The following is a 57,671-nucleotide window of genomic DNA, read 5'->3' as shown; positions in this document are numbered from 1 at the left end:
GAGGTACATTCGCTTCGGCAACCGTCATGCTGTCATGGGGGATAAAATTTTTTTCCTTCATTTCTTTTAACCAAATTTCAATTCCCGGCTGATTTAAAATCCATGGACCAATAAAGGTCAGTCCGTCCTCACCATCTGCGGGAAAGTCCCCTAGCTCAACTCGCTTTTTAATATTTAAAATTGCATCAATCCGAAAACCAGCTAAGCCTTTATCTAACCAGTAGTTAATCATATCGTAAATATCCTGTCGCAAATTGTCATTTTCCCAATTTAGATCCGGTTGCTTTTTTGTAAAAGCGTGAAGGTAAAATAAATTATCCTCTCCTGGTACCAAATCCCAAGCAGAATCGCCAAAATAAGAGCGCCAGTTATTAGGTGCTTGACCCCCACGGCCTTCGCGGAAGACATAGTAATCCCTGTAAGGACTGGCAGGATTTTTAATCGCTTCTTGGAACCAAACATGTTCATCTGATGTATGATTGACTACCAAATCCATCAAAACTTTAATTCCTAGTTGATTGGCTTTGGTTAATAGTTCCTCCAAATCCTGATTACTGCCAAACATCTCATCAACTTGATAATAGTCGGCGATATCATAACCTCCATCATCCATCGGTGACTTGTATACAGGGCATAGCCAAATAACATTAATCCCCAGTTCCTTGAGATAATCTAAACGAGTGATAATCCCTGGAATATCGCCAATCCCATCCCCATTGCTGTCTTGAAAACTTTTGGGGTAAATCTGATAGACAACCGCCTCTTTCCACCATTTTTTTTTCATCCTTTACGCTCCCTAATCCTTTAAGATAAGTCCTTGATACGGTTGCAATTCCACTTGTTTTTTCTTCCAAGCAACGTGGTCATAATTAGTTAGCAGCACTTCCGATTTCTCCAAAGGCAGCGTCATTTTTTTATTAGTAAAATTAATTACGACGGTTAATCTTTGATTAGCTAATACCCGCTGATATGCGATGCATCCGGCATAGTCTTCTAAGATTGGCAAACTATCACCATCAATCCAAATCGGCTGCAGAGCAGCTTTTTTACGCAAAGCTGTCATTTTTTTATAGAAATTCAACAAGGAGGCTGGATTCTCTTCTTCTACTTGATAATTCAATTGAGGATAATTAGGATTGACCGCAAACCAAGGTGTTACATCGCTAAAGCCTGCATAAGCTGTATTATCCCATTGCATAGGCGTCCGACTATTCTCTCTATTTTCAATATTAATCTGTTGCAGAGCTTCAACTTCGGTATAATTGCGCAAAAGATAGTCTTGGTAGTTATTGTGGGTGGCCAAGTCTACATACTCTTCAATCGACGCTTTTGGATAATCCACCATGCCAATTTCTTGGCCCTGATAAATCACGGGAATTCCCCGCAAAAAGAAATAAAACAATGCCAGTGCTGAGGCCGAATGAAAGCTAATCTCTTTTTGAGGAATGAAGCGATTCAGAGCTCTTGGCAGATCATGATTCTCAATGAAATTTGTGAAAAACACACGCCCGTTAGCTAATTGCTGTTTTTTAAACACTAATTTTTTCAACATTTCAATAAAAGCTACTGGATCATCTCGATATTTTTTGTCTTGCACTGTAAAAGGTGTGTGATAAAAGTCAAAAATCGAGGTGAAGTAGCCATCATCACCGAAGTATTCCTCCCATTTTTGAGGATCCTCAACATCCATTTCAGCAATCGTTAAAATGTCCTTGCCTTTAAAAGTCATATCGCGCATTTCTCCGAGAAACTCACCGATGCCTTCTGCGTCTCGATATAATTCCCAATTGGTTGCTAAGCCGTCAGGTCCATCAGCGGGACTATCCTCTTGATCATAAATTTTCTTAATGTGGGAAATGGCATCAATCCGAAAGCCAGCTACCCCTTTGTCCAACCAAAATTCAATCACCTTATACAATTCCTGCCGTAGTTTGGGATTCTCCCAATTGACATCTGGCTGCTCTACTGTAAATAAGTGCAAATAGTATTTATTTGTGCCAGCGATTTTTTCCCACGCACTGCCGCCGAAAATCGAGCGCCAATTGTTTGGTGGCAAATCGCCTTTACCTTCTTTTATCACATAATAATCCGCATACTCACTATTTAAATCCGCCATTGCTTTTTTGAACCATTCATGTTCAGAAGAAGTATGATTAATTACCAAATCCAATAAGACTTTAATCCCTCGATCATTAGCGGCGGCTATTAGTTCCTCAAAATCTTCATTAGTTCCAAACGAAGGATCAATTTGTAGATAATCAGAAATATCGTAACCATGGTCTACCATTGGCGATAAATTAATTGGACTAATCCAAATTACTGTTATACCTAAATCTTTCAACTGATCTAAATGTTGAATAATCCCATGAATATCCCCAATTCCATCATGATTACTATCTTGAAAACTTTTGGGATAAATTTGGTAGCCAATTGCTTCTTGCCACCATTTATGTTTGACTGTCATCTTCTTAACCTTTTACGGAACCGCCCGTAATTCCTTCCACATAATATTTTTGTAGGAAAATAAAGAGCATTGTAATCGGGATTGCGATAATTACACAACCAGCGGTGAAAGCCATGTACAGATTATCCGCATTATCCCTAGTCATCATTGAATACAATCCAATTGCCACTGTGTAATTCTCCACCTTATCCCCCATAATGACACGGGCAAAGATAAAGTCCATCCAAGGCGACATAAATGCCTGCAAAGCTGTATAGACAATAATTGGTTTAGATAAGGGCAATGTAATTTTCGTAAAAATTTGAAATTTCGTTGCACCATCAATCATTGCCGACTCATCTAAAGAATGGGGGATTGTATCGAAAAAGCCTTTTGCAATATAAAAAGCTAAGGCTGCCCCTGATGAATAAATTAAGACTAGAGCAAATAAACTCTGGGTCAAATTTAACGCCTTCAAAATATAATAAACAGCAATCATACTCATAAAGCCCGGGAACATATTTAAAACCAAAGCAATTTTCAAAAAGCTCTTACGAAATCTAAAGCGCAACCGCGATAAAACGTATGCCATGGAAATCGTAATTGCTGTACTTAGCAGACAAGAAGCAATTGAGACAATCAGCGTATTCATAAACCAGCGAAGAAAAGGAAAACTTGAACTACCACTGAACAAAAACTTGTAATGTTCTAAAGTAAACTGCTTAGGAATGATATATGAAACAAACTGACCACCTTCTTCCCGAAACGAGGTCAAGACAATCCAAAGAATCGGAAAAACCCAGAGAATCGCCAGAGCAATCAGTAAAACATAAATTAAAAATTTGGTATTTTTGCGACTTTTTTCCATTAGATTTCTCCTTCTTTCTTATAGGAACCAGAACGGGTGTAAGCAAACAATGAGAAGATAGCACTCAATACAAAAGTGATAATCCCAATAACAGAAGCGATATTATAATCGGCGACCTCCACAGTCAATTTATACAACCAAGTCACTAATAAGTCCGTTTCACCAGCGCTGTAATAATCACTGTTCAATGGCCCTCCACCTGTCAGCAGATAGATAACATTGAAGTTATTAATATTACCAATAAATTGCTGAATCAAGCTTGGTGCCATCACAAACAAAATTTGTGGAAACGTAATATAACGGAAAATATGAAATTTATTCGCACCATCAATTCGGGCTGCCTCAATTTGTTCTTCTGGCAAGTTCATAATAATCCCTGTCGTCACCAGCATTGAAACTGGAATTCCAATCCACATATTGACAACTACGATGGAAATTTTAGCCATTAAACCGTCTGTTAAAAATGGAATCGGTCCGCTAATCCAGCCCCAATTTTCTAAAAGAGTGTTGATAGGACCAGAAGCATGCAGCATATTTTGCATAATCAATAGCGAAATAAATTGTGGTACTGCCATCGTCAATACGAAAAGTGTACGGAAAATTTTCTTGCCTTTGATACCTTTAGAATTAATCAGCATTGCTAATAAAACTCCAAAGAAAAAGCTAGTAACAGTCGCCAACACTGCCCAGATTAATGTCCAACCCAATAGTGGAAAGAAGGTGCCGGAAATACGGCCATTCAAGACATTGCCAAAGTTAACTAAGCCCACCCAGTCAAATAAATTCCTAGGAGGCAAGTGGTTGTGATCGTAGCTAGTAAATGCTAAAGAGATCATATACACCAGTGGTAAGACGGTGAAAATAATTACCCCTAGCATTGGAATTGACATCAGCGTTAAATGGAATTTTTCATCTAGTAACGATTTTAAGTCTGATCTAAAATTTGGAATGCTTAAGCCCTGTTCCCGCAAAAAGAAATTCTTGCGGCCGCTTTTCAGGCTAGCAACATACAAAAAGCCAAACGCTACGGCGGCTAAAATCGTAGCAATCCCATAAATCAATAGCAACATGGAATTATCACCAGGCACACGGATATTGATCTCCAATGCGGCATCATAAAACCAACTTTGCTCTGCTGTTCCCAAAGTAATCATGCCGATAATATTGCGAATTCCAAAAAGAATAAACCAGCTGACAAAAGCAATTTCTGAAATGAGAAATAAACATCCCTTCAAAATCTGCTGATGGATGATATTGCTGACTCCCATTAAAATAAAGGATAGCTTGTCCCCCACATCCCCTTGAGAAAAAAATTCTCTAAAAGAAATCTGATTGATTTCTTTTGCTCTGCTCTCTTCCATTTTTCCACCTCATTTTATCGTTTCAACTGTTCTTTACTATCAACTATTCTTCAGCAACTGTTGATGTGTCTTCAATCAGCTGAGTTAATTTATTTTCCATTTGATTTTCAGGAATTTTCCCTTTATAGGCATCGCTAATTACTGAAAGTGCGGAAGGCCAAAAACCAACCATCTCAGGAATTTTTGGCATCAACAATGTATGTTCTGGTGTCGCCATCTCAACAACTGTACTGGCCAAAGGATTTTCTAATACTTTAGCCGTTTCTTGCAAAACTAAATTGGAAGGAGTCATCCCTAATTCATCAAAAGCCCGTGACTGTGCCTCTTCACCTGCTAAGTAATTAGCCAACGCCATCGCTTCTAAAGGGTATTCAGTAAATGCATTGACACTATAAAGCTTCACTCCAAGAAAAGCTTTCATCTGGACACTCCCGTTGCCAAAGTCATTCATTGGATAGGTGGCAATTCCCATATTATCTCCTAGAATTTCTTCAACACTATCTTTCCCCCAAGGACCACTGACCAAAGCTGAAATTGACCCATTTTCTAATTGGCTCATTAAGTCAGCATTAGCTTGTACAACATTTGGATTAGCTTTTTGAGCCGCTATCCATTTTAAAACATTAACACCATACTGATCATTAAAGGTGGTTCCGTTAGGATCTTCACCATTATCTCCGTAAAGTTTCGAGCCATTCGATACAAAGAATGGGACAGCAAAATAATCAGCTCCGTTTTCCTCAAGGTTTAAACCAATTTTGGCTTTTGCCACAATCCCTTCAAAAGATTGAACATCCTCTTCACTCAAAACCGATTTGTCATAGTACAACATCATACTCTCTACACCATAGGGATAGCCATACATCTTGCCTTCATAAGTAGCAGCTTCGACGGCCTGTTCTGTATTTAATTCCGTCACATCATCACGATATTTGGTATTTTCATAAATAACACCGGCTTCAACTAATTGACCCAACTGATCATGGGGCATACTAAAAACATCGGCAGCTGCCTCTGGATCTTTTTTAACATATTCCTGTGCTTTTCCAGTATCAGATTCAATAATTTCAATCGGGTAGTCGATGTTATATGTTTCCCGATATTCAGCCACGACAGATTCATAAAATTCACTACTACCAGGATCGACCCATAATTTTAGACTGACCTCATCTTCTGCACCCTGCCCACAGCTGACTAAACCAAAACTAAGAAAAAGTACTGAACCTATTGCAAATAATTTCTTTTTCATTTTTTTACTCCTTCTTTTTACTCTTTCTATTGAAAAAATAATTGCTAATCATTTATGTCAATCGTTTTCATAAATTGAGAATAACAGTCGCAAATGAAATTGTCAACCGTTTTCATATGATAATCGTTACCATATGATTTATTCCTTGCTATATCAAGTTTTTAAGCTATAATTAAGTTAAGATTTTTTCTAAGGAGTTGAGCTCATGGCCAGTATTGAAGACGTTGCAAAAAAAGCCCGGGTTTCAGTGACAACCGTTTCCCGTGCCTTAAATAATCATCCTTATGTCTCAGAAAAAACCAAAAAGAAAATTGAAAAAGCGATGGCGGAGTTAAATTATTTCCCCAATAATGTCGCCCAGCAGCTGCGGGGCAAAAAATCCAAAATGATTGGTGTGATAATTTCTTATATCACCAATCCATTTTTCGCCTATCTAGTTAATGAAATCGAAAAAACCGCCTTAGCAAAAGGCTATAACCTTGTTGTTTTACAAACTCAGGGCAATCTTGAGCTGGAGGATTTTTTCATTCAGCTGATTCCCAAAAAACAGCTGGACGGAATTATTGTCACCAATTTAGAACATGCCACGGACAATATTGTTCAGCTAATTGATGAAGGCAAAATAATTCTCTGCAATCGCTACATCGGATCGAAGGAATTGCCGGTGATTCAAATTGATGAAGAGGCCGCCAGCTATCAAGGAACCAAGTTTTTAATTGAAAAAGGCCATCGCAAAATTGCCTTTTGCACTGGCAATATTCGCAATGCCCACGACCACCGTTTTAAAGGCTTTTTAAAAGCCTTAAAGGAAGCTGGTATCGAATTTTCTGACACAGATTATTATGAAAATATTCTAGGGGCTGCAGGCGGCCGCCAATTTTTACAAAAAACGATGGCTGCTGATACTTTGCGACCAACCGCCGTTTTTTCCAACGGCGATGAAGTGGCAGCTGGCATTATCAGCGAAGCCCGCAAATTTCAGTTAACTATTCCAACTGATTTAGCGGTCTTAGGCTTTGATGACCAACCGATTGCCGCTTTAACCAATCCAGAAATCACTACGATTCATCAGCCGATTGAGGAAATGGGTCGGCTGGCAGCAGAAGCCTTGATTGCCAAAATTGAAGAGCAACCAGTTCCCGAAGCAGCACCGTTAGAAACCCGCTTAATCATTCGGGAGTCAGTTTAACCTCGAAGGAAAATAACAATCACTCAATACACACAAAAACACCTCTTAAGTAATAGATTCTTGAAGTGACCGTCGGAGTTAGCTTTTTAGGCTAACTTTTGCGGTGCTTCCTACAAATCTATTTTAAAAGAGGTGCTTTTTTGCTATTAAACTTCTCCCAGATAAATTTTCCGATTAAAAATTGCCGTTAACACTGCGATGGCAATAAAAATTATTCCGACAACTTGCAAAAGCAAACTTGGCTGATTAACGCCTAAAAAACTAAAGCCTTGAATAAAGTAAGGCGAAAAGGTCGAACCTAAATTGTAAGCAATTAAAATTGCCGTCGTCCCAAACTTAGCGGAATCACCGCCAGCCGAAGTAAATAGATGATTAAAAAAAGGCATGATATTGCGAAAGGCAAAGCCCAGGCCACCGGAAAGAATAATCGTTAGGGGAATTGATGTTGAAATCGTCGTCAAAATGATAAAGGTCCCCGCTAAAAAGGCTGCTGTCGGCAGAACATAATTTTCCAAAATGGTGTATGTTTTGCCGAATAAATTCCCCGCAATAAAGGCGCCAATCGAAATGCCCGCAATCATATTACTCCCCTGTGTAGCATCGCCAATGCCCTTTTCTAAAAGCAGCGGGGTGATTTGCAGATTAAAAATAATAAACAAACCGACAATCACAAATAACAAACAAGCCAGCTGAATCATCTTTACCTTGACTGCCGGAGCAGCTTTTGCTGCTATTGTTAAATCAGCGGTGATCGCTTGTGCAGAGTTTTTTTGTTCTGGTAAAAAGAACAATACCAACACAAAGCCAATCAACGAAATGCCATAGACCAAAAAGGACAGCTGCCAAGAAATTTTAACCAGCTGGCCGACACTGATTGTCATCACGATGCCCCCCAGTCCTTCAAAGGCACTTTCCAAACCTAGTGCCCGCGCCCGTTTTGTCAGAGAATCTTGATATAAAGCGCTGACCATTTGGATAATCAGTCGATTGAATAGCCCAATGCCTAACCCTAAAATGCAGCGGGATAAAAATAATAGCGCAAAGGATTGATTAAACCAAGCCGGTAGCGTGCCAAAAATTGCCACAATCAATAAGCCTGCCAAAATTGTTTTCTTTTGCCCCAGCTGCTTTTCAACTATGCTAGTCAGGAAAACTCCGGCAATAATAAATAGCGCTGGAATTGTCGTAAACAAACTGATAAAAGTTTGACTGACTGTGGGAAAGCTAGCCGCTATCGCCGGAATATTAGCAGAGATTGCCGGCGCCGAAGCAATCACCAAAGCCGCTGACAAGAGTGCGAGCAATTGTTTTTTTCGTTGATCCATCTTTTTTACTCCTCTAAACTCATTCTGTCTTTACTTTAGAGGAAAGCTGACCAGACCACCAATACTTATAATATTTTTTTGTATGCCTTTAAAGCATGGAAGTTTATTTTTTAACTGAATAACGCAGCCACAAGGTGCCGTCTGCTTGCTTTTCCACTTGTTCTAAGGAAAAGGCAACGGCTTGATTGTCACTCAAATTGCCGCTTTCAAAAACCGAAGGACTCTCAGAGGCGCCATCGGCCACTGGCGCCACCACCAGACTGACTTCATCACAGACCCCCGCTTCAATAAATGACCAATTCAATAGTCCACCGCCCCCTAGCATCACTGAATCCAAAGCAAAATATTGTTGCAATTTTTCCAGCGTCAGCTGTGGATCAATCTGTTCTTGACCAGCAATCAGATAGGGAATGTTTCGTTCCCGCAGGAAAGCTTTGTATTGGTCGCTGACTTTTTCCGTTAACACTTCAATCACTGTCGCCGTCGTGTCTCGATAGGTAATCGTATTTTTTGCCAGCCGAGTTTTCCCGAGGGATCAATCGAAATATAATAAATCTTTCGACCGGTCTCGGTGATAAAATCCCCATCAGGAACCTCTGGAAATTTTTCCGGCAGCTCAGGCTTCTGATAAAAAGTAAAATTATCATCCGTCGTTTTCCGGCCAGACAGCCAGCCTTGATTTTTGTAAAAAGGCGCTTGACCAAAAGCCAGCTGATAGAAAAAGTCGCCGGCCCGCTCTCCTTCCGGTGTCTCCATGTACTTGCCGGTAATTTTTCCATCCAATGAAATCAGCATGTGACAAAAAACAAAAGGTTTCGTCATTATTCTTCCTCCTCTAAAGTAAATTCTATCTTTACTTTAGAGGAAAGCGGCTGGATACGCCAATGCTTAGTTGGGTTTTGAGTATGCTTTCGGGGCATGGAAAAAGGTGGCGATTTTAAATTTCTAATCGCCACCTTTAACTAATTTTTTCTCCTATATCGCCCGTAACAAATCATACTGGGATTGATACAAATAATAATACAAGCCTCTAGACACCATCAATTCATCATGACTACCAGCTTCAGCAATTTCACCTTTGTTGATGTAAAAAATCTTATCAGAATGTTTGATTGTCGATAGCCGGTGGGCAATGATAAAGGAAGTCCGCCCTTTTAGCAACTGGACCAAACCTTTTTGCTACAGCTCCTCCGTTTTCGTATCAATACTAGAGGTGGCTTCATCCAAAATTAAAATTTTTGGATTGGCTAGTAACGCTCGGGCAAAGGAAATCAATTGGCACTGACCAGCAGATAAGGTATTGCCCCGTTCTTCCACCACTGTTTGATAGCCATCCTTTAATTCCTTAATGAAATCGTGTGCCCGCACGACTTTCGCCGCTTCAATTACTTCTGCTTCTGTTGCATCTAATTTGCCGTAACGAATATTATCCATAATCGAGCCGGAAAAAATAAAGGTATCCTGTAACATCACCCCCATTTGCCGCCGCAATGAATGCAACGTAACATCCCGCACATCGTAGCCATCGATTTTGACATTGCCTGAAGAAACATCATAAAACCGACTTAAAAGATTAATAATCGTTGTCTTCCCAGAACCAGTTGGCCCAACTAAAGCAATACTTTGACCGGCTTCAACCTGAAAGCTGACTTGATTCAAAATATTTTTCCCCGCTTCAAAGGAAAAGCTGACATCTTGAAAGTCAATGTCGCCGGTGATAGCAGGCAATTCAATCGCCGTCGGTGCATCTTGAATCACCGGCTTTTCGTCCAGCGTTTCAAAAATTCGTTCTAGATAAGCGGTGGCGGTAATTAGCGAATTATAAAAATTCGCAATATTGATAACTGGATTCCAGAAATTATTAATATAAGAAATAAAGGCAATTAGCGTTCCCACAGAAACATCGACACCCATTTGTCTGACACCAACAAAATAAATCAAGCTGGTGGTAATAACCGAAATATTTTCCACCCCCGGCCACATCAGAAATTGAATTTTAACCGCCTTCATAAAAGATTGGCGGCAATCATCGCTGACCGTTTGAAACTCCTGATAATTTTGCGCTTCCCGGGCAAAGGATTGGGTAATCTTGATGCCAGCAATGCTTTCGTGAATATAGGCGTTCATATTTGATTGCTTGTTCGACAAGGTTTGGTAAGCCGCCCGCTGACGATTTTTAATAAACAGTACCATAATAATCAGCACCGGCAGCAACGCCAAGCTATACAAGGTCAGCCTGAAATCAATCGCAAACATAAAGACGAGGGTAATCAAGATATTAAAGACATCCGACACGAGATTAATCAGGCCATTGCTCAGCAAATCGCTCAGCGTATTGATATAATTAACCACACGAATCAAAATTTTGCCGTGGGGTCGATTATCAAAATAAGAAAAAGGCAGCTTTTGCAAATGTTGAAAAATATCAAAGCGCATATCCTTCAAAACATCTTGACCGATTTTCGTAATTTGGAAAATACGGTAGCGTAAGCAGAGGCCGACAATGATTAATATTGTGAGAAAGCCTGCGCCAATCAACAGCAGTTCATTTGTGTTTCTTTGGGGAATCGATGTGTCAATGGCAATTTTGGTGAACAGCGGCAAGAGCATACTCCCACTATTAGCTAGAATTATCGTTCCCAAAACGAGGACAATCGGCTTGCGGTAAGGCGTTACATATTGCCCTAAGCGTTTAAAATCCTGCCAGTTAAAACTTTTTTCTAATTCTTCATCGACATCGTATTTATTGCGAGCCATTTTCCTCAGCTCCTCCCAGTTGTCTTTGGTAGACTTCAAAATATTTGCCCCGTTTTGCAATTAATTCTTCATGGGTGCCCTGTTCAATAATTTTGCCTTTTTCCATCATCAAAATGACATCGGCTTTTCGCACAGAAGAAATCCTGTGGGCAATGATGAAAGTCGTCTTCTGCTGAGTCAGATTTGTCAATTTTTCTTGGATTTTAATTTCCGTCTCCATATCGACAGCAGATGTTGTATCATCCAAAATCAGGACAGCCGGGTCTTTGGTCAAAGCCCGGGCCAAGGAAATCCGCTGCTTTTGACCGCCGGAAAGACCAACGCCCCGCTCACCCACCAGCGTTTCATAGCCCTCTGGCATCCGATGAATAAACGCATCCGCATCGGCAATCGCCGCCATCTGCTGAATCATCTCTGGGTCGGCATAAGGATTTCCAAAAGCAATATTTTCCGCAATCGTATTGGAAAATAAAAAGACATCCTGCATCACCATCGAAATTTTTTCTCGTAATTGCCGCACTGGATAGGTCTTGATATCTTTGCCGTCAATCAAAACTGTGCCCGCCGTCGGGTCGTAAAAACGCCCGACTAAATTGACCAGTGTGGATTTACCAGAACCCGTCTCTCCTAAAATACCAATCGTCTGCCCTTGTTTAATTGTAAAAGAGACATCCGCTAGAATTTCCTTTTCCGGATCATCAGGAAAAGCAAAAGACACATGGCGAAACTCCACATCTCCTTTAATTTGCTGAATATCTGACGCCGCTCCGATAGGAATTTCTGATTTGCGATTTAACATTTCCCGAATCTTAATACAAGAAGCCGAAAAACGCTGGACATCATTAATCAGCCAACCGCTCATCCGCAAGGGATTGTTCAGCATCCATAAATAGCCATTGAAGGCCACCAATTCTCCTAATGACATTTGACTGTTAATCACTAAAAAGCCACCCAACACCAAAACTGTCATGCCTAAACTACCCGCCAGTCCATCTAGCAATGGCAAATATTTTCTAGAAACTCCGGCCAGATTTAAATTTCGCTGTTTAAAATCAGCGTTAAAGTGATTGAACTTTTCAATCTCAAAAGCCTCTTGGGCGAAGGCTTTGACCACGCGGTTACCGCCGATATTCTCCTCCACCATCGAATTTAGCCGGGAAAAGCTTTCGCGAATTTCAATAAATAATGGGTGGGCATCCCGAGCCATCCGATTTGTCAAAATAAAAATAAATGGCGTAATCGCCACCAACGCCAGCGTCAGCCGCAAATTAATCGTACTCATCACAATGATTGCTGAAATAAACCAAATCACGCACTCCAACACGTTATAGCTGACCCACGAAACAAAATGGCGAATCGCATCCGTGTCTCCCGTCATCCGGGCCATAATATCGCCGACCCGCGTATGATTGAAAAAGCCAAAGTCCAGCTCCTGCAATTTTTGATAGAGGTCCCCCCGCAGCGCATAAATCGTATCCTGACCCACCTGCTCCCAAATAATTTGATAACTATAACGAACAATCGTCCGCAGCAGCGTCGTGCCAATCATCACCGCCAACAATGGTAGCAACAGCCCCGCATCTCCTTGATAAATCACCCGGTCCACAATAACTCCCGCAACATACGGATTGACAATCACCAACCCCGCATTCAATAAAATAAATAATAACCCCAGAAAAACTTTTCGCCTGTCCCTTTTGGCATAACGCCAAATCCACTGCAAATCTCCCATTTTCTTTTCACCTTCCTTTTAGGAATTTCCCTCTAGATTTTTTAAGAAAAATCCCACCTTGTTTGCATGTAAAAGTTTAATGAAAATAGTTGCCAATGAGAATGGATTTTCTTTGTCTAGATAATGTAAAATATTATTTATATGAGTGAGGAAATGAGGGGCCTTCGATGAATTTTATTTCGCCAAAAACTTTTAGTCCTGAGGTCATTTACCTATTTGACCCGTGGAATAATGACCGCAATTTTTCCAATATGCACAGCCATGATTTTTTAGAAATCAGCATTATTTTAGAGGGAGAAGCCATCTATCAATTTGAAGGAGAGGAGCCAATCTCTTTAGCCGCCGGAAACGTGATGATTTTCAATCCCGGCATGCGCCATCGGGAATGGCAGCAGCCAGATACTTTTTCCCATCAACTTCATATCGGCATTCGCAATATTTCCTTAGATGGTTTCAAGCGCAATTTTCTGCCCCACGACCATCCACGGCCAAATCTGGGCAAGTACCAGCACTTTGTTTTGCAAAAAGCCTGGCAGGCCATCAACGAAGTCGAACAGCAACAGTCAGAAAGTGCTATGATGCAAAAAATCATCATCATCGAAATGCTGATTTATATTTTGCGGGCCCTCAATACTGAAAACGATATCAAAATGTCCAACCTGCTCTCCGACAATGAAAATCGCCAGCAAAAAATCGTCAACCAAGTGCTCTACTATATTGAAAACCATTATGACCAAGAAATTACTCTAGAAATGCTGGCCCAAGACCATTTTGTCAGCGCCACCTATCTCTCGCGTATTTTCAAAGAGCTGATTGGCATCAGCCCCATCAGCTATCTGATTGATATTCGCCTCAATCACGCCAAATATCTGCTAGAAAAAAAACAGCACACCGTTGGCGACGTCGCCAAGCTAGTGGGCTATCAGGATACGTTTCATTTTAGTAAATCTTTTAAGAAGAAATTTGGGAAGGCGCCATCGTTGATGTTGGGGGATGAGGGGGGATGAATGCTATACTATTCAAATAACACTATCAGGTTAAAGAAAAGACACTACCTATGCTAAGGAAGTGTCTTGTTAGAATCAAAGAGAAAATAAATGGCACATAGTTTTCAATGAAATCAAACTCATATATTTCACCTAAAATGGCTCATTAATATTCTTGAACCAATTTTGGAGTACTCCTCTATTGGTATTGCACATGTTCACCTATCCTAAATTTTTAACCAGTGCATTTATTATACTATTTCCGCGATTTTTTATAATTGCCTGAGTATTGGAAAAATCATTAGTATTTTTTTCTATTTCGATTTTGACATCTATTAAGCTTTTCTTTTGGGGATAAAAATTTAAATCTATGAATTCCTCTTTTATATCAGAGATATCATCATTAACATAATCATACATAAATTGTTCTTTTTTCCCTCTATTTACGTTTTTCTCAAGAAACATCAGATTTCCTAATGTACCTCCAGATATTAATGCTTGGCTTGAAGCTTTTGAAATTAATTTCCTTGGAATCACATGTTCTAAGTCATACTCAGCGCTATTATATAAATTACTATCAAATGACGCATTTATTGTATACAGCATTTTAGCTACTGGTTCAAAATTTATCGATTTTTTTTGCAATTGCTCATCGTACCACTTCATTAAAGAGTTATTCAAGTTCTCAGATGATATATCGTTTAAATATTTGTTATTAAATTCAATTGCAATCTGATCCAACTTGCTATCGCCAGACCCCGACCAATTGCCCTCAACTGTATCATATACATACCATTTCAGTAAATGTTTTTTTATTCTGTCATAGTCCTTTGCTGAGCTATGTTTCGTTTGTAAAGTCAAGCTTGTCAAATTTAGATCATACCTAGTGTTCCATAAAGACGCAAAATAAGAGAGGATCTGGAAATTTGTTCCGAGTGAGTATCTGAAACTATCAATATCACCAGGATTATGAAGATATTTTTTAAAATACTTATTTAAATCTTTATAGATTGTTATTGCGGACTTTATTACTCCTTCAATCAAATTAGCATCTTTAAAAAATTCCCTATTTTTTTTATCAATTATTGAACTTAAATCTTTATTCTTCACACCTAAAATAATTGCCATTGTTGAATAACCAATTTCGTTAGCCGTATCATCTGTACTATTATTCCAAAAAACAGGTGTTTCTTCAATAATTATTTTTCCAAACGAAAAACATAGCTCGGCAATATTTATTTCAGAGTTTTCACGCATTAAATCAGGGTTAAAATTTTCAATTTCAATCCCTCGTTCATTCTCCAATATTTCGTACCAATTAATTGTTCTTTCTAAAAGTTCTAGATTATAATATTCTCCACTCAATAAAACATTATACTTGTACCATTGGGCTGCAAACACTTGATATTTTGATAGCTTCTTACCCCCTCTATTTAGATTTTCAAATACTGTAGCTAACTCAGTATCTGAACCGGTGAAAACAATTGTTGGAATATCTATTTGAGAAATATCTAAAAAATCACGTATTTCATTTTTTAAGCTGTCAGAGATTTTTATTATCTCAATAAGACTAGTATCTATAGTTGGAATTGTTTCGGCTAACTCTTTTTTTAACAAATCGAATAGTGCAAGAGATTCTGTATTTTCATTTAACGTACTAACAAAGTTTTTGAATACTTTTTCAATAATATTTCTAAAATTTGTAACCGTCGTTGTGGGGGTTTCTTCTCTTATAAAGAGATTTAATGTTTGAGATATAAAACTATCAATTGGTATATATTCTTGAGGATTTTCTCGTTAATCTCTTATAGTAGTAAACCTTTGTAACCCATCGATTAAAGATATTTTTTCTTCATTTGGATACTGATACACTAGAATGGCACCAAATGGGTATCCATTATGGAGTGTTTCAATAAAACTTTTCTTTTCTGCTTTGGACCAAACTAATTTCCTTTGAAAAGATGGCAATACTACTGTTTGATCCAAATCATCAAAATTGTATTTTTCAATTTTGTATTTTGATTTTGTTGAGCTCATGAATATCTCCTCCACTTTATTTTATTAGATCATAGTTATAAAAAGATTTCTAGTCACATTTAAATATCCATCTTTTGTATAGCAATAATTGTGCGAATAATATTTCATCTTGTGACATTCTAAGAGTTGTAAACAAAATGGATAATTCAATTTTCAAATATAGAAATTGAAGAATTAGACAAGACGCACAAAAAAAGACACTCTCCAAAAATGGAAAGTGCCTTCTTTGTTTAAATTGAATGGTACTCGATTTCTTTGAAATCTCCGTCCCATACTGTATTCGTAAGCGAATAAATTCGCAACGACTCCAGCAATTAACGTTTTGAGAACTGACTAGCTTTACGAGCTTTTTTAAGACCTGGTTTGCCCAACCGATTTTTCAAACAGCTTCATAATGCTTTAATAGCAATGATTTAAAGAGATTGAAACAAGAAAAATTTTATTGACTTTCAAATTATTTGAAAGCAATGGTGTCAATTACCTGCGAGCCGATTCAATTCTATCAACCAATTTCACATCATTCAACAATTAAATATTTTTATCTAAAAACTTTTAGTTATCCTACTCTACATCATTTGATTCCAACTTAAATAGTTTCTACTATCTCTTTACCAATTTCTGTTACAAGTCCTACAACTAACGCATTTCCCATCGTAAAATATCGATTTGTTTAGTGATACACTCTGTTTTTTTCCATCTCTCCTGGAACATATTAATTAATTCTGCTTCTTCAGGAGAGATTAATCTTTTTTTATTGTTCCCCGAATCTTTAACAACATGACTCATTTTAGAAATTGTGTGCTCACTCGTAATCATTGTTCTTGCTGGTTCGTCCAAACTGTCTGGATAGGTGATTGCTCCCATTCCACATTTATAAGGATGCCCCGTTTTAGATATTTTTATCTCTCGAAAATCCGCCTGTAGCTCAGCAAACTTCTTTTTTTGTTTCTGTGATAAATACAATGAATCATCTTCAATATTCGACTTGATTATTGTTCTTAAAGCAAGTACATTAGCACTCCTTTTTTACCTTCTATTCCTTTAGCTCCTGATGAAGCAACGGAGTAGTCCTGACAAGGAAATCCTTGTACTAATAAGTCCATATCTGGAATACTGGTCTTATCTATCTCACTAAAATCTTCATTTGTTACATTTGTTTCCGGACAACGTTTTTTATATATTCTAACCGCAAACTGATTATTACGAGACGGTTTATACTAACACTAGATTAGTATTGATTGGAGTACTTTTTATTACAATCTCTTCTAGTGTTTATTTATGGAAACGAAAAAAATAATTCTATAAATATCGCAAAGATACCTCAATCACGAGGTATCTTTGCGATTGGGGTCACAATACACAAATCTAATTTGCAAAACACATTTGTTTTATCTTATCATCTATACAAAGCGTTTCCAATGATGTACATTTATCAATATACATGCCAAAAATCGGGAGGAAAAATATGTTTGAAAATGGTACTCAATGGATTCGCGCAGACTTTCATCTTCACACCAGAAAAGATAAAGAATTCAAATATTCAGGAGATGAGGACAGATTTGTTTCGGACTATATTGATAAATTAAAGGAAGAAAAAATCGGATTAGGGGTTATTACCAATCACAATAAATTCGATTTAGGAGAATTTAAAGCACTCAAAAAAAAAGCTAATAAATCCGATATTATTCTTCTTCCTGGTGTTGAACTATCTGTTAAAGAAGGTTCTAATGGTATTCATTGTCTAATAGTATTTAAAGATACCGATTGGATTAACGGACAGAAAGAATCAATTAATCAGTTCCTAGATGAAGTATTTAAAAACATAGACAATCGAGAGAACGAAAATACAAGATGCGCTCAAGACCTTCCACAAGTAATGTCCACATTAAATTCTTATGGAAAAGACTATTTTATTCTAATGGCGCACATAGAGCAAAAAAGCGGTTTTTATAAAGAATGTAATGGCGGCCTCATAAACTCGTTAGCGAACAACTCAGATTTCAAATCTCGAATTCTCGGTTTACAAAAAGGCAGAACTAGAGATAAAATGCGGCAAATCAAAGAGTGGATGGGTTACGAACTACCCTATATTGAGGGCTCTGACTGTAAATCGATTTTGGATATTGGTAAAGGGAAACATAGCTATATAAAAATTGGAGATAACTGTTTTGATGCTGTAATGCTCGCTTTTAAAGATTTCAAAAATCGAATTTCTTCTACAAAACCGGAAATAACTCACGGTTATATTCAATCAATTGAGTTTATCGGTGGAAAGCTAAATAAGCAAATAATTAATTTATCTGCGGAATTAAACTGTTTAATCGGAATAAGGGGAAGCGGCAAATCAAGCATCATAGAGGCAATAAGGTATGCACTAGACATGTCCCCCTCTTCATCTGATTCAGATTACAAAAAAGATGTAGTTAGTAATCTTCTCGGATCTGGTGGGCAAATTATTTTAAAGTTGTATGATAACTTCGGTAAATCATATAAAATTAAAAGAATTCTAGGTGAACAGCTTCACGTTACTGATACAAACAATCAAGTAATAGGTGCAAGGGCAAGTTCAATTTTAAAATCACCATTGTACTTTGGGCAAAAAGATCTCTCTTCAATGGATAATGGATTTGAATTAAATTTATTAGATAAGATGGTTGGTGAAGCACTCCCGTCTTTACACACTAAAACTTTAGCTGTTGAAAATGAAATATCAGATAAGATTAAAGAACTTATAACCTTGGAAGATAAAATAGACTCTGTTACAGATCTATCGAATACGTTATCTGACATTGAGTATAAAATAAAAATTTTTGAAGAAAAAGGACTATCAGATAAACTTTCAAAACAAGTAAACTTTCAAAAAGATAAACTGACTATTGACAAAATCAATAAATTCGTTAAGAAATATAAACAAGCTCTAAAAGAGATTATCTCGTCAGATAATATATCTGAACTAATTTCGTTGGAGTCCATTGACTCAGAAGAAATACCTACTGTATTTAACGATTTAAAAATAGAGATTAAAAACATAACCAATACGCTAAAAGATATTGAAAAAATAATTACGATTGTTGAGAAATCACAAAATGAAATAGAATCTTTATCAAGCACATTTAATTCAATTGTGACTTCTTTAGAAGAAGAATTTGCAGAAATCAAAAGAGAAATTGATATTCCTAACTTAAATCCAGATGAATTTTCAAATTTGAAAATAAGGCAAGCTGAATTAATTGAATCTATTCAGAAGATTATTAGTCATAATTCTGAGAAAGACATACTAACTACTGAGCTTAAAGTTTTAATTTCTCAAAGAAATGATGCTTTACTTGAAGAGTTGGGTATTTATAAAAGTGAGATAGCTAAAATTAATGCAAGTCAAGATTCCTTACAATTAGCAATTTCGTTTAAAGGAAATAAAACTAACTTTCTAACAAAGTTGAAATCTAGTTTAAAGGGCACCGGAGTTACTACTTCTGGATATAACCAATTATTAGAAGTCCTGCCAGATTTTACAGCATTAGTTATTGATGTGTTTCTTGATGAAGGAAAAATTATATCTTCCGTGCTACCCGAATCACATGTAGTCAAAGTTAAACAAAGGGTAAGAGAAAATTACAATTCTTTTCTAAAAATCAGAACACCAAATTTAATAACCATAAATTACCATGGAAAACCTATTACGAAGCACTCCATTGGTCAACGGGCTTCGGCTTTAGTTCTATTTATTCTTTCGCAAAAAGATAACAACTTAATAATGATTGATCAGCCTGAAGATGATTTAGATAATCAAGTTATCTATAACGAAATAATTAAAGAGATTAAGCTTAGAAAGCCGGATGTCCAATTCATTTTTGCAACCCATAATGCGAATATCCCTGTTTTGGGAGATTCTGAGCAAGTAATCGCTGTTTCATATGATCCAGAAAAGATCGAAACTACTACTGGGAGTATTGATGATAAACTAATTCAAAATAAGATTGTAGATATTATGGAAGGTGGACAAGAAGCCTTTAATAAGAGAACCGAAATCTATAATTTGTGGAAAAATTAAAAGTACTAAAAAAGGCCTCACATAAGTTGGGCCTTTTTGTATGGAGGTATTGATAAGATTGATACGGAGCTCTTAAAATAAGAATACTTAGTTAAATTAATATAAAATCACTCTGCTTATATGTCGATAATTTTACTAGTAATCTTTTTTTTTCAAAAAATTAATAGTCACATAAATCAGTGTTCCAATAATAAATCCCATTATAAACAATTGGTACGTTACTATTAGCAATGAGAAATCATTATCATCAATTAATGTATAATACCCTGGTATCCATATACGAATGCTCTGAATGCTAGAAATAAATTTCAATAAAACATAAACAGATAAAGATAAGAGGACTGCCCTAAAAGTTCCGAAGTTTACTGACACTACCATCGCTATAGAAATAAACAGAATAAGAAATAATACTCCACAAATACTCACAAGGAGCAAGCGACTATGGTAACCTTCAATATCCCAACTGATTCCCAATCCATTTTTTGATCTCGCTACAAAAACAATATAGTATAGACTGGAAAGAGCCATGCTAAGGATATAAAATAACACTAATACCTCTACAATCGAAATAAACTTCCCTAAAGCCAATGATTTTATTGATCTGACTCGTGTGATTTCTAACATGAATTGCCCATCAGAAATTTCTCCACCTAGAGTCCCTGCAGCTAAGAAAGTAAATAAGACAAGTGGAATTCCGAGCATCATTAATAAGGCCCACATACTTGTAGAAAAAGAGATAAGATCCAATTTCCCATTTATATCTATGAAACTCCAATTGAAATAAATTCCCAAAGAATAGACTAAAGAAAAATTACTGAGTAAAAAAATACCAATAAAAATTTTTCTTTTCCACATTTTAAATAGTTCTACGTTGATAACATCCCTCATTTAGGATCACCTCTAAATAAATCTACCAAATTATCATTCGTTACCTGAATATCAGTAATCTCCCCATGATTTTGATAGATAATCTTTAAAACCCTATCAATCAGTTCATTCTTTGCCTCAAATAAAACATCGTTATGCTTTATATCAGCAATTGATTGCAATTGATTAAGTAATAGCTTATCTGGATTATTCAACTTGATAAGGTATTTCTTACTAGAGTTTTTCGTCACTTCCTTAACTTTCTGATTAGTAATATATAAATATCTATCACTAATCTGCTCAACTTCATTTAACTGATGTGACGATATCAATATCGTAATATCCAAGTCCTTTCTCAAATTCGAGATGAAGCCAAGTAAGTGCTCAATTCCCACTGGATCTAAACCCACAAACGGTTCATCTAATATTAGGAAATCTGGTGTCCCCATTAAAGCCATTGCTAATCCAAGTCGCTGTTTCATCCCGAATGAATAACCCTTCACTCTCTTCTTAGAATTTGGTAAGTCAACCAAATCCAATAGTCCATTAATTTCTTCTGCAATTTCAGTCTTAGTTTTTCCTTGCCAATGATTTGCATATTTTCCGACAGTATACAAGTTGTCATACCCACTCAAATATTCAAATAATTTACAATCTAACAGATAACCAAATTCCCTTCTACTTTTAAAGGACTTCAAATAATTCGAGTTTCCCTTATACTTAATTTCGCCAGCTTCAGAAGAGGTTAGGCCAAGTATCACCTTCATTAAAGTAGTCTTACCTGATCCATTTACTCCAAGTAATCCAACTATTTCCCCTTTCGTTATCTCAAATGAAATATTATCTAAGACTGTTTTAGTGTCATATTTCTTTACTAATTGATTGACAGAAAGTAATAGTTCCATAAAATCCCTTCCTTATCAGGAGTTTTTCAATTTTTTAAAGAGTCCATCATGGTTCAAAATTTCCGAATAACTACCTTGTTCAACGATAGTGCCGTTATCAATAAAAATCACCTCATCAACAGAACCCAAAATATTTTCTCGAAGATCATGCGTGATAAAAACAATTGTATAGTCTACTGTTGACAGAAGTTCTTCCAAAATATCTCCTCCTGTTTTATAATCCAATGCTGAAGTCACTTCATCCATAAGGAGCAGGTTTGATTGATCTGCAATTAATCTTGCAATAGCTATCCTTTGCTTTTCACCACCAGATAGTGAATTCCCATTTTCACTAAATTTAGAACTTCCATATCGAGCCCTAATCCTAGGAAGCTTAGCCATACGGATAGCTTTTTCTACTTCCTTCTTACTTCGTTCAGACAAAAGTGTAATATTATTTTTTAGATTATCATTGAAGATATACGGTTCCTGATGGGCAAATGAAGATCTTATCTTCTCATCTGATTTGCTTAGATTTTTTCCGTTATAGATTATTTCGCCACTATAACAATTCAATAATCCACCGATAATTTTTAGCAAGGTAGTTTTTCCACTTCCACTCTTACCAACAATGGCATATTTTTTACCCTTTTCAAAAACCAAATTGATATTATCTAAAATTGTTATACCCTTTTCTGACTCATAACTGACATTTTTCAACTGAAGTTTTTCAAATGGTTCATCCAAAATTTTGGGCATTTCAGTAGGAGAATCTATTTTGTCTACATATTTTTCTAACTTAGTCCGTATAGTTTTACTTCCAATTATCTCTATTACTGACGTTCCAAAAACTTGCAAGGGTTGAATTATCATATTTGCCATTTGAGTAACTGCTACCATCTCGCCCAATGATAACCTGTTTGATAAAACTAAAAAGCCGCTTGTACATAAACAAATAATCAAATTGAAATACTGGAGCGTTCCCATCATCAAATTATAAGCACCATTTTGATTTTTTAGTTTTTGTTGATTATTCTCCATTTGTTCTAAAAAACTGCGATTCCTTTTCTCAAATCTTTCCTCAACTTGAAAGGATTTGATCACTGTAAATCCTCCAAAAATATCCTTAAGGTCATTCAGATAATTACTTTTCAATCTTGAAGTTTTTTCAGTCAATGAATCTATTTTCTTACCTAGTAAGGAAGGAATTATTAAGGAAATAACAGAACAAAAAAATACCACAAAAGCAACTAATGGGCTTAGTAATAGCAGATAACCAAAGGCAAAAAAAAGAATAAAAGAGCTTTGAATTAGTTGTAAGATATTGTCCAGAAAATACTGTTCAAAAACTTCTAGGTCGTAATTGAAAAGATTAATTTTCTCACCTACAGTAGATTTTTCATACTGAGTTATATTCATGTGAAGAATACTTCTGATTATTCTACTTTTAACCGAAATATGGATTTTTTGAAGTAGGTGAGACTCAGATTTCACACTTAAGAAATGAAATAAAAAGTTAATTATCAAAAATATAAAAAATAAACACAGGGTGATATAAAACATTTTCCAATTTTTTTTGGAAATTGCATCGATAAAATTTTGAATAATCGGAGCAAAAGAAATTCCTATTAAGCTAGCTATCAGTGAAAGAATAGAAAATTGTATCACTAATATTTTTTCCTTCATAATTATCTTAGTCATTTCATACCCCTAAAATTATGATTAATTGTTTAGAAAAAGATTTGTAGTTAGATTTTCGTAATAGTTAAAAAACAACTCGCAATAAGGATCTTTTTTGTATATATCACGATGTTTCATATAGGCTCTCGCACGACACCCTCCTCCACACAAATATTTGTATTCACATCTATTACAACCTTTAACATTGTCTACCGATATAGAGGAAAAAAGTTTATTGGTATTCTCACGCATGTGAACAATCGTATTGTCTTTAATATTTCCCAAACAAAACTTCTCCTCCATAAGCATATGACACGGATAAACGTTTCCGTCAGTACCAATAGAAATCATAGTCTTTCCAGCTCCGCAATAGTTTTCTGCTTGTAGTGTTTCTCCTCTAATTGCACTATCCTCTAGACTTAAATCACTATCAATCATAAAATTACTGATACTTCTAATGTCTTTAGCATTTGGAAGGAATCTTTTCATTTCCCCTTCAAAACACGCTGAAAGAATACTAAAACTAACAGATACTCCCATCTTTTCAGCCAAGTTTACATATTCCAAAAGTTTATCTGCATTTAAATGATGAACCGTGGGAATGAGATTTACGTTATTTCCATTCTCCTTTAACAATGAAACGGTATCCATTATTCTATTGAATATACCTGAATCTCTAATAAATGAAGGACATTCGGCTGAATATGAATCCACAGAAACAGAAACTGTATCAACGAATTTAGACATTTCAGAAATAATCGCTTTGTTATAAACTGTCCCATTTGTAATTAATACAATATTTGGTATCTGACACTCTACTTTCGCGAATCTCAAAATTTTAATAAGATCCCGTCTTAGTAGAGGCTCCCCTCCTGAAAAAACAAGGTTTTCAATTCCAGCATCTTTAAGCTGTCTTATTCCATTAAGCATATCCTCAAGAGATAAATCTTCATCACGATTTCTTTTCTCATCATAAGAGTAGCAACCCACACAGTGTAGATTGCATCTGTTTGTCAAATGTAAGTAAGCAGTGACAACTTGATCTTTCTTTATAAATGGACTATCTGAAATAAATTCATTTTCAATTAGATAGTTAAAGAAATCTGATTCCTCATCAGTTAATTGATTTTTTTCCGAGACTTGATGACTTATTACATCTTTATAAAATGCCAACCCTCGTTGATCAATTCCTGCAACAACGCCATTATCAAAATTGAAAAGCATATCAATATCTTTTACCTTTGCATAAGCTACATCAGGATTAATATACATTTCTATCCTCTTTTCATTTTTTTGACTATAATTCTAAAAAGCTCAATGATTACAAACGTTAATAAAAATATCATTAATATGGTCGAAAAATTATTGCTGAAATTTACATCTGCAATTGTTAAATTTCCTGATTTCCCAGCAAGTTCTTCTGTGTTTGCTTTAATTTGATTGACAACTTTCTCTGATACTATTAAACCAATAGAGAAGAACAATGCGAATGAATATCCAATTGATAAAACGACGTCCATAACGATACATCTTTTGATACTTCCAACACTTGGTACAATAAACACGACAGACAATGAATAAAGAACTATCGGGATAAGAACAATTAAGAAAAACACTGATAATAAGTTGAAAGTTTTAATTTGTAGGACGTTGTATATCCACAATAGTACAAATAAAATCGGAAAAATAAACCTCACTATTCTTTTAAACAAGAGTCTTCCCCCCTTTTTCTTTCCTATTTCTCCTGTTCAGTACTTCTACGCAGCAATCAAAATTAAGTTATAAAATGCATGTATAGCTGAGGTATATAACAATGATTTTGATTTTAAGCGAAAGATACAAAAGAAAACGCCTAATGGAAACCTGTAAATCAAATTGTCCACTGGCGATTCTCCAATATGTCCAACCACTGAAAAAATTACCGAACTGATAATGATACTAGAAATAATTCCCCAAGATTCTAGTAATCTTTTTAAAATGATATTTCGATACAAGAACTCTTCACAAAAGGCCGCTATCATATAGTGAATCATTAGAAATAAAGTAATTTGACTACCAAACTTATCTTTATTAGTAACAAAGTAAATCAACGAAAAAAGCAAAATTCCAACAGCGCTATAAGCTATTTCTCGTTTTCTACATTTTAGATCTAAGAGATTCCGATTGCTTCTCGATAAAACCAAGATATATATCAAAGGAATAATAAACAGAGAAACTAAAATAGGTAAAGTCATACTAATAAAAATCGTTGATTCAAACGGGAGAATACTACCGAGCAAGATAAACACTAGCAAGCAAATTCCAGTTAGTACCGAAATAGCAATACTGAAAAACAGACTGTTTAGCTTTTCATATTTTAAACTTTCACCCTTAGTTGGATTATTCGTAGGAATTCACACCTTTCAATATAGCGATGACACCACTTTCTAACGTAATGTCATCGCTATAAAGTTGTTGCTCTTCGTTTGATTCGAACCTTATTGAGTCAGAAATAATGACTAATAAAGTGCAGTCGATTGCTTTTAAACATCACTTTTAATTTCTTTGATGTAGTGACCCACAGATGCACAGAATAGTGCACCTACAGATACGCAACCCGCCTTTTTGCTCTTTTTCGTTGAAAAGAATAGCATAACGAATTCCCCACTTTCTTAAAGTATTGGTCCGAAGATTTAGAACTTAATTCCTCGTCGACACCCAAAGTATAGTACCTATATTCTTCTTTTTAACTTTATCGTTGTAAACTGCTAGTTTTTATGTAGTAATCTGTAAAAAAAATATTATTGGATCCTTTTTTAGATGTAAAAAACCTCCATAAGAACCTTATGTAGCTTCCTATGGAGGTTTACTATATTATTTTGTGAATTGGTTTAGGAAAAAGTAGTTTATTGTGCAATACTCTGCCCTACTGGAATAATAATCAAAACTTTAAACTCATTTTCATTCCATGAAAAATCAGAGTATCCCTCTAATTTCTGAACTCGTTCTCTAATACTATTTATTCCTAATCCGTATCTTCCCTTTCTTTTCGCTGACCGGATCAGCTTACTAGAAATATTCAGATTATTTATCCTAGCCGGATTAGTTACTTTCATAATGATTTTATCATCACGATAATGAATAGAGATTTTTATCTCTTTTTTCGGGGAGTCTATTCTATTACATTCTTCTATCGCATTATCTAATATATTTCCAAGAATCGCACAGATATCGACAACATTATGCTTAAAATCGAGATCTGCCGGAATTTTTAGATCCAGTGAGTATAAAATGTTTTCAGTAGTCATTTCATTTATCTTACTACTTAGTACAGTATCAATGGGCCAACAGCCAGTATATGTTTGGAATGAAGACGTAGCAGTTAGAGTAATATTTTCTAACAACTTCTGTGCTGTATCAACATTTCCTTGCGCTAACTGGAAATTTATACTTAATAATAGATTTTTTAAATCATGCTTTAAAATACGAAATTCTGATTGTTTTCTTAACATTTCGTCATAGTGCTGATTTTGCATTCCAGATAATGTCCGTTGTTGTAATAGGTAAGTTTTTTCAGTTAGATAGTTGTATAAAAAAATGTTCATAATATTTACTATCAATAATCCAATACTTACCCATATACTCTCAAATTGTGAAAAATGAAACGGATACATCAGTGTACCTATCGATAACAGTGGGGTTATAGACAACATAATATATTCTTTAGTTGCCAAGCCAATTTCATTGGTACTCTTAAAATAGTGAAGAAAAAAGATTATTATTAATGACAAAACTGTAATTGATATATAAGACAATATAAACTGTAAGAAAACAACATTAGAAGGATCACTCTGTGTAGCAACCAGTAAACTATTCTGAAATAAAAATAAAAAAATTACATAGAGGTAATGGTACATCTTTTTTGGGGCTGGTCCGTAGAAACAAAATATTACTAATCCAGCTACAACAATAAAAAAAATATAGGTTAAGTTGAACCTTAGATTTTGACTATTTATTGAAATCTTTGTAAAGAGAATCAATAGTATGCAAAGTGTATAAAAAGACACTTTTTTTATTTTTAGTTCTAAGAAGCTACTCAAATAAAACGCAACATACCATCCCTGTAATGAGCCTAAAAAAATGGCCAATATAAGTATAAATAATTCTTTCATATCCCTAATGACCTTTCAATGAAGTTTCTATAGCACTCTACAAATTTTTTCTTCTTCCCTCTACTAATTACCTCTTGATCTCCATTTGTCAAATGAACAATAGTATCCTCTATTCGCTCAATATAATTTAGGTTTATTATCGTCCCGTAATTTACTTGTACAAAAATGGAACTACCCAGATTAGCTATAATGTCTTTTAAGCGAGCATAGTAAACAATATCTTCCTGATTGTTACACATGGTGATTCGAAGTTTTCTCCCCTTCTCGGAGGTAATTCGAATTATTTGATCACATCTTACTTGATATTGCGTACGATTAACCTTTACGAAAAGGTATTGATTATCACTAGAAATTTTATCAACCGCTGCATCTAGGAGAATACGTATTTCATTTTCTTTAACGGGCTTTAGTAAATATCTAAATGGTGAAACTTCAAAGCTTTGAAGAGTATAGTCATCAAAGCTCGTAATATAATTTAATAATACTTGTTGATCACTTTCCCTGATAAACTTAGCAGTTTCAATGCCATTAATTCCATCCATTTCAATGTCTAAAAAAATCATTTGATAAACTATTTCTTGATTCCGAATCCCTCTTAATAAGGATTCTCCACTGCTATAAATATCAATATCTGCTTCCAAGCCCTGATTTATCATATAGGTATCGATCATTTTTTCTAGGAGTGTACTTTGGAGCTCTTCGTCATCACATATTGCAATTTTGTACATAGTCAGCCTCCCAGCAAGAGTTTTTATTTAAACCAGTCTTCCAATTCATCCGTACTGACTTTACTATAAATTCGGATTAGTGCCGGACGTAACGTTTCAAATACCTCTACCAATTCTTCTCCACCAAATCTGCCAGAAAAAGATTTATTCGTTAGTTCTTCAGATAATCGATTGATTAATTCTCGAGTTTTTTGTTGATCTGCCAAGATATTAATTAGTTTTCCCACTAAATACCGATCTTCAAAATTACTATCCGCAAAAAAATCGTACTTATCGACTTCTTGCTTAACCATCTTAACCATATCATCTTTTTTTTCATAATTAAATTCACCGGCTACATCCATGTATTCGATGATATCACTCGTAATAACGGTGATTGCTTCATCTTTTTTCGCATCAGATAATTTACTGGAAAATGGTAAACGATCAATCTCATTGGCTGTCAATTTTTGAATTTCTTCTTTAATAATTTCTTGTTGCAGTTCATAAAAATAATCATCCATAAACTCCTCACATGGATAACCAACTTCATTTTCCCATGCCGGATTCTTAAATTCCCCAGTGTAAAACTCTTCTTTGATGGCTTTCACAACTTCTGGATGTTCTTGCACAATCTTGTTCTGCCCTTTTAACTGCAAGTAGTTCGCAATATACTCTTCAATGTCACCCAAGTAAAACCAGCCTACCGGTTTCCCACTAATACTAGACAATTGGTTAATGACACTTTCAGGGGCTAACGCATAGCCTTGAACATAGGAGCTAATCGTTGGTTTCTTTATGCCTAAACGATTGCCTAATTCCGTAAAGGACAAATTCATGCTCTCTTTTATTTCCTTAATTCGTTGTCCTACCTTCACTTTATCAGGTTGTAATAAACCAAACATAGACTACTTCCTCCTTGTCGTTTTGTTCATTATATCACTCGTATAAAATTTCGTATACATATTTTGATAAAATCACTTGACTTCGTATAAATAAACGTATAAAAAACAAATCATAGATGGCCGTCTATATCTTTTTAAACCAATCGTATAAATTATCGTATATCCAAAAAGGAGGGCTATTATGCCAATTAAAATCAATGATCTCACCTTACCAAAAGAAAAACTCGAAAAAGATTACCAGGTTGTCAATATTACTCGCTGGCAAAAAGACGGAGAAATTCTAGGTTGGAGTTATGAATGTATTCTACCTAAACTCCGCTACGAAAAAATCAGTGTCAAAGTCAAATCTGAAAATCCCGTGATTACGCCGGAAGAACTTACCCAACAAGGTTTAGCAATGGTAACATTTACCAATTTAGTGATTGCACCTTGGGGTCGCTCTAACGGTCAATTCGTCAGCTATGGTTTATCGGCCACGGCAGATGCGGCAACTTTGATTCCGAAAAAACAAGGTAACACTGCACAAAACTAATTTCCTATGAGTTTGTTGGGTGGTTAGGACGAAACGGCGGGGCAGCGCCGTAGAGCCGCTTCTGTCCGTTAAGACCGCCCAATAAATCCATAGGCTGGAAGGACTGCAACGCAGTGCTTCCCCTTAACTTGATTTATAGAACAACATCAGGAGAAAAATGATGGTTCTTTGACAACTGAATACACATCAAGGAGTGATGATTCTTGAAAGCTTATAATCAAAAAATCATTGAAACTCCCACGTACCTTGAAATTTATGATTATGAAGCAATCATTACTCCCAAACAAAAAACAGAAACTATTGAAACCAATCCAAAACGAAAAAAAGAATTAGCTTGGCTTTATGAAGAAAAGAATACAACTACCGAAAAAAGAAAAAACTATAAAGAATTATCCGCTCAAGGGCAATACGACAGCTTAAAACGAAAACAAAAATACTATCAAAATATGCGTTTTGAAATTGCCCGACTCGTGGATATGAACTTCGACAATCAGACAAAATTTTTAACCCTCACTTTCAGAGAAAACATTCAAGACATTGCCTATGCGAATAATGAATTCAAAAAATTTATCAAACGACTAAACTACGAACTCTATCACACAAAAAAAGCAAATCTAAAATACCTTGCCACGTGGGAAAAACAAGAACGAGGTGCGATCCATTACCACATCATCCTGTTTGACTTTCCTTTTATCTCCGTCAATCGCCTTACTACCATCTGGGGACATGGATTTGTCAAAATCAACAAGATTGATGTGGATAGTATCGAAAATCGTGGGCGCTATATCAGCAAGTACTTCGATAAGGCTTTAGATTTGAAAGAGCATAAGAAAAAAGCGTTCTTCAAATCTCGCAACCTCAAAGTGCCCAGCGTCACAAAGCAACTCGTGGATCAACCTTTTGATACCATAAATCAAGAGGTACTTTATACCAATGAGTATCTTGTAAGACGTCCGATATTTTATAGTGCGATAAATGAAGGTGGAAATTCTGAACAAGTGATGGATTTTCAAGAAAGCACTGTTCGCTATACCAAGATAAAAAAATAATTCATTATTCCCTACGCAAAATTCAAAAGGAAGTGAGAATATGACCGAAATGAAAATTTTACTCAGTGATGATCAAATGGACATCATTTCTACTCAACTATCTGATTTAATCACAACTGAAATCGAAAAAATTAAGACACAGGAAAACCTGCAACACCGCTATATGAATAAGAAGCAGACTTGTAACTATTTACAGGTTTCCAATAATACGTTAGATGGCTGGATTAAAGATGGCTTACCCCTCATTCAAATCCACGGTTCAAATAGATTTGACCGTATAGCCATTGATCAATGGCTAGCAAGCCTAGCAAAATAATTCCGACATCGTTATACTCCATATATAGTATTTGATTTCGGCTCGCAAACTCGGAGGGAAATACTATGGCAATTAGCAAAACAGAAAATGAAACTTACCGTTTACGGCTTTACTATCCACAAGATATCCAAGAGATGATAGGTGTAAACAAACTTTATTCCAAAACTTTCAAAACTAGAAAGGAGGCAAAAGAAGCAGAAATTGATTTTTACGCTAAGATTAAAGAGCTACGGGAAAACAAAGAAAAGAATGCTTTTGAACTAGGTGGCGAAGCCCTATTCAAAGATTTCTATGAAGATATCTGGATTGATGCTTATACGGCTGGTTTAACTTCTCGAAACACGAAGTCTCCCACTCCTGTCACAATCGCGAATACAAAAGATATTTTTCGACTTCACATCTTACCCATGTTCGGAAAATACACATTGAACTATTTGAATCAAAACAAAGCCTTTGTTCTAAAAATTATGACACAAAAGGCTGCTGAATACGCAAACTTCAAAATACTACGTAGCTACGTTAATTCTATTTTTGATTGGGCAGAAGAGCTTGAATACATTGAACGGAATAAACTAGAAAAATCGCTTAAACGGATTAATGCTACTAAGAAAAACCAATTACAAGAAGCAAGAAAAGAAGAAGATTTGTACCTTTCCTTTGACCAACTTCAAGAATGGCTAACTGCCGTCCAAAGTGATTATGAAAGCGGGCAATTGACTTTACAGGACTATGTATTATTTCTGACTACCTTCTTTTTATCTGATCGCAAATCAGAAACTTACGCCATCAAATGGAAGAACGTGAATTTCTCTACCTCCCAGATTACGATTGGCAAAGCCTTAGATAAATTCGGCAATGAAAAAAACACAAAAGGGAATAAAACGACAATTTTCCATATTCCAAATGAGCTAAAGCAATTACTTCAACAGTGGAAAGTCCAACAAAAAGAAGAACTAGCTCAGTTTGAAATCGAACAAACCGAAGAACAGCTACTCTTTACCTTCTTTGATGATAAAGGGAATATCAATCAAAGGCTTCATACAGATTATTTGAACTACCGCATGAAATCCATTGAGCGACGACATAAACACCTTACCCATGCGACTCCACACAAGTTACGGCATACTGGGGCAACTTTAGCTAAACAAGCTGGTGTCGCTCTAGAACAGATTTCTGAAGCATTGACTCACAGCGATACCAACATCACAAGAACCTATGTAAATACACCAAATGTGATTCAAATGCCTATTGGTGAAATTGCCTATCGTAAATTGTCTCAAAAAGAGTCAGACCGGAATGGTGTCAACAATGGTGTCAACTCAAAAAAAGACGCTTCGCAAAGTGAATTGCGAAACGCCTGAAAGTACTGATATGAAGCTTTTTTTAACGCTTAGAGAACTGTGAAGCTTTACGGGCTTTTTTAAGACCTGGTTTCTTACGTTCAACCATGCGGGCATCACGAGTAAGTAAGCCAGCACGTTTTAATGGAGTACGGAAGTCAGGGTCAACTTCAAGCAATGCACGAGCGATTCCGTGACGGATAGCTCCTGATTGTCCTGCGTAACCTCCACCGTTTACGTTTACGAAAACATCGTATGAACCGACAGTTTCAGTTACACCAAAAGGTTGGTTGATAACTAGACGTAAGTCAGCGTGTGGAATATATTCTTCAACATCTTTTTTGTTTACAGTAATTTGACCAGTTCCTGGTACTAAACGTACGCGGGCAACTGCATTTTTACGACGGCCTGTGCCGATATATTGTACTTGTGCCAATGAAATTCCCTCCTCTTAGATTAAGTTTGTGATGTCTAAAACTTCTGGTTGTTGTGCAGTATGTGGATGTTCCGCTCCACCGTACACGTTTAACTTAGTAAATTGTTTGCGGCCCAAAGTGTTTTTAGGTAGCATGCCTTTTACAGAAGTTTCAATCAAACGACGAGAATTTTTAGCACGTAATTCACCAGCAGTTACAGATTTCAACCCACCTGGGTAGTTACTGTGACGGTAGTAAATTTTATCACTTGCTTTTTTACCTGTTAATTTAATTTTGTCAGCGTTGATGACGATTACGAAATCGCCTGTATCCACGTTTGGTGTGAATGTTGGTTTATTTTTACCGCGTAGCACTGAAGCAACAACAGTTGAAAGACGTCCCAAAGGAACATCAGTTGCGTCTACTACGTACCATTTACGTTCTACTTCGCCTGGCTTAGCCATATATGTTGTACGCACGATTTTCTTCCTCCAATTTAAGTTCTGATGTTTACATACACGTGAGTTTCCGGGGCTCTTGTGGGGTAAACAATACCGTTTAACATCATAACCTGAAACACCAGCAAAGTCAATGAAATCCACCAGTTTTTATTAGAAAATATTTAAAATAAATCAAGATTCTACCAAACTAAAGGCAAAAGCAAATACAGCAGACCCTTTTGGAAAATAAAAAAACGACAAGCAGCCACCATTATCGGAAAATTTCAGGGGAAATTGGATTCATGATTCCAGATAATTCCTGTTAATAAATTAACTAATGTCTTTCAAAACAAAAAAAGAATGGATTTCTCCATTCTAATTCACAGCCTACATCACAATTTCTTTAGTAATTCAGGGTGATGAGTAGAAACCTTGCCAACCGGCTCAGCTTCATCATTCAAATAAACGGCAATTTGATTGGCAGTCTGTAATCCTTCATAAATGGCACCAGCAATCATATTCATTTTGCCTTCATACTGACTGGCGTCACCAACAGCAAACAGGCCAGCTAGTTCCGTCTTACCTTGCCCTGAGGTTGTCACTTGCCCAAACTCGCTAATGTCAAATCGCTTACTCAGTTCTGATTTTAGCGGATGAGCATGGTTGACCTGCTGAAAGGCAACCAAACAATCAACTAACAAAGGCTGAAAGTTTTCTCCAGGAAATGTTAGCGTCACAGCCAATTGATTTTCCGTTTCCTTCACCGTCACTCGCAATGGCTCAGGAATAACCTGCAGATTGGTAAATTCAGCGGGAAATTTTTCTTCTGCGCCAAAGACAATGACTTTTTTGGCGACAGTTAATTTCTTTAGTGCTCGTTTGACTTTCGCAAAGCTTCCATATAAAAGAACCGTCTGATCTTGATACCTTTCGCCAGCCGCTAATTTGTAATCAATTTGTGGCGCTTGAGCATCACCCCAAATCACCGGTTGTTTTGCGACCATGCCTGTACCAGTCGCCACAATCACAGCTTTGGCCTCGTGCACTTGGCCTTCTTTGGTAATCACCTGCCAGTGTTCGGCCTGCTGTTTTAGTGCCACAGCTGCTTGATTCAATAAAACTTTTGTCGGAAACGTGGCGGCCTGCTCTCGTAAAGCCGCCACAACTTCTTTGGCCGGCCTTGGCTCAACACCGCCAAGGTCCCAAATAATCCGTTCATGATAAAAATTCAATTTGCCCCCAAGCTGCGAGCTGCCTTCAATTAATTTCACCGACAAGCCTCGCATCCCACAATAAAAAGCACTATATAAACCAGCAGGTCCGCCGCCGATAATAATTACATCCTCCATCTGAACCCTCCATTTAATTGAAAATGATTCTCAATAAAATATACCATAATTCAGATAAATTTAAAAAAGCAAAGTTCTCAAAGAAAATCACTGTCTATGGTCTAAGAAACCATCTGCTTAAGCAATTTCTTTAAAAACTTTGCCGTCTATTTTCGTTTTATTCTTTAATCCAGTTCTGCTCCGTTTGAAGCAATAACTTTTTTATACCAATGGAAGGAATCTTTACGATACCGTTTCATTGGTGCAGTTTTAGCCTTTTCATCGTCTTCATCCCGGTCAACATAAATGAAGCCGTAGCGTTTGATAATTCCCTCTCGTGTAGAAACCAAATCGATAGCACTCCACGGACAATAGCCAATGATGTTGGCTCCTTCTTCGATACCAATCTGCATTTGTCTGATTGTTTCCCGCAAATGCTCTATTCGGTAATCATCGTGAATTTTTCCGTCGGCTTCTAAGGTATCTGGACGACCGTATCCATTCTCGGTAATAATCACTGGCAAATGGTAGCGGTCAGTTAGTCTTCTCGCAGTTACCCGAATGCAATAAGGATCAAATTGATGTCCATCCAAACCTTTAGGAAAGTAGTCATTTTCAGCGGCCCGGCCAACTCCTGGTTTATCCATTAGGGCTCGCAAATAGCTAATGTCCCGATTGTCGGCGTTTGCGAGAGCATCTAAGTCTTGTTTATAAAAATCTAAATGTTCTATCGTATCATTGCCGTAACAATTGAAGCCGATGATATCTGGATGGCAGCTAGCCATGATTTCGAAATCGCCTTCCTGCACTTCAATTTCAATCTCATTTTCGGCAAAGTAATTCCAAACACTTTGCGGATATTTGCCAAACACTAGCGCATCCAAATAAAAATCGTTCCGTAAATTATCCATGTTCATTGAAGCGATAAAATCTATTGGATTACTTGTTTTAGGATAAGCAGTCGTAATATTGGGTGCTGGCCCAATTAATGCCTCGGGACACATCTCGTGACATAAATGGATTGCTTTGGCCTGCGCTATTAATTGAATATGCGCTTCATTATATAAATCGCTACCTTTTTTTGCTTTATTTGTGCCTCCAATCATATCAAGAGCCCCAAAAAAGATCAGCATATTTTGCTCATTATAAGTCAGCCAATAGCGCACATCCTCTTTAAAATTTTCAAAGAGGATGTGACAATAGTTTACATACACATCGATCATCCGTCGGTCTTGCCAGCCACCATATTTTTCTGATAGTGCTAGTGGCAAATCAAAATGAAAAATTGTCACGATTGGCTCAATATTATGTTTACGACATTCCCTAAAGACATTTTTATAAAACTCAAGACCCTTTGGATTAATTTCGCCTTCGCCAGATGGTAGAATTCGGCTCCAAGAAATACTCATCCGATACGCTTTGAAACCCATTTCCGCCATCAGCGCAATGTCTTCTTTATAATGATGGTAAAAATCACTCGCATAATGAAACGAGCAAGTCCCCGGGTTTAATTTCTTAACATCCCAAACCGAAAGACCGCGACCGTCCTCATCAAAGGCGCCTTCCACTTGGGCGCTCGAAGTGCTACCACCCCACAAGAAATCTTTTGGAAAACCTTTAATTAGATAATCTGTCATAGCCGCCTCCTAAGTTAAATCTGCACCATCAGATGCTATCATTTTTTTGTACCAATAAAAACTATCTTTCTTGCTTCTAGCAAGACTGCCATTTCCAATGTCATTACGGTCAACGTAGACAAAACCATATCTTTTCTTCATTTCGCCGGTACCGGCACTAACTAAATCGATACACCCCCACATCGTATATCCCATCAAGTCAACACCATCGATATTGATTGCATCATCCATAGACTGGATATTTTGCCGCAAGTAATCGATTCGGTAGCTGTCATGAATGCTACCGTCGGCTTCAACTTGATCATCCCAACCAATTCCATTTTCAACAATCCATAATGGTTTGTGGTAACGATCATATAATGTATTTAAGGCGATTCTTAAACAAGCAGGATCAGTTGCCCAGCCCCATGCATTGGTTTCCAGATAAGGATTTTTAATTCCCATCATTAAATTTCCACCGCTGCCCGCAACGTCTTCGTGAGTTGACACAGTGCTAGAACCATAACAAGAAAAGCTTAAGAAGTCAGCTGTGTATTGTTTAATTAAATCGTAGTCCTCTGATGTATCCTCCAAAACAATTCCTTCTCTTTGATATTTTTTTAAGCGATAGTTTGGATAAGCACCACCAGTTTGCACGTCAGAGTAAAATAATCCAGATTGAGCTGCCTCCATTGTAAATAATTGATCAGCAGGATCACAGGTATAGGCATAAATTGGCTGGTAAGCCAACATTTGTCCCACTTGAATTTCAGGACCGATTTCATGAGCCGCCCGTACCGCCTTGGCACTAGCAACAAATTGATTATGTGCCGCCTGGGCACGATTTTGCGGCGTGTTTTCCATCACGCCTCCTGCCATAAATGGTGCAAATTCCATACAATTGATTTCATTAAAGGTTAGCCAATAGTTAACCTTACCTTGGTATCTAGCAAAAACTGTTTTGGCATAGGTTTCAAAGAAATCAATCAAGCTGCGATTCACCCAGCCGCCATATTTGATAACTAAATTTAAAGGTGTTTCATAGTGAGATAAGGTGACAAGTGGCTCAATCTGATATTTTTGACATTCATCAAAGACAGCATCATAAAATTTCAACCCTTCTTCATTAGGTGTTTGATCATCACCATTCGGAAAAATTCTGCCCCAGTTCATACTCAAACGGAATGTTCGAAAACCCATTTCAGCCATTAAAGCAATATCTTCTTTATAATGATGATAAAAGTCGGTTGCTTGATGACTGGGATAATATTCCCCATCTATTACTGCTGGAATTGCACCTTCAGGGAAATCCATTTCGGTGCCAAAACCCATTCCTGTTTTACCGGTTTCTCCAGTTTGAGGGTTAAGCCAAGTAATTTGTCTAGGAACTGTGTGGGAACCAGCAATGATGACATCAGCAGTACTTAAACCTTTGCCGCCATCCAAATAGCCCCCTTCATATTGATTGGCTGCTGTTGCGCCACCCCATAAAAATTTTTCACTAAAAACCATTTTATCCGCTCCATTCAATAAAACTGAGACAAAAATACTTTTGCCTCAGTTTGTTTTATTTTATGCCATTTGGCCTTCACTATTTTTTTGAATACTTGCTTCTTGAGCTTCAGCTTCTGCGACTGCTGCTTCTTTGGCTACTAATTGTTTTTCATAAGCTTTGAAGAATGGGTAATAAACAATTGTTGCTGGAATTAGCATTAAGTAATCCCAAATAGCATTTTGCCATCTTAATGTAGAAAGATAAGCTGCAAAGCCCATTGGTAATAAGGCCGAAATTGAAATCCAAGCTGGTTGTAAGAAGCCAAATTGATAGGCTAAGTAAGTGCACAACATTACAATCGGAATATTTAAAACGTAAGGGATACAAAGAATTGGGTTGTACATGATTGGCATACCAAAGGTCAACGGTTCATTAATATTGAACCACCCAGGAATTAGAGAAATTTTAGCAACTGCACTAATTTGTTTAGATTTTGATTTAAATCCAAGAATTGCTAAAGGTAAGGTATTTCCTGTTCCACCAGCAATTGCCATCGAGCCAAAGAGTGCCACTGGATAGAAGACTAATGGTTCGCCTGCTGCAGCTGCAGCACCATTGGCAACCGCCGCTTGAATCCCTAAAGGCATAATAATTGGCACTAAAATCATCGTGCCGTGAATCCCGAAACACCATAATAGGGCACCGAAAATACATAGAATAAACATACCAGGCACAGAAGTTAAGGCGTTCAATGGTACACCGAGAATTGCCATAAATCCTGAACAGATTGTAAAAGCGCCACCTGTTCCAACTGCTACTGCAGCGGATGCCCCCACAAAAACAATTAAGGTGAACAATAGTGGAATAATTGAAGCAAACCCATCTTGTAGGAATGGTGGTACAACATCTGGCATTTTGATTCTGATATTTTTATCAATACAGAATTTTTCAATATGAACGGATAGGAAAACGACCACGAAGCCGATAAACATCCCTTGAGCTCCAAGATATGTCATATCAATTGTTGTCAGACCTGCTTCAGTAACAACCAAAGCACCAGCAATCACAATAAATCCAACTAAAGCATCGACCGCATTCATAATCGGCGCTTTCATTTTTAGATTTTTTGCATAATGATAAGCAAATAGTGCAACCACCCAAAGAGAAAGGCTATTCATAGTAAATTGATAAGGCAGATATAGATAATAATAGGTGGCACTGTCTGCTGAGAATAAGTTAAACATCGAAGGACCAAGAACAGAGACTAGAATTTGTGAGATTGCCCCGACCATAATAATTCCCATCAGTGACATCATTGCTGCCTGCAAAGCTATCAAAAACTTGTTTCGGCCAAGGGCCTGTCCAAAATCCTGCAGCTTAATCATTGCTTTACTTTGAAATAGTTTTTCCATCTGTCTTTTCCTCCTTTAGCTATTTTTGTTCATACAATGAGTCAGCAAGCTTCATGATATTGGGACTGTTGGCAATCGCATAATCAAAGGATTCAATCGCAGCCGTTGGCATATTCGTATCGGCTTTAATATCATCGATTCGATAAGAGACTTGTGGGCCGACAAGGATGATATCGAAATCTTGGTAAACATCTTGATACTCAGACAAACCAACTGCTTTTATGTTTAAGTCTTTTCCTTGCTCTTCCCAGTATTTTTCCATTTTTTTCATTAAAATACTTGTTGACATGCCTCCAGCACAAACTAATAAGATGTTCATAAATCATTTCTCCTTCCAATATTTAAATTCATTTTTTGGTTTTAATTTTCATATTTATCTTTGTATAATAGAATAATTTCTTTGATTAACTCCTCGGCTAACATACTGGTCATCAAGTGATCTTGAGCATGAATCATCAAGATATTAATATCATTCTCATCGCCATTTGCTTCTGACACCAACAATTCTGTTTGGCCTTTATGCGCTAAGCGTATGGATTCCTCAGCCTTCTTGATTAACTCGTCACTCTGTTCAAAATCTCCTTTCTTTGCCGCTTCCAAAGCTCTAAAAGCATAGGAACGACCATCCCCAGAGTTGGCAATAATCGTCATTGATGAAACCTCCGATAGTGTATTATCCATAAGAAATACTCCTTTCTGTTTTTTGGTTTTCCTTTAATACAGTCATGATAAATCACAAATAAAAACTCGTCAAAACGCTTACATTTTATTAGTGTATACTTCTATTAGCTGAAATTACATCCGATTTTTACTCATATTCCTCAAAACGAAGGTGTACAAATCAAAAAAAGCTGAAAATATTTTTAGTGTATTAAAAAAAACAATCCAAAATAGCTTTGTGTATAACTCAGCATCCTATTGTATAAAATAACTCACTTCAAAAAAGATACAGAAAATCCGTCATCGGTAAAAAAAATCCATTATAATAAGATTATGAAAATTACAAGAGTTTTGAAAGTGGCAAACGATGAGTTTTATGACTACCTTGAAGACGAACTCTTGGCTGATCTCAACGTCTCACACAACTCTCTAACAGGTGTGAAAAAAATCAGGAAAGGGCTGAGATATCAAAAGCAAGACGAGCAGCAAACACCCGTTGATATCACCATCGAAGAGTACATTAGAGGGGAAGTTTATCAAGCAACGATTAGTACCCAATACGATACAATCACTATTTCCTATGAAACAGAAAAAGATCCTAAAGGCTTGAAAGTTGACTTTACTCAATCGATTGAAAGCTTTCAATCGAAGAAACACAATAAAATAATGAAAGCTTTCAGTGAAGGAATTTATTTGGGGCGCATGACCGACACCTTATACAAAATTCAAGACAGCATTGAAAAAAGACGGTAATAGTTTCCTTTTTAGCTAGTTAGCCTTAATAATCAAAAAAGGAGAGACCGCGACATTAGTTAAAACAGAATCAAAATTCCCAAACAATATCTGGCAATTGCCACTAACTATTGTAAGTTTGCGCCGAGGACCTACTGGACTGCAGCAGCAAATCTATTATAGTATGGGATTCTATCTGTCAAAAAACTAACGGTACGGTCTCTCTTTAAAAATTACACCTTCCGCAAAATCATAATAATAGTGGCAAGCTCATCATCATCAATCATTATTTTAAAATTCCGCTCAACTTTTTTTAAGACTTTGCCGACTGTCCGATAATCTTCTGGATAGGCATTAATGATTTTATCTTTTTCCCGATTTTTGATTGAACCTCCGCCTGATAATAAGCGATCAATTAAACTTGCCAGGTGCATAAACAAGCCCACCAACTGATTTTCTTCTAAATCATAAATGATGTTGAAATCAGTAATTACTTGAGGCAGAATCGTTTTTAGTCGTTCGATTGGAACAAACCGCAGGCTCTCCTCAAGATTATGATAAACTGCCTCAAAGTCTCCGTATTTTCCCACCATCGGATCAAACATCAAAACACGATCCAAATCTTCTTTCTTATTTTGAAAAACGGTGTGGATTGGTATAAAGGGAATCCCTAGCAACTTAGGATCGTATGTTCCAACAAAAGCATGAATATGGAAAGTCTTTCTAAGAGAAATTATTTCCTCTAAAAGTTTGTCCTTTTCAGAAATAGCAAAGGGTACCGTCTGTAGCCCTAGCTTCGAGTAATTATCAATGTAGCGCTTCAATTGTAGTGCTCCGCCTTCACCCGTTTCACACAAGGTAACGATAATAGTATTGCTTCTTTCATTTCTTTTATTAAATAGACTCTTCGTTTCCATATTTACGGTATGATATACATATTCGATATCTGACTCCATCGAACACTTTCTAGCTATGTCGATACCGATTAAGGTGATTGGCATGTGAATAGGTCGAATTTTAATATTTGTCTCTTCTGCTATGGTCTCCAACATCGCTTTAATCGAGCCCATATCATAAACAACAATCACACCTTGATTTTGATCAATTTGCATAATCAACTCTTTAATTTCCTTTAAGGCTACAGAAATTTCCTTCGTCAGTGCCATATCATAACTATAGACATTATCCGTTTGAGTAAAATTTTGAGTAGTTTCCATCAATGATTTGGCGGTTCCATCGCCATGCATAATATACAGTAGTACAGGGTGACCCGTTTTTTCCTCTTCAGTGTGAACTAAAAACATAGTAATGATAATAATCTCTTCAATCGGCAAATCTAATGCATATTGATCCTTGAGCTTCATTGCTAACTGGACACTTAGCGCATATTCATCTGGATATAATTGAATCAAATCTTGGATGCGTGTTTCACTCATTTGACTGCGAAACTGCTTTAAGGCTAATAAAGAATTGATATGTAGACAGAGCCCATAAAAGATATTGGCTTTGAAAGAGCGGTTGAGTGTATAGCTACAATATTCCAACCATTTTTTTACGATTTCGATGATTTTAGGTTCAACAATCTTGGCTAATCTTTCCTCATCATCTGCCGTATCGAAGCGTCCCCGATAGCTGTAGTTCTTGTAGAGTTTTTGGGTCAACCCATTGATTATTTTTTGAATATTCAGCTCACTGACTTTTTTATTCAAAAGGTCTTCGTAGTAATGATTGATTTCCAAATACATATTCTCTCGAATTTGTCCCCTTTGATCCAATGAATTACTCGCTTTTTCATAAACTATTACTTGCTCGTCTCCCAACAATTCTTCAATAGCAAAATCATTTTTACCTCGCTTTAAAAGAGTCTTTGCCAATTCCAGCTTAAAGTCCGCCATCACAATCTCCACGTCTTGATTTGGCGAATGAACCACTCTCACATAGGCATTGGCGCAAGCCGCCACAATCGCCATCTTCATCTCCTTCACGTTAAAAGCAAACTCTGTTAGCAATAATGTACGAATAATATCTGTGGGAACGACAATAGTTCTTTCGGCATTCGAACTTTCCTTACTAAAGAAATGGTGAATTAGAGCCAATTTCTCTTTTAATGGTCGCTGATTTAAATCAGGTAATTCAATAATTACTGGGATTTTCCGATTTACTGGTAGCTTCACAGCACTAGACAGAATAATAAAAATATCCGACAGATCAAGAGTCTCACCACTCTCTAGAGTAATTACAGCCTCTTGCTCTAAAAATTCCAAAATTTTAGATTGCTGATAAGCATCTAAAAAATCGTAATGATCAATAAATAAAATGCCCCCCTGTGCCTTTTCAAACCAACTCCCTTGAAAATCCTCCTGCTGACCAAAAAGCAGCGGGTTCAAACTAGTAATGTCCTTCACGTAATTGCGACAATTGACATGAATCAACGGCGAATCCTTGGTCATTACTCGGTTTTGCAAAGCAATTTTATGCATGTAATTAACAAAATACGTCGTGCCATTACCTAAATTCCCTGTTAATAAAGTATTTAGTCGTTTGCTGGGATATAAAATGGCCGCCTGTGCTAATTGAACAGCATTTTTTAAACTGCCTTCCTCCCCAATCAAAACTTGTGGTGATTTTTCAGATTTACCATTCACTCTTTCTGATTCTAAAAAATATAAAACCGGCCGCGATTCCGTTTTAAATAGTCTGCCTTCTTTGACTAACGCGTTCAGTAAGGCGCTTACATTTGTCCGTTGCATATTTAATTGTTGAGCAACTTGACTTGTGGTCAGGCCATTTGCAAATTCTTCATTTCCATAAATTGTTCGCTGAACGAAATCAAAGACATCTTCTTTTGCTCTGCTCATAAGTTCTCCTCCAGTTCTCTATAAAAATTATTATACACTATTATCAGTGTATAATAATTCCCCAAAAAAACTTTTCACAGCTCTGGCCTATCAAATTATGTGCAAAAAAAAGAGACTGCATAATGCAGTCCCTTAGATATTACTAATTATTTCCCAACACGAGTGTCAGCGTCAACGCCTGGTGCTTTGCCAAGTTTAGCTTGGACCATCCAGATTTTCTTTTCGATGTCAGTTTTGTTAGCAATGAAAATATCTTGTGTGGAGTCGTCGCCTTCTTCGCCAGACACGTCAATACCTTTTTGGTAAAGATCAGCTAAGTAGCGGTAACCTTCAACTAATTTTTCCATGCGTTCTGGAATTGTGCGATCCCAGTTGCCAACTTCATCTTCGATACCAGTGTTGTCAGCGAATTCTCTTAAAGTGGAGTAAGGTGAACCATCTAAAGTAATCAATCTTTCAGAAATTACATCCAATTGATCATTGATTTCATCCATGTAGTCATCCATCAATGGGTGTAAAGTTAAGAATTCAGGTCCTCTCATATACCAGTGAGTTTGGTGAATCACAACAGAGAACTGGCTCAAATCAGCGACCAATTGATTTAATACTTCTTTTGTTTGTTCATATTTCATGTTAAGTTCCTCCTTAAAATAATTCTAATTTTTCCTACTCTTAAATGATAGTAGAAAGCGCAGAAAAAGTAAACCATAAGAAGCTAATTGAGAAAAATTTTCAGTTAAAGCGGTTTGCTCTTTAGAAAATTTTGGCAAAATGCAATCATTTTAAGCCTGCGTATTTCTTTATAGAAAATCTAAATTAGTAAAAAATCTTTTTTTGAAATGAGGTGCTGTTCATGCTGCTGGCTTTTTTATTGGGTGCTTGTTTAGCTTCATTTTGCTGCGTCGTTATCGAACGCAGCTATCAAGGAATTTCAATTGTCAAACCGGCCTCCCATTGTACCCGCTGTCAACATAAATTACGCAGTTATGAGCTGATTCCCATCTTTTCCATCCTTCTGCAAAAATTTCGCTGCACTGCTTGTCACCAGCCAATTCCAAAAATTTATTTGCTTGCTGAGATGAGCGGAGCGTTATTGTTTGTTGGACTCTCACAACTGCCACTGACTTTTTACAGTTTATTTTGCGGTCTTTGGCTATTGAGTGGCTGGCTGTTGAGTTTGACAGACTTATTTTATTATCATGTCGAACCAAAAATTCTTTATCCTGTAAGTGTAATGATGCTTTTATTGGCAATTAGTGGGCCGCTGCCTTTATATTGGCAGTAGACTGCTTTACTTTTTTTATTTTTTTTGTGTATCCGGTTATTCTTCCCTCATAAAATCGGTGGCGGTGATTTGCAACTACTTCTGTGCTGGTCATTATTTCTTCCTTATCATGAGCTGGCTTTACTCGTTTGTTTGGCCAGCTTGCTGGGTGTCTTAGTGATTTTACTTAGCAATTTATTGGGACAGCCCATAAAAAAGCTGCCCTTTGTTCCATTTCTGTGGGCAGCTTTGGCGTTTTTATTGTGGCATTCTTGATAAACTTTAGTCTTCCTTCATGGAAACGAGAACAGGTCCGGTCAATTGCTCCCGCAGATTTCCAATGGCTAACTCTGATAGGCCGAATGTTTTCAAATAATTTTCGGCTGAATCATAATTTTGATACAGATAGCTCAACAGCTCCTCCATGTAGCTCGGCAGTGAATAAAACATTTCTTGAGGGTAGCCGCTGGCCGACTTTGTAAAAGTCGGATTGGTTTTTAAATAGGTATGGGTCAATTGATAATTGGCGATAATGTCGGCTTCTGAAACGCCAGCTAAATCTAAAAGAAAAGCCGCAATAATTCCGGTGCGGTCTTTGCCTGCACTGCAATGAAAGAGGACAGCACCTTGACTATCGGCCATCGCTTCAAAAACCTTCACCAAATTCTGCGGATAATCTTTTAAGACATTGATGTAAAAACTTCCCATCGTCAGTTTCATAGAACGGCTTAAATCTTTTGTTGCATCAGCAATGTCGCCGGTGATTAAAGGAATGTGCAGATTCTCAACGCCCTCCATTTGTGGATTTGGCGCCTGCGCAACTTCGGCATCACTGCGCAAATCGACAATCGTCTGCAGTCCATATTCCTTCAAAAAATCCAAATCCTGATTGGTTAAAGCTGTGATGCTGTCGCTGCGAATAAATTTGTGGAAATTAATCGCTCCATTTTCCGTGGGATAACCGCCTAATTCACGGGTATTGTAGCTGCCTTTTAACGGCAGGCGGGTAAAATATGTCATGGGTTTGCTCCTATCTAATTGCTCGTTTTATTTGACCGATAATTAATTCAAAAGTAATCATCGTGATAAAAATGACTAAAATAATTGTGGAAATTTTAGCGTAGTCATACTGACCAATCGCCCGGGTCATCACCATGCCGATGCCACCGGCGCCGACCATCCCTAAAGAAATTGATTCTGCGATATTGGACTCCAGACGAATCGAAGTCCAAGACAAAAGCGGATTGACTAAACCCGGCAATAAGCCTTCAACAATTAATTGCAGCCAACCGGCTCCAGTTGCCTTCATCGTTTCGATGATGGCTGGATCTTGTTCTTCGATTGAGCTGATAAAAGATTTAATCAAGTAGCCGGCCGTTGGGAAAATTAACCCCACAACACCAGCCGTATTACCAAAACCTAAGCTGGCCACGACAATTAAAATCCAAATCAAGGCAGGCACTGCCCGCACGATTCCCACCAACCCTTTGATAAAACCAGATAAAATTGGCAATGGTGTCGTATTGCGAGCTCCGAGAAAGCTCAAGGGGATCGAAATCACAAAGCCTAATGCCAAAGCGGCAATCGCCATACAAATAGAAACAAATAGTTCATAGATAATCGTGCTGATTTCTGAAAAATCCACAGCTAAAAAGTTCGGTAAAATGTCACCAGCCGATTTAAAACGGCTGAGAAATTCGGGAATATCTAGTTTTAATAAAGACAAACTGACCACAAAGAGACTGGTCAAGCCTACTAGGATCAAAGCGGTTAGCAGCTTATCTTTTTTGCTTGAAACGGCTATTTTAGTATTCATTTTTTCTCCTTATTTCACTAAACGTCTGAGGCGATTGACGACAAATTCAGTCAGCAGCACCATCGCCACTAAAATAATAATTAAAGATAGGGCCTCATGGTATTTAAATAGACGAATATTGGTTTGAATCATAATCCCGATGCCGCCTGCGCCGACCATTCCTAAAATGGAGGAGGCGCGAATATTTATTTCAAAGGAAAACAGTGTCCAATTAATCCAAGATGGAATAAATTCCGGAATCAGGCCATGAAATAAAATTTGCAGATAAGAAGCGCCACTTGCCCGCAAAGCCTCGAGCTTGCTGCCGGCAATTTCATCGATAGAATCTGCATAAGAGCGGGCCAAAAATCCTAAAGTAGCAATAATTAAAGCCAGCAGACCCACCATATTACCGATGCCGAAAATATAAACCAGCAGTGAAGCCCAAACTAAAATCGGAATATTTCTTAAAAATGAAATGAAGACCCGCACCCCGACTCTCAACCAGCGAAACGGATTTGTTTGTTCTGACATCAAGAGGCCAAAGATAAAGGCCAAAATCGCTGAAAAATAAGTTCCTACAACCGCAAACAAAAGCGTCTCTAAAATTAAGGGCAGGTAAGTCGGCAATTGAGTGAAATTAGCCGGCAGAAAATTGGTAATAAAAAATTGAAAGAAGCTGGGAAAGGCCAGCAATGCTTCCAAAGGATTTACTTGCAGATAGGCAAAAGCAAAGATGACCACGCCGATGACAGTCATCAGCTTTAGCAATAAAGCTAATTTCTTTTGTTCAGTCAACAGTACCCGTTGGCTAGATTTCTCCATAAGTCAAATTCCCCTCTGTCAGTAGCGCATCTTCTTGCGGCAATTTCATCTGCGCTTCTTTTCCTTTGTAAATCATGGCGGTCATTTCATCTGAAAGCTCGCTTGGCCGTCCATCAAAAACAACTTGTCCAGCTTGAATCCCGATAATCCGAGTCGCATATTTTTTTGCAAAGTCGACTTGGTGCAAGTTGACGATACAAGTGATACCTCGTTCCTCGGTAACACCCTTTAAATGGTCCATCACAATCCCAGCAGAATTGGGATCCAGCGAAGCAATTGGCTCATCCGCTAAAATTAATTTAGGATGCTGCATAATCGCTCGGCAAATGCCGACCCGCTGCATTTGTCCCCCGGATAAATCATTTGCTCGTTTGTATAATTGGTCTTTCAAACCGACTTTGGTCAATAACTCAACGGCTTCCCGTTTGTCCGCTTCTGGATAGCGGCTCAAGAGACTATTGAAAAATGAAACCTTACCTAAACGACCATGCAACACATTTTTAATCACATTGGTGCGACCTATCAAATTATAATGTTGGAAAATCATGCCAATGTCAGAGCGCTGACGTTTTAATTCCCGCCCCTTCACTTTTTCCATGTGAGTACCGTCAAAAATAATTTCCCCTTCAGAGGGATCAATCATCCGATTAATTGAACGGATGAAGGTCGATTTGCCGGCACCGGAAGGACCGATAACCACGATAAATTCGCCTTTGTGAATCGTTAAATCAACGTTTTTCAACGCATAATTTTCTTTGTCGTAGGTTTTCCCTAAATTTTTTAAGACTAATAATTCTGCTGCCATTATTCGGCCTCCTCAATGTTTAATGTCGCCACCATTTCCTCTACGATTGCATAATCTTCATCCTTGGCTTCGATAAAGCGCACATCTTTACTGCCATACATTGTTTCAAAATAGTCTTCGTTGGCATAATTTAAATAGAATTCTTTAATTTTATCCTTCATCTCCTGCGGTAAGTCAGCACGAATGACAAAGCAAGCATTAGGAATCACATCGGTCTCGCCAATTACCCGCACATCGTCTTCTTCAATAATTCCCGCTTCAACCAATTGCGGAATTGTTTGACCGGCAACCGCCGCTGCATCGTAATCGCCTTTAATGACGCCCATGATACTTGAGTCATGTTTGCCGGAATAAGCAACAGTCTTAAAGAAGTAGTCAGGATTTTCCAATTGGTCAGTATCTAAATCCAGTTCATTGACTAACTTAGCTTTGGGAAACATATAGCCAGAAGAAGAGGCTGGGTCAACAAAGGCAAAAGTTTTTCCTTCTAAATCAGCTAGCGTTTGTGTTTCCGTGTCGTCCTTACTAACAATAAAGACCGTCCGATATTCTTCTTCCCCCATGGAAGTTGTCGTAACTAGCGGCTCAACGCCAGCAACTTTTTTCGCCTGATAATAACTCATCGGCGAAACTAACAACACATCCAGCTTCCCGGATTTCATCGCTTCAATGCCCACGGAATATTCTGCGCCAACTAATTCTTCCACTTCTAAACCTAATTCCTCCGACATTGCACTGCGGAAGTCTTCATTTTTCGTGCCTGCATCCGGATTATTTTCATCCGGCATTTGGACAATCGTTAATTTATCAATTTCGCCAGCTGCACTCGCTGCTTGATTATTACCGCAGCCTGTCATCACTGCTAAAGATGCCCCACATAATAAAGTTAAAAGTGCTAATTTCATTTTTTTCATTTTCAATCTCCCATTTTCAAATTTCAGTAGTATACCACTGAACACTTGTAGTATACTTTGTAGGACAGGGAAGATTCATCAATATTCAGTAACGTTTTTGTAAATTATATGTAAAAGGATGAAAATCATGCCAAAATCTATTGAAAGCAGTGTCTATCAAGAAATTAAACAAGCGATTCTTTTCGGAGAATATAATCTTGAAGAAGGTTTATCTGAAGCCTCAATTTCAAAAAAACTCGGCTACAGCCGCTCACCCATTCGTTCTGCTTTAAAACAATTGGAGCAGGAAAAATTAATTGTCTACAAAAAAAACCGTGGCATCTCCTTAAGGGAAGCCACGGTAAAAGAAATGGTCGACATCACACAAATTTGTGTTGAATGGTTAATTTTAGCCACAAAACAAGCTAGCCTTGGCCTAGCTGTTTTAGATGTAGAAGACATCCAGGAAAAATTAGCCTTAGCCAAGCATTATCGAGAAAATCTCGATTACGTTCAATACATCAATCAAATGCCCAAAGTTTATACGGCTATCATGGCAGCCTCCGGCAATGAGCTGCTTGCGCCGACCTACGAGAGTCTGTGGGCCCGAGTCGTCAGCACCTCTTTGTATCGGAAAATGTCCGATTCCAGTAATGCACCTAAGAAAACTTTATCGACGGTCCAATTTTTCCAAGAGTATTTGGACTTAATCCGTGCTGAACATTATGCTGAAGCCATTGATAAATTGCAGGACTATCTCCAATATGCCAACCAGCAAATTTTACATTATGGGCGAATTTAAAAAAAAGAACAGCTAGTCACGTTTAGACTGGCTGTTCCTTTAATTTTATTAATTTTTCCAGTTATTGCGAATAAACGCTGCCCGGCCAGAGCCTTCACGATACATATTGTAGTGGGCGCTGTTGGTTTTGTAGTAATCTTGGTGATAATCCTCAGCCGGATAAAATGTTTGACGAGCTTCGATTTTTGTAACAATCGGTTCTTTAAAACGACCGCTAGCTGCTAAGTCGGCCTTCGATTTTTCTGCCGCTGCTTTTTCAGCCTCATCGCCGTAAAAAATCACCGGACGATAGGAGTCGCCACGATCTGCAAATTGTCCTAAAGCATCTGTTGGGTCGGTTTGGCGCCAATAGATTTCAACTAAATCAGCATAACTGATTTGATCCGGGTCATAAGTAATTTCCACCGCTTCAGTGTGGCCAGTCTTACCCGAACCAACTTCGCGATAGGTGGGATTTTTGGTATGTCCGCCTGTATAACCGGAAACTACTTTCTCAATACCTGGCGTTTCTTCAAAAGGTTTGACCATACACCAGAAACATCCGCCAGCAAAGACGGCTTTTTTAAATTCTGCCATTACTATCCCTTCTTTCTACTGCTAATCATACTCACTTTTGGGACTTCCGCAAAAATTATGCTTAGAATTATCAATCGGCTTTGCAAAAAATTAATGAACGAAAAGCAAGTTTTCCCCAGCAGCTTTTTTTATCTCAGACAACAGAAAACCTGTGATTTCTTGCAAGTTTTCCTCCGAATATTTCTGCTGCAAGCTAAGGGAATTTCCTTGATAATCAATAATTGCCTGCTCGATGATTTTCTGAAATTCTGGCGACACCTGCTGTAAAGCCCAGCGGCCGCCAGCTAACTTTCCTAACAGTAGATTCCGTTTCACAAAAGCTAAACTGCGACATAAATTTAAAAGCGTTGACACCGGAGCTTGCCGGATGCCTACTGAGACATCCTGTAAATCAGCGCACACACTACGCCAGTATTTCTCTTTTGAAATATAGGGGATCGTTTTCTTAGTGGATTTACCTAGCAAAACATAGCCTTTTTTGCGAATTATTTTTAGATGTGCGGGTAAATCCGGGTCAAGTCCCTGCATTGCTTCGACAAATTGCTCAGGGCTTTTCAAAAAAGCCCTTCGATGAAGCGGTGAAAAATGAAAATTAAAAGCTGCCGCAACAGGGCTTTTTTGCAGCATCTTCACCGTCATTACATGAAACTCCAAGCCTTTTTTAGGAGCGTTGGGCCACCACTTCTCCAGCACGACTGCCATCAAGGCCAATTTTTCAGGCTTCGTCAAGTTATATTTAACGACAATCAAAAAATCCAAATCACTGAAATCAGGATTATAGCCGCCTAAAACAAACGAACCGTGCAAATAAATGCCCATTAACTTATGACGCAGGATTTTTTTGATATCATTTTTTATTTGTTGTAATAATGTTGCTGTGGTCATGGGTTACTCCCCAATAATCTCAAACCCATATTTTCTGATATAGGCCTGGAGAATCTGCAGATATTCTTGGGCAATCGGGGATAATTCCAACTGCTTTTGTTTAATCCATCCCAAAGTCAGCGAATCTTCGACCGCCAGTGGGATGGCGACGATTTTATCATCGTTTAATTCACTGGAGATAATGCCAGAGCTGATGGTGTAACCATCCAACCCCACCATCAAATTAAAAATAGTAGCCCGATCACTGACCTTGATGCTTTTTTTATGCTCCAGAGTGCTGAGAATTTCTTCCGCAAAATAAAAAGAATTGCTGTCCCCCTGTTCATAAGAAAGATAAGGGTATTCCTGTAAATCCTCTAACTGAACAGTTTTTTTCTGGGTCAAAGGATTTTGGCGGCCGACAAAGACATGGGGCTGAGCGACAAATAAAGGCGTAAAGACTAAATCTTTTTCTTTAAATAATTTGGTCATCACTTGGCGGTTAAAATCATTCACGTAGAGCACACCAATTTCACTTTTAAAACTAGTTAAATCATCTAAAATATTTTCTGTTTCGGTTTCCCGCAGTGTAAATTGATATTCGGCGGTTGTGACACCGTGAATCAGTTCAACAAAAGCATGGACCACGAAGGCATAATGCTGCGCCGATACGGAAAAGGCCTGCTTGCGAACACTTTGCTGCTGATAACGTTCCTCCAGTAAATACACCTGATCCAAAATTTGACGGGCATAAATCAAAAACTCCCGGCCATCATTGGTCAAAGTTACCCCCATTTTACTTCGCAGCAACAACTGGACCCCCATTTCATTTTCCAATTCCTTGATGGCATTGGATAAACTGGGCTGGGTCAAGAATAATTTTTTGGCCGCTTCATTGATGGAGCCAGTTTTGGCAATCATTTCCAAATATTCCAACTGTTGAATTCGCATAAGGGCCTCCTTTGATTAAGCACACCTGCTTCATTTTCAAAAATTATACGCCAGCTGCGTGGGGAATGCTATGAAGAATTTATTTTAACCTTATGATACCAATTCTAAAACCAGCACAAAAACACTCCCTCACTCCAACAAATAATGTAGCAGCCGCTGATGGTCATCATAAAAAATCTTACTTTCTTTGAAGGCCAGCGTTTCCTCAAGAGGAAGTTCCTCAAGTCCCGCTTCGGAAAATTGATAGATTTGCGCACCGGGGTACGCCATAATGATTGGTGAATGAGTCGCAATGATTAATTGCGAGCCCGTCTTAACTAGCCGATGCATTTGTTCCAGTAAAGAAAATTGGCGGCTGGTTGATAAGCCCGCCTCTGGCTCATCTAGCAAATAAAAACTGTCGCCGCCAAAACGATTTTCAATAATTGCCAACAACCCTTCTCCGTGGGAACGCTCATGAAGCGATTGGCCGCCATAGGAACCAAAGGGCGTGGTTTCATATCCAGAAAGTTCTTCAATTTCTGAGGCTACATTGTAATAAGTTTCTGAACGCAGAAAAAATTTTGTTCTTGGTAAAGTACCTTTTCTAACCAGGCGCACATTTTCATGGAGTGAGGAGTGGCTTGCAAAGGTTTCAAAGTTAAAATTTTGGCTGCCGCCTTCTGGATTGATACCATAGGCAACGGCAATTGCCTCTAAAATCGTTGACTTACCAGTGCCGTTATCTCCTGATAAAAAAGTGATGGGAGCGGTGAAAGGCAGACTGCCGTGATGCTTTAAAATTTCCTGCACTGCAAAAACTTCAAAAGGATAACCCTTTTGCTGCGTATCATTGATTTTTAACTCGTGAAGAAACATGGTCCTCCTCCTTTTGCTAGTCTTAATTTTTCAAACCGGTCTTTCCTTCCAATATAACAAACCCCGCAAAAGTGTCAACCAAACAAAAGTAGCGCTTTCAAATTAGTCAACATATAATATAATAGAAGAAAAGCTCTTAAAGGAAGGTCCCAAGATGGAAAATATTCAAGTGTTGCAACCGGTATTAACGGAAAGAATAAAAATTTCTCCGCTACCTGATGAGGTCTGGTATGGCGGTTGTGTGATGGATGGGCCCAAGTATCCCTTCTCTTTTGAGGAAAATTATGCTCTTAAATTGAAAAATCTTGATACGGTGAATCAATTCTCCCCAACTTTTATCTCTTCTAAAGGCCGCGCTCTGTGGAGTAGCCAAGCCTTCGATTTTTATACTGGTGAAACGCATTATGAAATTGCGCCGCAGACGGAGGTTTATTTTTATGAAGGGGGCAGCTGTTTAAAGGATGCTCAGCAGCTAATTGCTCAGCAAGTTTATGCTCTAGGGACAATGCCGCCAAAGGATTTTTTTGCGATGCCCCAATGGAATTCCTGGATTGAATTGATTTATGACCAAAATCAAAAAGGAATTTTAGATTATGCCAAAGGAATCCTGACACATGATTTGCCGGCCGGTCTGATAATGATTGATGATTTATGGGCGGATTATTATGGCAATTGGCAATTTTCGTCAAAAAAATTTCCGAATCCAAAGGAGATGGTGACTGAGCTGCATCAGTTGGGCTTCAAGGTGATGCTGTGGGTCTGTCCTTTTATTTCGCCGGACACGGCAGAGTTTCGCTACTTGCGGGAGCAGGATTTTTTAATCAAGCAAAGGGATGGTCAGCCGGCCATTCGTGAATGGTGGAATGGATACAGTGCTGTTTTAGATTTAAGTCATCCCGGAGCTTATGCTTGGTTGAAGGAGCAACTGCAAAACTTGCAAACCGAGATTGGCATCGATGGCTTTAAATTCGATGCCGGTGATCCGCGATTTTATCGCAATGATGATCTCTCCTATCAAGGTGCTACTGCCTTAGAGCAGGTGGAATTGTGGGGCCGCTTTGGCTTGGAATTTCCCTTTAATGAATTTCGCGTGACCTATAAAAATCAAGGAGCGCCTTTAGTCAATCGACTGCAGGATAAGGAATTTGAATGGGGTGAGAATGGTTTAGCTGAATTAATTCCCGATTCTTTAGCTCAAGCAATGCTCGGCTATCACTTTAGCTGTCCTGATATGATTGGCGGCGGCGAATTTCAAAGTTTCTTAGGGAAAACCCAATTGGATCAAGAATTAATCGTTCGCTCGGCTCAATGCTCCGCTTTGATGCCGATGATGCAATTTTCTGTGGCGCCGTGGCGGGTCTTAGATGCTGAACACTTGGCAATCTGTCAGGCGGCCGCTAAGCTGCATGTCGAATTTGCAGACTATATTATTCAATTGGCACAGGCAGCCGCTAAAACCGGCACGCCCATCATTCGGCCAATGATTTTTGAATTTCCTGAGGCGGATCTTCGGTTCAGCCATACACAATTTATGCTGGGGCCTGAAATTCTGGTGGCGCCTGTTTTAGAAAAAGGCGCTGTCACAAAAGAAATTTATCTGCCAAAGGGGCAATGGCAAGCAGGGTTCAATCAGCAGGTCTTCACGGGTCCAGCGATTGAAACAATCCCCGTTGAGTTAAGCACCCTACCGTATTTTAAAAAATTAAAGAATTAAAAATAAGCCTGAAGAAATTTTTTTTACTACTGATGACAGTTTTCAAAAGTGAGTTATTCAATCAACTTTTAAAAATTGGCTGCATCCGTTTAAAAACTTTTCTTCAGGCTTTTTTTATTTTACAACTTTAAAATTATGATTCACACTGGCATTGATTACCGGATGTTTCTCCAGGTAATTGGCAATCAGTTCGGTCATATCAATCTGAACTTCCCGAACAATTTTTTCTGGGGTAAACATCTGGAAATTGCCGCCCCCCACTGCTCGGTATTGATTGGTGACAATTTCTAACTCATCCGTTGGTTTCACCGGCTGTCCTTTAAACGTCAACTCGGTAATCCGCTGGCCAACAGGCTGCCTCATATCGATAATATACTCAATACCTTCATACATATCGTAATTATAATACTGCGGTTTTGGATCAATGAAGGCGGGATTAAACTGGATTTCACCAGCTTCTAAAATTAAATAATTGGCCGTTTGCTCAAGGGCCGCTTTCAAATCGGCTCCGGAAACTTTTAAAACGGCTAATGTGTTTGGGTAAATATAATTGGTGATAATGTCCCGCATGGTAATCGTCTCTTGAAATCCTTTGCCTTCATTGTTAAACAACGCCGTCCCAGAAATTTCAGCACCGCTGGCAGCCATTTGTACCTGATTAATAAATTCTACATAGGGATGCTCAACTAAGCGGGCCTGCATCGCATCGACAATCGTCATGTCGCCGACAACTTTTCCCACCGGCTGGTCGAGCCAAGCCTCCAACTCTTTTTCAATAAGAGCAACGGCCGCTAAAATTTCTTGGTCGGCTTTAACACCTGCCACCGGGTGAATTTCAGCTTTGCTAGCGATTACTTGATAGCCGGTTGCCGTTTTTTCCAGCTCCAATTGGATTTCACCTACATGATTGCCGCGATAGCCTGGCTGTACGACTGGCACACCATTAACAATGGCGGCGATTTCCCGATGCTGATGCCCTGTCACTAAGGCGTCGATGCCGGCAACTTCTGTCAACAATTGATAGCCTTCATTTTCGCCGGTCAATAATTCGGTGGGCTCTCCTGTGATTAAATCCCGTTCAAATCCGCCGTGATAGCTGACAATTACCACGTCAGCTAATTCCCGTAATTGAGGCAGATATTTTTTGGCGGTTACCACAGCGCTGACAAACGTCAAACCCGCAATCGTTGCTGGCTGCTCCCAATGGGGGATGTATTGCGTATCCAAGCCTAAAATAGCAATTTTAACGCCCGCTTTTTCGATAATTTCATAGGCCTTGCCAAATGCTGGTTCACCGGCTTCATTTAAAATATTTGCTGCTAAAACTGGTGTTTGATAACTGGCAACTGCTTCTTCTAAGTAAGCCCGACCGTAATTAAATTCGTGATTGCCCAAAACATGGACATCGTAACCGATTAAATCGGTGACTTGCGTCAAGTCAGCAGCCGTCAACTTATTTTCTTTGGCAACGAAATAGCTGAAGGGCGAGCCTTGAATAAAATCGCCATTTTCAATTTTTATCACTGGACCTTCTGCCGCTGCAGTCAGTTCTTTGATTTTACTGGCAACTTTGGCCGCACCGATTGGCAGCTCTTGCTTGTCAGCATAATTGGTCGGATAAATATAGCCGTGGATATCGCTGGTTTCTAAAATAGTTAAACGCATAGTTCCTCCAATGAACGAAAGAACCTGCGACAAAATTGTCACAGGCCTCCCTCGTGTTTATCATCAGCAGATTCAATCTGCTGGATTTTTAATGCTTATTGGTTCCAAGCATCTTGGAATTGTGAAACAGAGTCTTCAATTAATTGGTCGGTATCTTGGTCGGTATTTGACAAGATATTTTCCATAATTGCCCGAGTTTCATTGTAAGCAGTATCAGAACTTTGTGCTACTGGAATTGAGAATAAGTGTGCTGTTGCTTGGCCTAATTCTGCCGGCACTTTTGTTTCTGGATTGTCTAAGTATTCTGTTGAAGTTAAAACAGATTCGACAACTGGCATGTAGCCTGTATTGACAGCCCAATCCAATTGCGATTCAGGAGAAGTCAAGAATTTCATGTATTCAAAGGCAGCTGTTCTTTCTTCTGAAGAAGCGCTGTCGAACATGTAAATATCCGTTCCTTGTTGCAGGTTCATTTCAGCAGGACGAGTTGCTACGCCGTATTCAAAGACACCTTCAGTATCTTTTTTCACGTAGCCTTCACCAGCGATAGAGCCGATAAACATTGCGACTTGTTCATTAGCGAATGGTCCAGATAAGTAGCTGTCAGAACCAGCAATTCTAAAGTAGCCTTCTTTGACACCATCTGCATAGTAGTTGATAACTTCTTTAGATTCGTCACCGGCAAAGTCTAAGTCAGCATTGAAATCAACGCCGGCATTTTCCATCCCGATAGCATAATAGTTGTTTAATGAATCAAAACCAGCTCCGACAACTTCTCCGTTTGATTGTTCGTAAATTGTCTTAGAAGCTTCTGCTAATTCTTCAAAAGTTGTTGGTACTTCGACGCCGTATTCAGCTAGCATATCCGCATTGTAGAATAACATTTCCGTCGATTTGTTAAAAGGAATTCCATATTGCGTGCCATCGATTTGCGCACCCTCCATCAAAGGTTCCCGAATTGCTTCTTGGTCGCCCCAACCGATATCGGCGTTATCGATGTAATCTTGTAAATCGACTAGCATGCCATCAGTCGCTGCGCTATACAACCAGCCTGGGTATGCTTGAGTAATCGTTGGTAAATCTTTTGGTGAAGGCAAAGTAGAATTGATTTTTGCTTGCAAGTCAGAATATTGCGATTGGTTTTGCAACTCAATGGTGACGTTCGGATTTTCATCCATAAATTGTTGCGTTAAAGAAACCAATTCTTCTTCTTGAGCACCATTCATGGCATGCCAAAATGTAACGGTGGTGCCTGCTGATACTTCTGTGGCAA

54 protein-coding genes and 1 pseudogene (2 of these 55 cut by a window edge) are annotated in these 57,671 nt (G+C 37.8%); 11 read left to right on the top strand and 44 right to left on the bottom strand.

Annotation, left to right across the window (positions count from 1 at the left end; all coding sequences use genetic code 11):
• The 5 genes in view from AC1Z3S_RS08810 to AC1Z3S_RS08790 are tightly spaced (at most 43 nt apart) and all read right to left on the bottom strand, a layout consistent with a single transcriptional unit that may run on beyond the window.
• Positions 1 to 784, bottom strand: partial view of a glycoside hydrolase family 13 protein gene (locus AC1Z3S_RS08810; protein WP_461740061.1) — the start only. 902 nt of this gene lie to the left of the window's left edge; the window shows 784 of its 1,686 coding nt (coding positions 1-784); its start codon is at positions 782 to 784; its stop codon lies off the left edge, out of view.
• Positions 785 to 796: 12 nt separating this feature from the next.
• Positions 797 to 2,464, bottom strand: coding sequence for a glycoside hydrolase family 13 protein (locus tag AC1Z3S_RS08805; protein WP_461740060.1), 1,668 nt, complete (start codon positions 2,462 to 2,464; stop codon positions 797 to 799).
• Between the two features lie 4 nt (positions 2,465 to 2,468).
• Positions 2,469 to 3,311: a sugar ABC transporter permease gene (locus AC1Z3S_RS08800; protein ID WP_461740059.1), complete on the bottom strand. Its 843-nt coding sequence runs from the start codon at positions 3,309 to 3,311 to the stop codon at positions 2,469 to 2,471.
• Complete coding sequence (locus AC1Z3S_RS08795) at positions 3,311 to 4,672, bottom strand: carbohydrate ABC transporter permease (protein WP_461740058.1); 1,362 nt, start codon at positions 4,670 to 4,672, stop codon at positions 3,311 to 3,313. Before AC1Z3S_RS08795 ends, AC1Z3S_RS08800 begins: the two co-directional genes overlap by 1 nt.
• A 43-nt stretch (positions 4,673 to 4,715) precedes the next feature.
• Positions 4,716 to 5,921 carry an extracellular solute-binding protein gene (locus AC1Z3S_RS08790; RefSeq protein WP_461740057.1) on the bottom strand — a complete coding sequence of 402 codons (1,206 nt, stop codon included), beginning with the start codon at positions 5,919 to 5,921 and terminating at the stop codon, positions 4,716 to 4,718.
• A gap of 205 nt (positions 5,922 to 6,126) precedes the next feature.
• Between AC1Z3S_RS08790 and AC1Z3S_RS08785 the strand changes: the two genes are divergently transcribed.
• Positions 6,127 to 7,110 carry a LacI family DNA-binding transcriptional regulator gene (locus AC1Z3S_RS08785; RefSeq protein WP_461740056.1) on the top strand — a complete coding sequence of 328 codons (984 nt, stop codon included), beginning with the start codon at positions 6,127 to 6,129 and terminating at the stop codon, positions 7,108 to 7,110.
• 146 nt (positions 7,111 to 7,256) lie between these two features.
• Here AC1Z3S_RS08785 and AC1Z3S_RS08780 read toward each other — a convergent pair whose 3' ends face one another.
• The 5 genes and pseudogenes from AC1Z3S_RS08780 to AC1Z3S_RS08760 all read right to left on the bottom strand — a co-directional run bounded on the left by AC1Z3S_RS08780 (position 7,257) and on the right by AC1Z3S_RS08760 (position 12,924).
• Positions 7,257 to 8,435, bottom strand: a complete 1,179-nt coding sequence (locus AC1Z3S_RS08780; protein WP_461740055.1) for an MFS transporter — start codon at positions 8,433 to 8,435, stop codon at positions 7,257 to 7,259.
• A gap of 103 nt (positions 8,436 to 8,538) precedes the next feature.
• Positions 8,539 to 8,910: a dihydrofolate reductase family protein gene (locus AC1Z3S_RS08775; protein WP_461740054.1), complete on the bottom strand. Its 372-nt coding sequence runs from the start codon at positions 8,908 to 8,910 to the stop codon at positions 8,539 to 8,541.
• The gene (locus AC1Z3S_RS08770) at positions 8,907 to 9,257 is read right to left on the bottom strand and encodes a hypothetical protein (RefSeq protein WP_461740053.1); all 351 of its coding nucleotides are present in this window, start codon (positions 9,255 to 9,257) and stop codon (positions 8,907 to 8,909) included. Before AC1Z3S_RS08770 ends, AC1Z3S_RS08775 begins: the two co-directional genes overlap by 4 nt.
• A 153-nt stretch (positions 9,258 to 9,410) precedes the next feature.
• Positions 9,411 to 11,192 (bottom strand): annotated as a pseudogene (locus tag AC1Z3S_RS08765) (ABC transporter ATP-binding protein).
• On the bottom strand, positions 11,179 to 12,924 hold the full coding sequence (locus AC1Z3S_RS08760; protein WP_461740052.1) for an ABC transporter ATP-binding protein: 1,746 nt from the start codon (positions 12,922 to 12,924) through the stop codon (positions 11,179 to 11,181). Before AC1Z3S_RS08760 ends, AC1Z3S_RS08765 begins: the two are co-directional and overlap by 14 nt.
• 167 nt (positions 12,925 to 13,091) lie before the next feature.
• Here AC1Z3S_RS08760 and AC1Z3S_RS08755 point away from each other — a divergent pair, with 167 nt between their 5' ends.
• On the top strand, positions 13,092 to 13,931 hold the full coding sequence (locus AC1Z3S_RS08755) for a helix-turn-helix transcriptional regulator (protein WP_461740051.1): 840 nt from the start codon (positions 13,092 to 13,094) through the stop codon (positions 13,929 to 13,931).
• Between the two features lie 201 nt (positions 13,932 to 14,132).
• On the opposite strand, the gene AC1Z3S_RS08750 is transcribed toward AC1Z3S_RS08755, so the two are convergent.
• From AC1Z3S_RS08750 to AC1Z3S_RS08735, 4 genes are all read right to left on the bottom strand, one after another.
• On the bottom strand, positions 14,133 to 15,527 hold the full coding sequence (locus AC1Z3S_RS08750) for a hypothetical protein (protein WP_461740050.1): 1,395 nt from the start codon (positions 15,525 to 15,527) through the stop codon (positions 14,133 to 14,135).
• Between the two features lie 180 nt (positions 15,528 to 15,707).
• Positions 15,708 to 15,947 carry a DUF262 domain-containing protein gene (locus AC1Z3S_RS08745; protein ID WP_461740049.1) on the bottom strand — a complete coding sequence of 80 codons (240 nt, stop codon included), beginning with the start codon at positions 15,945 to 15,947 and terminating at the stop codon, positions 15,708 to 15,710.
• 636 nt (positions 15,948 to 16,583) lie between these two features.
• Positions 16,584 to 16,910: a hypothetical protein gene (locus AC1Z3S_RS08740; protein ID WP_461740048.1), complete on the bottom strand. Its 327-nt coding sequence runs from the start codon at positions 16,908 to 16,910 to the stop codon at positions 16,584 to 16,586.
• 35 nt (positions 16,911 to 16,945) lie between these two features.
• A complete protein-coding gene (locus AC1Z3S_RS08735) occupies positions 16,946 to 17,128 on the bottom strand; it encodes a DNA cytosine methyltransferase (protein ID WP_461740281.1) in 183 nt (60 codons plus the stop codon).
• Between the two features lie 284 nt (positions 17,129 to 17,412).
• Between AC1Z3S_RS08735 and AC1Z3S_RS08730 the strand changes: the two genes are divergently transcribed.
• Positions 17,413 to 19,998 carry a TrlF family AAA-like ATPase gene (locus AC1Z3S_RS08730; protein WP_461740047.1) on the top strand — a complete coding sequence of 862 codons (2,586 nt, stop codon included), beginning with the start codon at positions 17,413 to 17,415 and terminating at the stop codon, positions 19,996 to 19,998.
• 135 nt (positions 19,999 to 20,133) lie between these two features.
• On the opposite strand, the gene AC1Z3S_RS08725 is transcribed toward AC1Z3S_RS08730, so the two are convergent.
• From AC1Z3S_RS08725 to AC1Z3S_RS08685, 9 genes are all read right to left on the bottom strand, one after another.
• On the bottom strand, positions 20,134 to 20,886 hold the full coding sequence (locus tag AC1Z3S_RS08725; protein WP_461740046.1) for an ABC transporter permease: 753 nt from the start codon (positions 20,884 to 20,886) through the stop codon (positions 20,134 to 20,136).
• The gene (locus tag AC1Z3S_RS08720; protein ID WP_461740045.1) at positions 20,883 to 21,770 is read right to left on the bottom strand and encodes an ABC transporter ATP-binding protein; all 888 of its coding nucleotides are present in this window, start codon (positions 21,768 to 21,770) and stop codon (positions 20,883 to 20,885) included. The genes AC1Z3S_RS08725 and AC1Z3S_RS08720 overlap by 4 nt, the downstream gene beginning before the upstream one ends.
• Positions 21,771 to 21,785: 15 nt before the next feature.
• A complete protein-coding gene (locus AC1Z3S_RS08715; RefSeq protein WP_461740044.1) occupies positions 21,786 to 23,450 on the bottom strand; it encodes an ABC transporter transmembrane domain-containing protein in 1,665 nt (554 codons plus the stop codon).
• A gap of 21 nt (positions 23,451 to 23,471) precedes the next feature.
• Positions 23,472 to 24,701 (bottom strand): radical SAM protein, encoded by a 1,230-nt coding sequence (locus AC1Z3S_RS08710; RefSeq protein WP_461740043.1) that lies wholly within the window; start codon positions 24,699 to 24,701, stop codon positions 23,472 to 23,474.
• Positions 24,702 to 24,703: 2 nt separating this feature from the next.
• The gene (locus AC1Z3S_RS08705; RefSeq protein ID WP_143350939.1) at positions 24,704 to 24,949 is read right to left on the bottom strand and encodes a hypothetical protein; all 246 of its coding nucleotides are present in this window, start codon (positions 24,947 to 24,949) and stop codon (positions 24,704 to 24,706) included.
• 237 nt (positions 24,950 to 25,186) lie between these two features.
• Positions 25,187 to 25,663 carry a CPBP family glutamic-type intramembrane protease gene (locus AC1Z3S_RS08700; protein ID WP_461740042.1) on the bottom strand — a complete coding sequence of 159 codons (477 nt, stop codon included), beginning with the start codon at positions 25,661 to 25,663 and terminating at the stop codon, positions 25,187 to 25,189.
• A 651-nt stretch (positions 25,664 to 26,314) separates the two neighbouring features.
• On the bottom strand, positions 26,315 to 27,580 hold the full coding sequence (locus tag AC1Z3S_RS08695) for a sensor histidine kinase (RefSeq protein ID WP_461740041.1): 1,266 nt from the start codon (positions 27,578 to 27,580) through the stop codon (positions 26,315 to 26,317).
• Positions 27,577 to 28,308 carry a LytR/AlgR family response regulator transcription factor gene (locus tag AC1Z3S_RS08690; protein WP_461740040.1) on the bottom strand — a complete coding sequence of 244 codons (732 nt, stop codon included), beginning with the start codon at positions 28,306 to 28,308 and terminating at the stop codon, positions 27,577 to 27,579. The genes AC1Z3S_RS08695 and AC1Z3S_RS08690 overlap by 4 nt, the downstream gene beginning before the upstream one ends.
• 23 nt (positions 28,309 to 28,331) lie before the next feature.
• On the bottom strand, positions 28,332 to 29,192 hold the full coding sequence (locus AC1Z3S_RS08685) for a helix-turn-helix domain-containing protein (RefSeq protein ID WP_461740039.1): 861 nt from the start codon (positions 29,190 to 29,192) through the stop codon (positions 28,332 to 28,334).
• A 181-nt stretch (positions 29,193 to 29,373) separates the two neighbouring features.
• Here AC1Z3S_RS08685 and AC1Z3S_RS08680 point away from each other — a divergent pair, with 181 nt between their 5' ends.
• From AC1Z3S_RS08680 to AC1Z3S_RS08665, 4 genes are all read left to right on the top strand, one after another.
• Positions 29,374 to 29,724 carry a hypothetical protein gene (locus AC1Z3S_RS08680; RefSeq protein WP_461740038.1) on the top strand — a complete coding sequence of 117 codons (351 nt, stop codon included), beginning with the start codon at positions 29,374 to 29,376 and terminating at the stop codon, positions 29,722 to 29,724.
• 203 nt (positions 29,725 to 29,927) lie between these two features.
• Positions 29,928 to 30,773: a rolling circle replication-associated protein gene (locus AC1Z3S_RS08675; protein ID WP_461740037.1), complete on the top strand. Its 846-nt coding sequence runs from the start codon at positions 29,928 to 29,930 to the stop codon at positions 30,771 to 30,773.
• A 40-nt stretch (positions 30,774 to 30,813) separates the two neighbouring features.
• Positions 30,814 to 31,089, top strand: coding sequence for a helix-turn-helix transcriptional regulator (locus tag AC1Z3S_RS08670; RefSeq protein ID WP_461740036.1), 276 nt, complete (start codon positions 30,814 to 30,816; stop codon positions 31,087 to 31,089).
• A 65-nt stretch (positions 31,090 to 31,154) separates the two neighbouring features.
• Positions 31,155 to 32,450: a site-specific integrase gene (locus AC1Z3S_RS08665; RefSeq protein WP_461740035.1), complete on the top strand. Its 1,296-nt coding sequence runs from the start codon at positions 31,155 to 31,157 to the stop codon at positions 32,448 to 32,450.
• Positions 32,451 to 32,472: 22 nt separating this feature from the next.
• On the opposite strand, the gene rpsI is transcribed toward AC1Z3S_RS08665, so the two are convergent.
• The 8 genes from rpsI to AC1Z3S_RS08625 form a co-directional block, all read right to left on the bottom strand.
• Positions 32,473 to 32,865 carry a 30S ribosomal protein S9 gene (gene rpsI / locus AC1Z3S_RS08660; RefSeq protein WP_265457927.1) on the bottom strand — a complete coding sequence of 131 codons (393 nt, stop codon included), beginning with the start codon at positions 32,863 to 32,865 and terminating at the stop codon, positions 32,473 to 32,475.
• A gap of 15 nt (positions 32,866 to 32,880) precedes the next feature.
• Positions 32,881 to 33,324, bottom strand: a complete 444-nt coding sequence (gene rplM, locus AC1Z3S_RS08655) for a 50S ribosomal protein L13 (RefSeq protein ID WP_265457925.1) — start codon at positions 33,322 to 33,324, stop codon at positions 32,881 to 32,883.
• Between the two features lie 353 nt (positions 33,325 to 33,677).
• Positions 33,678 to 34,634 carry an NAD(P)/FAD-dependent oxidoreductase gene (locus tag AC1Z3S_RS08650; RefSeq protein WP_461740034.1) on the bottom strand — a complete coding sequence of 319 codons (957 nt, stop codon included), beginning with the start codon at positions 34,632 to 34,634 and terminating at the stop codon, positions 33,678 to 33,680.
• Between the two features lie 164 nt (positions 34,635 to 34,798).
• The gene (locus tag AC1Z3S_RS08645) at positions 34,799 to 36,250 is read right to left on the bottom strand and encodes a glycoside hydrolase family 1 protein (RefSeq protein WP_461740033.1); all 1,452 of its coding nucleotides are present in this window, start codon (positions 36,248 to 36,250) and stop codon (positions 34,799 to 34,801) included.
• A gap of 9 nt (positions 36,251 to 36,259) precedes the next feature.
• Positions 36,260 to 37,741 carry a family 1 glycosylhydrolase gene (locus AC1Z3S_RS08640; protein WP_461740032.1) on the bottom strand — a complete coding sequence of 494 codons (1,482 nt, stop codon included), beginning with the start codon at positions 37,739 to 37,741 and terminating at the stop codon, positions 36,260 to 36,262.
• 60 nt (positions 37,742 to 37,801) lie between these two features.
• On the bottom strand, positions 37,802 to 39,136 hold the full coding sequence (locus AC1Z3S_RS08635) for a PTS sugar transporter subunit IIC (protein WP_461740031.1): 1,335 nt from the start codon (positions 39,134 to 39,136) through the stop codon (positions 37,802 to 37,804).
• A 19-nt stretch (positions 39,137 to 39,155) separates the two neighbouring features.
• Complete coding sequence (locus AC1Z3S_RS08630) at positions 39,156 to 39,455, bottom strand: PTS sugar transporter subunit IIB (RefSeq protein WP_461738226.1); 300 nt, start codon at positions 39,453 to 39,455, stop codon at positions 39,156 to 39,158.
• A gap of 41 nt (positions 39,456 to 39,496) precedes the next feature.
• Complete coding sequence (locus AC1Z3S_RS08625) at positions 39,497 to 39,817, bottom strand: PTS sugar transporter subunit IIA (RefSeq protein ID WP_461738227.1); 321 nt, start codon at positions 39,815 to 39,817, stop codon at positions 39,497 to 39,499.
• 312 nt (positions 39,818 to 40,129) lie between these two features.
• Here AC1Z3S_RS08625 and AC1Z3S_RS08620 point away from each other — a divergent pair, with 312 nt between their 5' ends.
• Complete coding sequence (locus AC1Z3S_RS08620) at positions 40,130 to 40,549, top strand: DUF3284 domain-containing protein (RefSeq protein ID WP_461740030.1); 420 nt, start codon at positions 40,130 to 40,132, stop codon at positions 40,547 to 40,549.
• A gap of 212 nt (positions 40,550 to 40,761) precedes the next feature.
• On the opposite strand, the gene AC1Z3S_RS08615 is transcribed toward AC1Z3S_RS08620, so the two are convergent.
• Both AC1Z3S_RS08615 and AC1Z3S_RS08610 read right to left on the bottom strand, forming a co-directional pair.
• The gene (locus AC1Z3S_RS08615; protein WP_461740029.1) at positions 40,762 to 43,386 is read right to left on the bottom strand and encodes a PRD domain-containing protein; all 2,625 of its coding nucleotides are present in this window, start codon (positions 43,384 to 43,386) and stop codon (positions 40,762 to 40,764) included.
• Between the two features lie 146 nt (positions 43,387 to 43,532).
• The gene (locus AC1Z3S_RS08610) at positions 43,533 to 44,018 is read right to left on the bottom strand and encodes a Dps family protein (RefSeq protein ID WP_461738230.1); all 486 of its coding nucleotides are present in this window, start codon (positions 44,016 to 44,018) and stop codon (positions 43,533 to 43,535) included.
• Positions 44,019 to 44,239: 221 nt separating this feature from the next.
• Between AC1Z3S_RS08610 and AC1Z3S_RS08605 the strand changes: the two genes are divergently transcribed.
• Positions 44,240 to 44,671, top strand: coding sequence for a prepilin peptidase (locus tag AC1Z3S_RS08605; RefSeq protein ID WP_461740028.1), 432 nt, complete (start codon positions 44,240 to 44,242; stop codon positions 44,669 to 44,671).
• A 261-nt stretch (positions 44,672 to 44,932) separates the two neighbouring features.
• Here AC1Z3S_RS08605 and AC1Z3S_RS08600 read toward each other — a convergent pair whose 3' ends face one another.
• The 5 genes from AC1Z3S_RS08600 to AC1Z3S_RS08580 are packed head-to-tail and all read right to left on the bottom strand — an operon-like array spanning position 44,933 to position 48,989.
• Positions 44,933 to 45,670, bottom strand: a complete 738-nt coding sequence (locus AC1Z3S_RS08600; protein ID WP_461740027.1) for a tyrosine-protein phosphatase — start codon at positions 45,668 to 45,670, stop codon at positions 44,933 to 44,935.
• Between the two features lie 10 nt (positions 45,671 to 45,680).
• Positions 45,681 to 46,466 (bottom strand): PhnE/PtxC family ABC transporter permease, encoded by a 786-nt coding sequence (locus AC1Z3S_RS08595; protein WP_461740026.1) that lies wholly within the window; start codon positions 46,464 to 46,466, stop codon positions 45,681 to 45,683.
• A 9-nt stretch (positions 46,467 to 46,475) separates the two neighbouring features.
• Entirely contained in the window at positions 46,476 to 47,270 is a 795-nt protein-coding gene (gene phnE, locus AC1Z3S_RS08590; RefSeq protein ID WP_461740025.1) for a phosphonate ABC transporter, permease protein PhnE, read from the bottom strand.
• A complete protein-coding gene (phnC, locus tag AC1Z3S_RS08585; RefSeq protein ID WP_265457912.1) occupies positions 47,257 to 48,075 on the bottom strand; it encodes a phosphonate ABC transporter ATP-binding protein in 819 nt (272 codons plus the stop codon). Before phnC ends, phnE begins: the two co-directional genes overlap by 14 nt.
• Positions 48,075 to 48,989, bottom strand: a complete 915-nt coding sequence (locus AC1Z3S_RS08580; protein ID WP_461740024.1) for a phosphate/phosphite/phosphonate ABC transporter substrate-binding protein — start codon at positions 48,987 to 48,989, stop codon at positions 48,075 to 48,077. Before AC1Z3S_RS08580 ends, phnC begins: the two co-directional genes overlap by 1 nt.
• 127 nt (positions 48,990 to 49,116) lie before the next feature.
• Between AC1Z3S_RS08580 and AC1Z3S_RS08575 the strand changes: the two genes are divergently transcribed.
• Entirely contained in the window at positions 49,117 to 49,770 is a 654-nt protein-coding gene (locus AC1Z3S_RS08575; protein ID WP_461740023.1) for a GntR family transcriptional regulator, read from the top strand.
• Positions 49,771 to 49,818: 48 nt separating this feature from the next.
• On the opposite strand, the gene msrA is transcribed toward AC1Z3S_RS08575, so the two are convergent.
• The 4 genes from msrA to AC1Z3S_RS08555 all read right to left on the bottom strand — a co-directional run bounded on the left by msrA (position 49,819) and on the right by AC1Z3S_RS08555 (position 53,019).
• Complete coding sequence (gene msrA, locus AC1Z3S_RS08570) at positions 49,819 to 50,346, bottom strand: peptide-methionine (S)-S-oxide reductase MsrA (RefSeq protein WP_461738237.1); 528 nt, start codon at positions 50,344 to 50,346, stop codon at positions 49,819 to 49,821.
• A gap of 90 nt (positions 50,347 to 50,436) precedes the next feature.
• A complete protein-coding gene (locus AC1Z3S_RS08565; RefSeq protein WP_461740022.1) occupies positions 50,437 to 51,231 on the bottom strand; it encodes an aminoglycoside adenylyltransferase domain-containing protein in 795 nt (264 codons plus the stop codon).
• A gap of 3 nt (positions 51,232 to 51,234) precedes the next feature.
• Positions 51,235 to 52,161, bottom strand: a complete 927-nt coding sequence (locus AC1Z3S_RS08560) for a LysR family transcriptional regulator (RefSeq protein WP_461740021.1) — start codon at positions 52,159 to 52,161, stop codon at positions 51,235 to 51,237.
• 129 nt (positions 52,162 to 52,290) lie between these two features.
• Positions 52,291 to 53,019 (bottom strand): AAA family ATPase, encoded by a 729-nt coding sequence (locus AC1Z3S_RS08555; protein WP_461740020.1) that lies wholly within the window; start codon positions 53,017 to 53,019, stop codon positions 52,291 to 52,293.
• A gap of 154 nt (positions 53,020 to 53,173) precedes the next feature.
• Here AC1Z3S_RS08555 and AC1Z3S_RS08550 point away from each other — a divergent pair, with 154 nt between their 5' ends.
• A complete protein-coding gene (locus AC1Z3S_RS08550; protein WP_461740019.1) occupies positions 53,174 to 54,733 on the top strand; it encodes a glycoside hydrolase family 31 protein in 1,560 nt (519 codons plus the stop codon).
• 114 nt (positions 54,734 to 54,847) lie between these two features.
• Here the strand turns inward: AC1Z3S_RS08550 and AC1Z3S_RS08545 are convergent, their stop codons facing one another.
• Both AC1Z3S_RS08545 and AC1Z3S_RS08540 read right to left on the bottom strand, forming a co-directional pair.
• Positions 54,848 to 56,398 carry a bifunctional metallophosphatase/5'-nucleotidase gene (locus AC1Z3S_RS08545; RefSeq protein ID WP_461740018.1) on the bottom strand — a complete coding sequence of 517 codons (1,551 nt, stop codon included), beginning with the start codon at positions 56,396 to 56,398 and terminating at the stop codon, positions 54,848 to 54,850.
• 95 nt (positions 56,399 to 56,493) lie between these two features.
• Positions 56,494 to 57,671: the 3' portion of an extracellular solute-binding protein gene (locus tag AC1Z3S_RS08540; RefSeq protein ID WP_461740017.1), read on the bottom strand. Its footprint extends 112 nt past the window's final position; only the last 1,178 of its 1,290 coding nucleotides appear in the window; its start codon lies off the right edge, out of view — the gene reads right to left on this strand; its stop codon occupies positions 56,494 to 56,496.

This window comes from Enterococcus sp. LJL90, assembly GCF_056924355.1.
Note: the sequence above shows the minus strand (reverse complement) of the source record. Positions and strands in the feature narration are given on the sequence as shown.

Excerpts from the sequence above, each read along its gene's own strand:
- AC1Z3S_RS08645 (WP_461740033.1), bottom strand. The coding sequence starts at position 36,250 with ATGACAGATTATCTAATTAAAGGTTTTCCAAAAGATTTCTTGTGGGGT.
- AC1Z3S_RS08545 (WP_461740018.1), bottom strand. The coding sequence starts at position 56,398 with ATGCGTTTAACTATTTTAGAAACCAGCGATATCCACGGCTATATTTAT.
- AC1Z3S_RS08730 (WP_461740047.1), top strand. The coding sequence starts at position 17,413 with ATGTTTGAAAATGGTACTCAATGGATTCGCGCAGACTTTCATCTTCAC.
- AC1Z3S_RS08640 (WP_461740032.1), bottom strand. The coding sequence starts at position 37,741 with ATGGTTTTTAGTGAAAAATTTTTATGGGGTGGCGCAACAGCAGCCAAT.
- AC1Z3S_RS08575 (WP_461740023.1), top strand. The coding sequence starts at position 49,117 with ATGCCAAAATCTATTGAAAGCAGTGTCTATCAAGAAATTAAACAAGCG.
- AC1Z3S_RS08705 (WP_143350939.1), bottom strand. The coding sequence starts at position 24,949 with ATGGACGTCGTTTTATCAATTGGATATTCATTCGCATTGTTCTTCTCT.
- AC1Z3S_RS08720 (WP_461740045.1), bottom strand. The coding sequence starts at position 21,770 with ATGGAACTATTACTTTCTGTCAATCAATTAGTAAAGAAATATGACACT.
- AC1Z3S_RS08605 (WP_461740028.1), top strand. The coding sequence starts at position 44,240 with ATGCTGCTGGCTTTTTTATTGGGTGCTTGTTTAGCTTCATTTTGCTGC.
- AC1Z3S_RS08670 (WP_461740036.1), top strand. The coding sequence starts at position 30,814 with ATGACCGAAATGAAAATTTTACTCAGTGATGATCAAATGGACATCATT.
- AC1Z3S_RS08800 (WP_461740059.1), bottom strand. The coding sequence starts at position 3,311 with ATGGAAAAAAGTCGCAAAAATACCAAATTTTTAATTTATGTTTTACTG.
- AC1Z3S_RS08560 (WP_461740021.1), bottom strand. The coding sequence starts at position 52,161 with ATGCGAATTCAACAGTTGGAATATTTGGAAATGATTGCCAAAACTGGC.
- AC1Z3S_RS08625 (WP_461738227.1), bottom strand. The coding sequence starts at position 39,817 with ATGGATAATACACTATCGGAGGTTTCATCAATGACGATTATTGCCAAC.
- AC1Z3S_RS08790 (WP_461740057.1), bottom strand. The coding sequence starts at position 5,921 with ATGAAAAAGAAATTATTTGCAATAGGTTCAGTACTTTTTCTTAGTTTT.
- AC1Z3S_RS08805 (WP_461740060.1), bottom strand. The coding sequence starts at position 2,464 with ATGACAGTCAAACATAAATGGTGGCAAGAAGCAATTGGCTACCAAATT.
- AC1Z3S_RS08580 (WP_461740024.1), bottom strand. The coding sequence starts at position 48,989 with ATGAAAAAAATGAAATTAGCACTTTTAACTTTATTATGTGGGGCATCT.
- AC1Z3S_RS08635 (WP_461740031.1), bottom strand. The coding sequence starts at position 39,136 with ATGGAAAAACTATTTCAAAGTAAAGCAATGATTAAGCTGCAGGATTTT.
- AC1Z3S_RS08760 (WP_461740052.1), bottom strand. The coding sequence starts at position 12,924 with ATGGGAGATTTGCAGTGGATTTGGCGTTATGCCAAAAGGGACAGGCGA.
- AC1Z3S_RS08770 (WP_461740053.1), bottom strand. The coding sequence starts at position 9,257 with ATGACGAAACCTTTTGTTTTTTGTCACATGCTGATTTCATTGGATGGA.
- AC1Z3S_RS08555 (WP_461740020.1), bottom strand. The coding sequence starts at position 53,019 with ATGTTTCTTCACGAGTTAAAAATCAATGATACGCAGCAAAAGGGTTAT.
- msrA (WP_461738237.1), bottom strand. The coding sequence starts at position 50,346 with ATGGCAGAATTTAAAAAAGCCGTCTTTGCTGGCGGATGTTTCTGGTGT.
- AC1Z3S_RS08600 (WP_461740027.1), bottom strand. The coding sequence starts at position 45,670 with ATGACATATTTTACCCGCCTGCCGTTAAAAGGCAGCTACAATACCCGT.
- phnC (WP_265457912.1), bottom strand. The coding sequence starts at position 48,075 with ATGGCAGCAGAATTATTAGTCTTAAAAAATTTAGGGAAAACCTACGAC.
- AC1Z3S_RS08650 (WP_461740034.1), bottom strand. The coding sequence starts at position 34,634 with ATGGAGGATGTAATTATTATCGGCGGCGGACCTGCTGGTTTATATAGT.
- AC1Z3S_RS08745 (WP_461740049.1), bottom strand. The coding sequence starts at position 15,947 with ATGAGCTCAACAAAATCAAAATACAAAATTGAAAAATACAATTTTGAT.
- AC1Z3S_RS08615 (WP_461740029.1), bottom strand. The coding sequence starts at position 43,386 with ATGAGCAGAGCAAAAGAAGATGTCTTTGATTTCGTTCAGCGAACAATT.
- AC1Z3S_RS08685 (WP_461740039.1), bottom strand. The coding sequence starts at position 29,192 with ATGTTTGGTTTATTACAACCTGATAAAGTGAAGGTAGGACAACGAATT.
- AC1Z3S_RS08680 (WP_461740038.1), top strand. The coding sequence starts at position 29,374 with ATGCCAATTAAAATCAATGATCTCACCTTACCAAAAGAAAAACTCGAA.
- AC1Z3S_RS08755 (WP_461740051.1), top strand. The coding sequence starts at position 13,092 with ATGAATTTTATTTCGCCAAAAACTTTTAGTCCTGAGGTCATTTACCTA.
- AC1Z3S_RS08710 (WP_461740043.1), bottom strand. The coding sequence starts at position 24,701 with ATGTATATTAATCCTGATGTAGCTTATGCAAAGGTAAAAGATATTGAT.
- AC1Z3S_RS08795 (WP_461740058.1), bottom strand. The coding sequence starts at position 4,672 with ATGGAAGAGAGCAGAGCAAAAGAAATCAATCAGATTTCTTTTAGAGAA.
- AC1Z3S_RS08695 (WP_461740041.1), bottom strand. The coding sequence starts at position 27,580 with ATGAAAGAATTATTTATACTTATATTGGCCATTTTTTTAGGCTCATTA.
- AC1Z3S_RS08715 (WP_461740044.1), bottom strand. The coding sequence starts at position 23,450 with ATGACTAAGATAATTATGAAGGAAAAAATATTAGTGATACAATTTTCT.
- phnE (WP_461740025.1), bottom strand. The coding sequence starts at position 47,270 with ATGGAGAAATCTAGCCAACGGGTACTGTTGACTGAACAAAAGAAATTA.
- AC1Z3S_RS08700 (WP_461740042.1), bottom strand. The coding sequence starts at position 25,663 with ATGACTTTACCTATTTTAGTTTCTCTGTTTATTATTCCTTTGATATAT.
- AC1Z3S_RS08550 (WP_461740019.1), top strand. The coding sequence starts at position 53,174 with ATGGAAAATATTCAAGTGTTGCAACCGGTATTAACGGAAAGAATAAAA.
- AC1Z3S_RS08610 (WP_461738230.1), bottom strand. The coding sequence starts at position 44,018 with ATGAAATATGAACAAACAAAAGAAGTATTAAATCAATTGGTCGCTGAT.
- AC1Z3S_RS08725 (WP_461740046.1), bottom strand. The coding sequence starts at position 20,886 with ATGAGGGATGTTATCAACGTAGAACTATTTAAAATGTGGAAAAGAAAA.
- AC1Z3S_RS08690 (WP_461740040.1), bottom strand. The coding sequence starts at position 28,308 with ATGTACAAAATTGCAATATGTGATGACGAAGAGCTCCAAAGTACACTC.
- AC1Z3S_RS08595 (WP_461740026.1), bottom strand. The coding sequence starts at position 46,466 with ATGAATACTAAAATAGCCGTTTCAAGCAAAAAAGATAAGCTGCTAACC.
- AC1Z3S_RS08665 (WP_461740035.1), top strand. The coding sequence starts at position 31,155 with ATGGCAATTAGCAAAACAGAAAATGAAACTTACCGTTTACGGCTTTAC.
- AC1Z3S_RS08620 (WP_461740030.1), top strand. The coding sequence starts at position 40,130 with ATGAAAATTACAAGAGTTTTGAAAGTGGCAAACGATGAGTTTTATGAC.
- AC1Z3S_RS08780 (WP_461740055.1), bottom strand. The coding sequence starts at position 8,435 with ATGGATCAACGAAAAAAACAATTGCTCGCACTCTTGTCAGCGGCTTTG.
- AC1Z3S_RS08630 (WP_461738226.1), bottom strand. The coding sequence starts at position 39,455 with ATGAACATCTTATTAGTTTGTGCTGGAGGCATGTCAACAAGTATTTTA.
- AC1Z3S_RS08785 (WP_461740056.1), top strand. The coding sequence starts at position 6,127 with ATGGCCAGTATTGAAGACGTTGCAAAAAAAGCCCGGGTTTCAGTGACA.
- AC1Z3S_RS08565 (WP_461740022.1), bottom strand. The coding sequence starts at position 51,231 with ATGACCACAGCAACATTATTACAACAAATAAAAAATGATATCAAAAAA.